The organism is Ekhidna sp., assembly GCF_965212185.1.
Taxonomy (GTDB): Bacteria; Bacteroidota; Bacteroidia; order Cytophagales; family Cyclobacteriaceae; genus Ekhidna.
This window is the reverse complement of record NZ_OZ243102.1, coordinates 3,537,234-3,594,904: the sequence shown is the minus strand read 5'-3', so window position 1 is coordinate 3,594,904 and position 57,671 is coordinate 3,537,234. Positions and strand designations below refer to the sequence as shown.

General features: G+C 36.0%; 60 protein-coding genes (2 of these 60 cut by a window edge). 42 read left to right on the top strand and 18 right to left on the bottom strand.

Translation table 11 applies throughout. The features are described 5' to 3' along the window. The 6 genes from ACOMC3_RS15725 to ACOMC3_RS15700 form a co-directional block, all read right to left on the bottom strand. Positions 1-709, bottom strand: partial view of a heme lyase CcmF/NrfE family subunit gene (locus ACOMC3_RS15725; RefSeq protein WP_420316838.1) — the beginning only. 1,784 nt of this gene lie to the left of the window's left edge; 709 of the gene's 2,493 nt are visible here — the first part of the coding sequence; it begins with the start codon at positions 707-709; its stop codon lies beyond the left edge, outside the window. A 27-nt stretch (positions 710-736) separates the two neighbouring features. Beyond that, a complete protein-coding gene (locus tag ACOMC3_RS15720; RefSeq protein WP_420316837.1) occupies positions 737-1,144 on the bottom strand; it encodes a cytochrome c maturation protein CcmE in 408 nt (135 codons plus the stop codon). Positions 1,145-1,220: 76 nt separating this feature from the next. Continuing rightward, positions 1,221-1,598: a GxxExxY protein gene (locus tag ACOMC3_RS15715; protein WP_420316836.1), complete on the bottom strand. Its 378-nt coding sequence runs from the start codon at positions 1,596-1,598 to the stop codon at positions 1,221-1,223. A gap of 33 nt (positions 1,599-1,631) precedes the next feature. Then, on the bottom strand, positions 1,632-1,850 hold the full coding sequence (locus ACOMC3_RS15710) for a CcmD family protein (protein WP_420316835.1): 219 nt from the start codon (positions 1,848-1,850) through the stop codon (positions 1,632-1,634). Beyond that, complete coding sequence (gene ccsA, locus ACOMC3_RS15705; RefSeq protein ID WP_420316834.1) at positions 1,843-2,517, bottom strand: cytochrome c biogenesis protein CcsA; 675 nt, start codon at positions 2,515-2,517, stop codon at positions 1,843-1,845. Before ccsA ends, ACOMC3_RS15710 begins: the two co-directional genes overlap by 8 nt. Continuing rightward, complete coding sequence (locus ACOMC3_RS15700) at positions 2,517-3,167, bottom strand: heme exporter protein CcmB (protein WP_420316833.1); 651 nt, start codon at positions 3,165-3,167, stop codon at positions 2,517-2,519. The genes ccsA and ACOMC3_RS15700 overlap by 1 nt, the downstream gene beginning before the upstream one ends. Before the next feature lie 93 nt (positions 3,168-3,260). Between ACOMC3_RS15700 and ACOMC3_RS15695 the strand changes: the two genes are divergently transcribed. The 37 genes from ACOMC3_RS15695 (at position 3,261) to ACOMC3_RS15515 (ending at position 41,170) form a co-directional block, all read left to right on the top strand. Beyond that, positions 3,261-4,268, top strand: coding sequence for an NAD-dependent epimerase (locus ACOMC3_RS15695; RefSeq protein WP_420316832.1), 1,008 nt, complete (start codon positions 3,261-3,263; stop codon positions 4,266-4,268). 2 nt (positions 4,269-4,270) lie between these two features. After that, positions 4,271-5,320 (top strand): dTDP-glucose 4,6-dehydratase, encoded by a 1,050-nt coding sequence (rfbB, locus tag ACOMC3_RS15690; RefSeq protein ID WP_420319323.1) that lies wholly within the window; start codon positions 4,271-4,273, stop codon positions 5,318-5,320. A 3-nt stretch (positions 5,321-5,323) separates the two neighbouring features. Beyond that, complete coding sequence (gene rfbA / locus ACOMC3_RS15685) at positions 5,324-6,187, top strand: glucose-1-phosphate thymidylyltransferase RfbA (RefSeq protein ID WP_420316831.1); 864 nt, start codon at positions 5,324-5,326, stop codon at positions 6,185-6,187. Further along, positions 6,184-6,735, top strand: a complete 552-nt coding sequence (rfbC, locus tag ACOMC3_RS15680) for a dTDP-4-dehydrorhamnose 3,5-epimerase (protein ID WP_420316830.1) — start codon at positions 6,184-6,186, stop codon at positions 6,733-6,735. The genes rfbA and rfbC overlap by 4 nt, the downstream gene beginning before the upstream one ends. Then, entirely contained in the window at positions 6,736-7,680 is a 945-nt protein-coding gene (locus tag ACOMC3_RS15675) for a UDP-glucuronic acid decarboxylase family protein (protein ID WP_420316829.1), read from the top strand. A gap of 169 nt (positions 7,681-7,849) precedes the next feature. Continuing rightward, positions 7,850-9,103 carry a nucleotide sugar dehydrogenase gene (locus tag ACOMC3_RS15670; RefSeq protein WP_420316828.1) on the top strand — a complete coding sequence of 418 codons (1,254 nt, stop codon included), beginning with the start codon at positions 7,850-7,852 and terminating at the stop codon, positions 9,101-9,103. Next, the gene (gene cysC / locus ACOMC3_RS15665; protein WP_420316827.1) at positions 9,090-9,692 is read left to right on the top strand and encodes an adenylyl-sulfate kinase; all 603 of its coding nucleotides are present in this window, start codon (positions 9,090-9,092) and stop codon (positions 9,690-9,692) included. Before ACOMC3_RS15670 ends, cysC begins: the two co-directional genes overlap by 14 nt. Before the next feature lie 48 nt (positions 9,693-9,740). Continuing rightward, positions 9,741-10,646 (top strand): sulfate adenylyltransferase subunit CysD, encoded by a 906-nt coding sequence (gene cysD, locus ACOMC3_RS15660; RefSeq protein WP_420316826.1) that lies wholly within the window; start codon positions 9,741-9,743, stop codon positions 10,644-10,646. 33 nt (positions 10,647-10,679) lie between these two features. Next, positions 10,680-11,030 carry a four helix bundle protein gene (locus ACOMC3_RS15655; RefSeq protein WP_420316825.1) on the top strand — a complete coding sequence of 117 codons (351 nt, stop codon included), beginning with the start codon at positions 10,680-10,682 and terminating at the stop codon, positions 11,028-11,030. After that, the gene (gene cysN / locus ACOMC3_RS15650; RefSeq protein WP_420316824.1) at positions 11,027-12,346 is read left to right on the top strand and encodes a sulfate adenylyltransferase subunit CysN; all 1,320 of its coding nucleotides are present in this window, start codon (positions 11,027-11,029) and stop codon (positions 12,344-12,346) included. The genes ACOMC3_RS15655 and cysN overlap by 4 nt, the downstream gene beginning before the upstream one ends. Next, a complete protein-coding gene (cysQ, locus tag ACOMC3_RS15645) occupies positions 12,343-13,110 on the top strand; it encodes a 3'(2'),5'-bisphosphate nucleotidase CysQ (RefSeq protein WP_420316823.1) in 768 nt (255 codons plus the stop codon). Before cysN ends, cysQ begins: the two co-directional genes overlap by 4 nt. 699 nt (positions 13,111-13,809) lie before the next feature. Further along, positions 13,810-16,254: an SLBB domain-containing protein gene (locus tag ACOMC3_RS15640; protein WP_420316822.1), complete on the top strand. Its 2,445-nt coding sequence runs from the start codon at positions 13,810-13,812 to the stop codon at positions 16,252-16,254. After that, positions 16,254-17,324 (top strand): Wzz/FepE/Etk N-terminal domain-containing protein, encoded by a 1,071-nt coding sequence (locus tag ACOMC3_RS15635; protein ID WP_420316821.1) that lies wholly within the window; start codon positions 16,254-16,256, stop codon positions 17,322-17,324. The genes ACOMC3_RS15640 and ACOMC3_RS15635 overlap by 1 nt, the downstream gene beginning before the upstream one ends. Before the next feature lie 472 nt (positions 17,325-17,796). Next, positions 17,797-18,417, top strand: coding sequence for an SIS domain-containing protein (locus tag ACOMC3_RS15630; RefSeq protein WP_420316820.1), 621 nt, complete (start codon positions 17,797-17,799; stop codon positions 18,415-18,417). Between the two features lie 2 nt (positions 18,418-18,419). Beyond that, complete coding sequence (locus ACOMC3_RS15625) at positions 18,420-19,418, top strand: Gfo/Idh/MocA family protein (RefSeq protein ID WP_420316819.1); 999 nt, start codon at positions 18,420-18,422, stop codon at positions 19,416-19,418. A gap of 2 nt (positions 19,419-19,420) precedes the next feature. Continuing rightward, the gene (locus tag ACOMC3_RS15620; protein WP_420319322.1) at positions 19,421-20,356 is read left to right on the top strand and encodes a phosphoglycerate dehydrogenase; all 936 of its coding nucleotides are present in this window, start codon (positions 19,421-19,423) and stop codon (positions 20,354-20,356) included. Then, positions 20,356-20,859, top strand: coding sequence for a YhcH/YjgK/YiaL family protein (locus ACOMC3_RS15615; protein WP_420316818.1), 504 nt, complete (start codon positions 20,356-20,358; stop codon positions 20,857-20,859). The genes ACOMC3_RS15620 and ACOMC3_RS15615 overlap by 1 nt, the downstream gene beginning before the upstream one ends. Further along, positions 20,856-21,575: an inositol monophosphatase family protein gene (locus tag ACOMC3_RS15610; RefSeq protein WP_420316817.1), complete on the top strand. Its 720-nt coding sequence runs from the start codon at positions 20,856-20,858 to the stop codon at positions 21,573-21,575. The genes ACOMC3_RS15615 and ACOMC3_RS15610 overlap by 4 nt, the downstream gene beginning before the upstream one ends. A gap of 42 nt (positions 21,576-21,617) precedes the next feature. Continuing rightward, positions 21,618-22,832 (top strand): DegT/DnrJ/EryC1/StrS family aminotransferase, encoded by a 1,215-nt coding sequence (locus tag ACOMC3_RS15605; RefSeq protein ID WP_420316816.1) that lies wholly within the window; start codon positions 21,618-21,620, stop codon positions 22,830-22,832. Positions 22,833-22,865: 33 nt separating this feature from the next. Continuing rightward, positions 22,866-23,642 (top strand): glucose-1-phosphate cytidylyltransferase, encoded by a 777-nt coding sequence (gene rfbF / locus ACOMC3_RS15600; protein WP_420316815.1) that lies wholly within the window; start codon positions 22,866-22,868, stop codon positions 23,640-23,642. Between the two features lie 18 nt (positions 23,643-23,660). Then, complete coding sequence (rfbG, locus tag ACOMC3_RS15595; protein ID WP_420316814.1) at positions 23,661-24,731, top strand: CDP-glucose 4,6-dehydratase; 1,071 nt, start codon at positions 23,661-23,663, stop codon at positions 24,729-24,731. Continuing rightward, positions 24,728-25,270, top strand: a complete 543-nt coding sequence (locus ACOMC3_RS15590) for a dTDP-4-dehydrorhamnose 3,5-epimerase family protein (protein WP_420316813.1) — start codon at positions 24,728-24,730, stop codon at positions 25,268-25,270. Before rfbG ends, ACOMC3_RS15590 begins: the two co-directional genes overlap by 4 nt. A gap of 2 nt (positions 25,271-25,272) precedes the next feature. Beyond that, positions 25,273-26,166, top strand: coding sequence for an NAD-dependent epimerase/dehydratase family protein (locus ACOMC3_RS15585; protein ID WP_420316812.1), 894 nt, complete (start codon positions 25,273-25,275; stop codon positions 26,164-26,166). Further along, entirely contained in the window at positions 26,159-27,157 is a 999-nt protein-coding gene (locus tag ACOMC3_RS15580) for a hypothetical protein (RefSeq protein ID WP_420316811.1), read from the top strand. The genes ACOMC3_RS15585 and ACOMC3_RS15580 overlap by 8 nt, the downstream gene beginning before the upstream one ends. A gap of 9 nt (positions 27,158-27,166) precedes the next feature. Continuing rightward, complete coding sequence (locus tag ACOMC3_RS15575; protein WP_420316810.1) at positions 27,167-28,597, top strand: hypothetical protein; 1,431 nt, start codon at positions 27,167-27,169, stop codon at positions 28,595-28,597. Further along, positions 28,594-29,259, top strand: coding sequence for a cytidylyltransferase domain-containing protein (locus tag ACOMC3_RS15570; RefSeq protein WP_420316809.1), 666 nt, complete (start codon positions 28,594-28,596; stop codon positions 29,257-29,259). Before ACOMC3_RS15575 ends, ACOMC3_RS15570 begins: the two co-directional genes overlap by 4 nt. After that, positions 29,252-29,920 carry a 6-phosphogluconolactonase gene (pgl, locus tag ACOMC3_RS15565; RefSeq protein WP_420316808.1) on the top strand — a complete coding sequence of 223 codons (669 nt, stop codon included), beginning with the start codon at positions 29,252-29,254 and terminating at the stop codon, positions 29,918-29,920. The genes ACOMC3_RS15570 and pgl overlap by 8 nt, the downstream gene beginning before the upstream one ends. A 26-nt stretch (positions 29,921-29,946) precedes the next feature. Then, complete coding sequence (locus tag ACOMC3_RS15560; protein WP_420316807.1) at positions 29,947-31,392, top strand: MBOAT family O-acyltransferase; 1,446 nt, start codon at positions 29,947-29,949, stop codon at positions 31,390-31,392. Positions 31,393-31,396: 4 nt separating this feature from the next. Beyond that, positions 31,397-32,263, top strand: coding sequence for a hypothetical protein (locus ACOMC3_RS15555; protein ID WP_420316806.1), 867 nt, complete (start codon positions 31,397-31,399; stop codon positions 32,261-32,263). A 17-nt stretch (positions 32,264-32,280) separates the two neighbouring features. Further along, on the top strand, positions 32,281-33,162 hold the full coding sequence (locus ACOMC3_RS15550) for a 6-hydroxymethylpterin diphosphokinase MptE-like protein (RefSeq protein WP_420316805.1): 882 nt from the start codon (positions 32,281-32,283) through the stop codon (positions 33,160-33,162). A 6-nt stretch (positions 33,163-33,168) separates the two neighbouring features. Then, a complete protein-coding gene (locus ACOMC3_RS15545) occupies positions 33,169-34,353 on the top strand; it encodes a glycosyltransferase (RefSeq protein ID WP_420316804.1) in 1,185 nt (394 codons plus the stop codon). A gap of 62 nt (positions 34,354-34,415) precedes the next feature. Next, complete coding sequence (locus tag ACOMC3_RS15540; RefSeq protein WP_420316803.1) at positions 34,416-35,633, top strand: hypothetical protein; 1,218 nt, start codon at positions 34,416-34,418, stop codon at positions 35,631-35,633. After that, positions 35,617-36,723 carry a glycosyltransferase family 4 protein gene (locus ACOMC3_RS15535; RefSeq protein WP_420316802.1) on the top strand — a complete coding sequence of 369 codons (1,107 nt, stop codon included), beginning with the start codon at positions 35,617-35,619 and terminating at the stop codon, positions 36,721-36,723. The genes ACOMC3_RS15540 and ACOMC3_RS15535 overlap by 17 nt, the downstream gene beginning before the upstream one ends. A gap of 230 nt (positions 36,724-36,953) precedes the next feature. Beyond that, complete coding sequence (locus tag ACOMC3_RS15530) at positions 36,954-37,832, top strand: glycosyltransferase (RefSeq protein ID WP_420316801.1); 879 nt, start codon at positions 36,954-36,956, stop codon at positions 37,830-37,832. Continuing rightward, positions 37,829-38,863, top strand: coding sequence for a GDP-mannose 4,6-dehydratase (gene gmd, locus ACOMC3_RS15525; protein ID WP_420316800.1), 1,035 nt, complete (start codon positions 37,829-37,831; stop codon positions 38,861-38,863). Before ACOMC3_RS15530 ends, gmd begins: the two co-directional genes overlap by 4 nt. Then, positions 38,847-39,740, top strand: a complete 894-nt coding sequence (locus ACOMC3_RS15520) for an NAD-dependent epimerase/dehydratase family protein (RefSeq protein ID WP_420316799.1) — start codon at positions 38,847-38,849, stop codon at positions 39,738-39,740. The genes gmd and ACOMC3_RS15520 overlap by 17 nt, the downstream gene beginning before the upstream one ends. A gap of 59 nt (positions 39,741-39,799) precedes the next feature. Then, on the top strand, positions 39,800-41,170 hold the full coding sequence (locus tag ACOMC3_RS15515; RefSeq protein WP_420316798.1) for an undecaprenyl-phosphate glucose phosphotransferase: 1,371 nt from the start codon (positions 39,800-39,802) through the stop codon (positions 41,168-41,170). Between the two features lie 395 nt (positions 41,171-41,565). Here ACOMC3_RS15515 and ACOMC3_RS15510 read toward each other — a convergent pair whose 3' ends face one another. Beyond that, entirely contained in the window at positions 41,566-42,717 is a 1,152-nt protein-coding gene (locus ACOMC3_RS15510; RefSeq protein ID WP_420316797.1) for an ATP-binding protein, read from the bottom strand. A 210-nt stretch (positions 42,718-42,927) separates the two neighbouring features. Between ACOMC3_RS15510 and galE the strand changes: the two genes are divergently transcribed. From galE to ACOMC3_RS15495, 3 genes are all read left to right on the top strand, one after another. After that, the gene (gene galE, locus ACOMC3_RS15505) at positions 42,928-43,944 is read left to right on the top strand and encodes a UDP-glucose 4-epimerase GalE (protein ID WP_420316796.1); all 1,017 of its coding nucleotides are present in this window, start codon (positions 42,928-42,930) and stop codon (positions 43,942-43,944) included. 164 nt (positions 43,945-44,108) lie between these two features. Further along, positions 44,109-45,146 (top strand): MraY family glycosyltransferase, encoded by a 1,038-nt coding sequence (locus ACOMC3_RS15500; RefSeq protein ID WP_420316795.1) that lies wholly within the window; start codon positions 44,109-44,111, stop codon positions 45,144-45,146. Between the two features lie 36 nt (positions 45,147-45,182). Continuing rightward, on the top strand, positions 45,183-46,190 hold the full coding sequence (locus ACOMC3_RS15495; RefSeq protein ID WP_420316794.1) for a phenylalanine--tRNA ligase subunit alpha: 1,008 nt from the start codon (positions 45,183-45,185) through the stop codon (positions 46,188-46,190). A 111-nt stretch (positions 46,191-46,301) separates the two neighbouring features. Here the strand turns inward: ACOMC3_RS15495 and ACOMC3_RS15490 are convergent, their stop codons facing one another. The 8 genes from ACOMC3_RS15490 to ribD all read right to left on the bottom strand — a co-directional run bounded on the left by ACOMC3_RS15490 (position 46,302) and on the right by ribD (position 53,825). Continuing rightward, the gene (locus ACOMC3_RS15490; RefSeq protein ID WP_420316793.1) at positions 46,302-47,264 is read right to left on the bottom strand and encodes an AAA family ATPase; all 963 of its coding nucleotides are present in this window, start codon (positions 47,262-47,264) and stop codon (positions 46,302-46,304) included. A 38-nt stretch (positions 47,265-47,302) separates the two neighbouring features. Then, a complete protein-coding gene (locus tag ACOMC3_RS15485; RefSeq protein ID WP_420316792.1) occupies positions 47,303-48,652 on the bottom strand; it encodes a foldase protein PrsA in 1,350 nt (449 codons plus the stop codon). After that, the gene (locus tag ACOMC3_RS15480) at positions 48,606-49,463 is read right to left on the bottom strand and encodes a peptidyl-prolyl cis-trans isomerase (RefSeq protein ID WP_420316791.1); all 858 of its coding nucleotides are present in this window, start codon (positions 49,461-49,463) and stop codon (positions 48,606-48,608) included. Before ACOMC3_RS15480 ends, ACOMC3_RS15485 begins: the two co-directional genes overlap by 47 nt. Continuing rightward, positions 49,464-49,874, bottom strand: a complete 411-nt coding sequence (locus ACOMC3_RS15475) for an ATP-binding protein (RefSeq protein WP_420316790.1) — start codon at positions 49,872-49,874, stop codon at positions 49,464-49,466. It lies immediately after the preceding gene. Beyond that, the gene (locus tag ACOMC3_RS15470) at positions 49,867-50,208 is read right to left on the bottom strand and encodes an STAS domain-containing protein (protein WP_420316789.1); all 342 of its coding nucleotides are present in this window, start codon (positions 50,206-50,208) and stop codon (positions 49,867-49,869) included. The genes ACOMC3_RS15475 and ACOMC3_RS15470 overlap by 8 nt, the downstream gene beginning before the upstream one ends. After that, positions 50,201-52,264: a SpoIIE family protein phosphatase gene (locus tag ACOMC3_RS15465; protein WP_420316788.1), complete on the bottom strand. Its 2,064-nt coding sequence runs from the start codon at positions 52,262-52,264 to the stop codon at positions 50,201-50,203. Before ACOMC3_RS15465 ends, ACOMC3_RS15470 begins: the two co-directional genes overlap by 8 nt. A 66-nt stretch (positions 52,265-52,330) precedes the next feature. Then, entirely contained in the window at positions 52,331-52,807 is a 477-nt protein-coding gene (locus ACOMC3_RS15460) for a GAF domain-containing protein (protein WP_420316787.1), read from the bottom strand. Continuing rightward, positions 52,800-53,825 (bottom strand): bifunctional diaminohydroxyphosphoribosylaminopyrimidine deaminase/5-amino-6-(5-phosphoribosylamino)uracil reductase RibD, encoded by a 1,026-nt coding sequence (gene ribD, locus ACOMC3_RS15455; RefSeq protein WP_420316786.1) that lies wholly within the window; start codon positions 53,823-53,825, stop codon positions 52,800-52,802. The genes ACOMC3_RS15460 and ribD overlap by 8 nt, the downstream gene beginning before the upstream one ends. 22 nt (positions 53,826-53,847) lie before the next feature. Here ribD and prmC point away from each other — a divergent pair, with 22 nt between their 5' ends. Next, positions 53,848-54,684, top strand: coding sequence for a peptide chain release factor N(5)-glutamine methyltransferase (gene prmC / locus ACOMC3_RS15450; protein ID WP_420316785.1), 837 nt, complete (start codon positions 53,848-53,850; stop codon positions 54,682-54,684). Here prmC and ACOMC3_RS15445 read toward each other — a convergent pair. Genes ACOMC3_RS15445 through ACOMC3_RS15435 form a run of 3 tightly spaced genes read right to left on the bottom strand, consistent with a single transcriptional unit; the run spans position 54,681 to position 57,244 of the window. Next, positions 54,681-55,361 (bottom strand): carboxypeptidase-like regulatory domain-containing protein, encoded by a 681-nt coding sequence (locus ACOMC3_RS15445; RefSeq protein ID WP_420316784.1) that lies wholly within the window; start codon positions 55,359-55,361, stop codon positions 54,681-54,683. The two genes, prmC and ACOMC3_RS15445, sit on opposite strands and share 4 nt — an antisense overlap. A 1-nt stretch (position 55,362) precedes the next feature. Beyond that, entirely contained in the window at positions 55,363-56,694 is a 1,332-nt protein-coding gene (locus tag ACOMC3_RS15440) for a TonB family protein (RefSeq protein WP_420316783.1), read from the bottom strand. After that, entirely contained in the window at positions 56,681-57,244 is a 564-nt protein-coding gene (locus ACOMC3_RS15435; protein WP_420316782.1) for an RNA polymerase sigma factor, read from the bottom strand. Before ACOMC3_RS15435 ends, ACOMC3_RS15440 begins: the two co-directional genes overlap by 14 nt. 251 nt (positions 57,245-57,495) lie before the next feature. On the opposite strand from ACOMC3_RS15435, the gene ACOMC3_RS15430 reads away from it, so the two are divergent. Then, positions 57,496-57,671: the 5' end (the start) of a YfbK domain-containing protein gene (locus tag ACOMC3_RS15430; protein WP_420316781.1), read on the top strand. It continues 1,660 nt past the right edge of the window; the window shows 176 of its 1,836 coding nt (coding positions 1-176); it begins with the start codon at positions 57,496-57,498; its stop codon lies beyond the right edge, outside the window.

Genomic DNA, 57,671 nt, shown 5'->3' with positions numbered 1-57,671 from the left:
ATATCATGGCGGAAAATTGAGCCCATGGTAATGCAGGTCGAATCCATTCCTTGTTCTTACCAATTATCAATCCTCCTATACAATAGGCGAAAGGAATGACAGTTGTAGCGAAACCAAGAAATAGTGTAGGTGGATGAATCACCATCCAATAGTTCTGGAGGAGAGGATTTAACCCATTACCATCTTCAGGTATGAAATTCGGATTTGTTTTAAATATTGGTGCATCGATGACTTCTCGTAGCAGCATAAAAGGAGAGCTACCTAATTTGAGATCAAAAATTACGACCCCCAATATCATTGAGGTAAGGAAAACTTGAGTAAGCGACATGACAAGCATGACCGGAGCTTTCCAAAACTTATTGGAGTTAATTAGAATGATACCTAAAACAGCATTCCAGAACATCCAAAGAAGGAACGACCCTTCTTGCCCTTCCCAGAAACAGGAAATCTGATAGTAGACAGGTAGTAGCTTAGAGCTGTGGCTGAATACGTAATGATATTCAAAATAGTGGTTGGTGATCAGGTAAAAGAGAGTGCCAATGATCCCCAAAATGGCAATTGAGTGCACATAGAATATCTTAGAACCAAATGAAGTCCACTGAGCATCCTGCTTTCTTCCCCTAAAGAAAGCGTATGCTGCAAGCATACTCGTCACGAATGAAATAATTACAAATGTGTGACCTAATTGTCCTTCGAAATAATGTATCATAAAATGGCCTTGATTTAGCCGTATATTTTAGCTGGTAAATTCTGGCTCTTCTTGATATTTAGAAGGGCATTTGAGTAATATTTTTTCTGCAACAAACTTATCACCCTTATAAGCTCCTACAATCACTACTTGTTCGGAGCGAGTAAAATCAGTTGGGATTGGTTCAGCATATAAAACCTGTTGTTTCAAACCATTCTCATCGATCATTTCAAATTTGAACGAAAGTTTGTCCGGGCTTTCTTCAATACCTACCACTTCTCCTGAAGCGGTTTTTGGTAATTCGCCAACAACATGAATACTCTTTTTAAACCCTTTTTCCGAGAGTTCTTTCGCTTCGTCAAATGAAACATAAGTACTTGCATCACCAGCCATCGAAATGATCATGGTAATGGCTACTGCAATAATGACTATTGCTGCTATGTATTTCTTCTTCATCACGCTAAGTCGCTAAGATCGCTAAGTTTTGATCTGATTTTCATTAAACTAGAATTGCAAATTTCGCTAAGAATTATCAAAGTCCGTTAACGATTCTTTGTATTCCGTTTTTGATTAGTGATTCATTAAAATTAATAAGTAAACCAAGCTTCAACTTCGTAAGTTTCAAGTAAGTCAAAACTTGTTTTTGATGAACAGGGAGGATATTCTCTACTGATTTTATTTCGATGAGGACTTTATTTTCTATAATCAAATCGGCTCGAAAACCCTGATCCATTTTAATTTCATTCCAAAATACCGGGATACCCTTTTGACGTTCAATGCTTAAACCTCGAGAAATGAGCTCATAATTAAGAACTTCTTCGTACACTGATTCAAATAATCCAGCTCCAAGTTTGGTGTGAATTTGATAAGACGCATCAACAATAATTCTTGAAAGCTCATTTTCAGACATAATCTTACGTTTCTCCGCGTCTTTGGGTGACCTTTAATTGTCTTTGCGCCTCTGCGTGAAATCCTTTTCTAAACGTTTTGAACGTTTGTCCAGTTTGAACAGTAAAAAGAAAAATCCAGCCAGTATGATTAAAATAACGGCAATAACCACATAGATTTTTCCTTCTCCTCGAAAATCATCTGCCATCTCAACCTGAGCGTGGGCAAATTGAGTTCCGATTAGCATCAATATTCCAAAAATATATTTAAGCATCTTCCAGTTTTTGTTTCGTTAGTGAAAGTCTGATAGCAATGGTTGTGAGCCAGTATCCAAGTAATGTCCAGCCAATGACTGCCAGGTAAAACACCTTTCTCAGGTTACTGTCCAAATCGTAGGCATTGAATCCCGGATTACCTCCGTTTCCCGGATGCAGGCTGTCAGACATTCTCGGTAAAATGAAAAGAAGTGGAATCATCAAAAAGAAAGCGAAAATGTTAAACACCGCAGAAATTCTGTTTCGCTGTTGTTCATCCTGAATTGAACCTCTTAATACAAAATAGGCAAGATAGATGAGTAGTGAAATGGCCGAAGCATTCTGTTTGGGATCGTTGCTCCATGGTTCACCCCAAGTGAAGTTAGCCCAGATCATACCAGTCAAAATCCCTAAGACTCCAAACGCAATACCCATGTTTGCTAGCTGAAAACTGTAGATATCATATTTGATCTCTCCGGTTCTTAGATGCTTGATAGCATGAATCACAGAACCCAAGAAAAGAAGGATCATTCCAAACCACATGGGCACATGGAAGTGAAGAGAGCGGATGGTTTCATTAAGTATTGGAAGCCTTGGTACTGTAAAAAGCAATCCACCGATTACGGTATAGGTTAAAAGCACTACACACAGCCATTTCCACCAATCATTTTTTAGTAAATAACCCATCACGATTTCCAGGTAAAAGGGAACAATACAAATGTGAGCGCAATGATAATCACATCGACGGAAAACAAGGTGATAATGTTGCCCTGAATCTGCGTAAATACGTAACTGTCAAGTATTTTGAAGCTATTACTAATGGAAAGAATTAGTACAGGTATGATTACCGGAAACCCAAGTACAGCCATCATAATCGATCGATTGCTTGTGCGAAATGCAATTGAGGAAACCATCGTAAAAGCAGAACTTAAACCAACGCATCCCAGAACTAGATTCAGTATGAAGAGTGGATAGTTGATGATTGGGTTTCCCATTAAAACGACATAGATGAGTAGCGAAATAAATGAAATACTTAATAGATACAAGAATGAGTAAATCAACTTAGCCAGAATTACTTCAGATGGCCTGCATAAAAAGAAGTAGTAGTGGGTTCGTCTTTCCTCTTGAATAAAGCTCTTGGAAATGGCATTGATGCTAGTGAACAATAAAATAATCCAAAAGAGGGCATTCCAGACTTCTACAGAAACAAACCCTTTAAATGCCATATAGGTGGCAAAAATGGTTGACGCCAAATAAAGAAGAATTCCTGAAATAGGGTTTTGCTGTCTCCAGTCAACGATAAAATCTTTATTTATAAGGGAAATAATACGCTGCACATCGCAAAGATAGATTCAAACGACTGATCAATCTTGCATATACTTTGTATTCCCTTTAGCATTGCATAAAATTTTGATCAATTAAGAGATTCTATGCCTATTTTAGTTACTGGTGCTGCAGGATTTATTGGGTTTCATTTATCTAAAAAATTGTTAGAGGATGGTTTAGATGTGGTTGGACTTGACTCAATGAACAATTATTATGATGTTAGCCTTAAAAATTCAAGATTGGAAATCTTGGAAGGATATAAATCATTTTCTTTTTATAAACAGACATTGGAAGATTATGAAAATCTTTCAAAGCTCTTTAAGAAATATAAATTTAAACGGGTAATTAACTTAGCTGCTCAAGCTGGAGTAAGGTATTCAATCACAAATCCTAATGCGTATTTGAATGCTAATCTTCATGGGTTTTTGAATGTTCTAGAAGTATGTCGACATTTCAAAGTTGAACACCTTATATATGCTTCATCAAGTTCGGTTTATGGAGCGAATACTTCAATGCCATTTAAAGTGAATCACAATGTCGATCACCCTATTTCGCTATATGCTGCTACTAAAAAATCAAATGAGCTTTTAGCGCATTCATACGCTTCTAATTTCGGTCTGCCAGTAACTGGGTTACGGTTTTTCACTGTTTATGGACCATGGGGTCGTCCTGATATGGCATTATTTCTTTTTACAAAAGCAATCTTGGAGAATAAGTCAATTGATGTGTTTAATTACGGAAAAATGAAACGTGATTTTACTTATGTTGATGATATCGTGGAAGGCGTCTATAGATTAATAAACCATATTCCGACTGGGAAAAAAGATTGGGATTCAGCACATCCTGATCCAGGTAGTAGTTTTGCGCCATATTCTATCTATAATATCGGAAACAATAACCCAATAGAGTTAATGACCTTTATTGAAGCCATAGAAAATGAGATTGGTAGAAAAGCAATCAAGAATTATTTACCAATTCAAGTTGGAGATGTTCCTGAAACATTTGCTGACGTGAGTAGCTTAGAAAATGCGGTTGGTTATAAGCCTCAAACATCTGTTCAAGTAGGAGTTCGAAAATTCATCAACTGGTATAGAGATTATTATAAAGTATGAAAATGCATAAAAATGTTTTAATTACTGGAGGAGCAGGGTTTATTGGATCACACGTGGTGAGAAGGTTTATTAAATCTGGTAATTATCAGATTGTAAATCTGGATAAACTCACCTATGCAGGAAATCTTGAAAATCTAAGAGACATTGAGAATGATCCTAATTATGAATTTATAAAAGGAGATATCTGTGATTTTGACTTCATAAACGAACTCTTCAAGAAGCACGATTTTCATGGAGTCATTCATCTTGCGGCAGAATCACATGTAGATCGTTCAATCACAAACCCCATGGAGTTCATCCAGACCAATGTGGTAGGAACGGTAAGTCTCTTAAATGCGGTTAAAGAAGCATGGAAGGGAAAGGAAAACAGAAGATTTTATCATGTGTCAACTGATGAGGTATACGGATCACTAGGAGAGGAAGGGCTATTTAAGGAAATTACTCCGTATGATCCTAAATCTCCTTATTCAGCATCCAAGGCATCATCTGATCATTTCGTTCGAGCTTATGGAAATACTTACGATCTTCCTTATGTAATCTCTAATTGCTCGAATAATTATGGCCCCAATCACTTTCCAGAAAAGTTGATTCCACTCATGATCCACAATATCAGGAATAAGAAGCCGCTTCCGGTTTACGGCAAAGGAGAAAACGTTCGTGATTGGCTGTATGTGGAGGATCATGCCCGAGCCATCGAGCTTATCTTTGAGAAAGGGAAAAATGGAGAAACCTATAATATTGGTGGGTTTAATGAATGGAAAAATATAGATCTGGTTCATCTCCTTTGTGATATTATGGATCGTAAGCTTGGAAATGAGCAAGGTTCTTCAAGAGAACTCATAACCTTTGTAAAAGATCGTGCAGGACATGACCTAAGGTATGCCATTGATGCGTCTAAATTGAATGAGGAATTAGGCTGGGAGCCTTCGTTGCAATTCAAGGAAGGACTAGAAAAAACAGTCGATTGGTTTTTTAATAATGAGCAGTGGTTGAATGATGTAACATCCGGAGATTATATGAAGTATTACGATGAGCATTACACAAATCGATAAATTATGAAGGGGATAATTTTAGCTGGAGGTTCTGGTACTCGTTTACATCCTTTGACCTATGCTGTTAGCAAACAGATTCTGCCTGTTTTTGACAAACCCATGATTTACTATCCCTTATCAACACTTATGTTATCAGGGATTAATGAGATATTGATTATCAGTACACCACGGGATCTCCCAATTTTTAGAGATCTTCTAGGAGATGGCTCTTCTTTAGGTTGTTCGTTTTCTTATGCTGTTCAGGAAGAACCAAAGGGATTGGCCGAAGCGTTTATTATCGGTGCTGATTTTATTGGAAATGACAGTGTAGCTCTTATTTTAGGGGATAATATTTTTTATGCATCAGGACTTTCCAAAAAACTGCAAGCGTGCATCGACCCTGATGGAGGCGTTGTTTTTGCCTATCATGTCCATGATCCAGAGCGTTACGGTGTGGTTGAATTTAATAATGAGAAAAAAGCAATTTCGATCGAAGAGAAACCACAAAAACCAAAATCAAATTTTGCAGTTCCCGGTCTGTATTATTACGATAATGATGTGGTTGATATTGCAAAGAATGTAAAACCTAGTTCAAGAGGAGAGCTGGAAATTACCGATATCAATAACTATTACTTGAAAGAAGGAAAATTAAATGTTCAGGTATTTGATAGAGGTACAGCTTGGCTAGATACCGGTACATTTGCGTCCTTAATGCAGGCTGGAAATTTTGTTCAGGTGATTGAAGAAAGACAAGGCTTAAAAGTTGGTTGCATTGAAGAAGTTGCTTTTAAAATGAATTTCATTTCAAAAGAACAATTGGAGAAGCTTGCTAAACCATTGGAAAAAAGCGGATATGGAACTTATCTGCTAAATGTATTATCAAAATGAAAGCTGAAGAAACAAATCTAAATGATTGCTGGATCCTGGAGCCCGATGTTTTTGAGGACGATCGAGGGTATTTTTATGAAGGATTTAATCGTAAAAAATTCAAAGATGCAACGGGATTTGATTTCGATGTTAAACAAATCAATCAATCCAGATCATCCAAAGGGGTTTTAAGAGGACTTCACTTTCAAACAGGTGAAAAAGCACAAGCAAAGCTTGTTTCATGCATTGAGGGAGAAGTTTTGGATGTAGCTGTTGACTTACGAAAAGACTCTGCAACTTTCAGTATGTATGCTATTGTGAGGCTATCGGCTCATAACAAGAAACATTTTTACATGCCCAAAGGAATGGCCCATGGATTTCTTGTACTTACAGATCATGCAAAGCTAATGTATCAGGTAGATGAGCTTTATTCTAAAGAGCATGACTCGGGAATCATTTTTAATGATCCCGACCTAAACATTAGTTGGGGTGTGGCTGAAGAAGACATCATTCTTTCTGAGAAAGATCAGAAGTTACAATTATTAAAAGAGGCTAATCTAGATTTTTAAATGACAAAGAAAAAAGTATTAATAACTGGGGGAGCCGGATTTCTAGGTTCTCATTTGTGTGATAGGTTTATCAAAGAAGGCTACTACGTCATCGCTATGGACAACCTATTGACTGGTGATATTGAAAACATTTCTCACCTTATGGGTCACCCTGATTTTGAATTCCAACACCATGATGTATCAAAATACGTGCACGTGTCAGGAGACTTAGAATACATTCTTCATTTTGCGTCCCCGGCAAGTCCAATTGATTATCTCAAAATGCCTATTCAAACAATGAAGGTGGGATCATTAGGAACTTTAAATTGTTTAGGACTCGCTAAAGACAAAGGGGCTAGAATGCTAATAGCATCTACATCAGAGGTATATGGAGATCCGTTGGTGCACCCTCAGAAGGAAGATTATTGGGGGAATGTAAATCCAGTTGGACCTAGAGGAGTATACGATGAAGCCAAAAGATTCCAAGAGGCACTAACTATGGCTTATCACACGTTTCATGGATTAGAAACAAGAATCGTAAGAATCTTTAATACGTTTGGTCCGAGAATGAGACTAAATGATGGAAGGGTTTTACCGACCTTTATCTCACAAGCATTAAAAAATCAGGATTTGACAGCCTTTGGAGATGGTTCACAAACCCGATCATTTACGTATGTAGATGATTTAGTGGAAGGCATCTATCGATTGCTGAAGAGTGATTATGCTCAACCAGTGAATATTGGGAACACGGAGGAAATCACTGTTAAAGAATTTGGTGAGGAAATCATTAAGTTAACGCGTAGCAAGTCAAAGATTATTTATAAAGACTTACCTAAAGATGATCCAAAACAAAGAAAACCGGACATATCTCTGGCTAAAAAGATTTTAGATTGGGAGCCTAAGTATTCTCGAGCAGACGGTCTAAAGCCAACACTAGAGTATTTTCAGAAGAAAGTATTGACTTAGTAAGGGTGTTAAAATGCAACATTGGCTATTGTCTTTTCAAGCCCTAATTAATCTAATTGAAATATTCCTTTCTTGGAAGGGGTAGGGGTGTGTCTATTATTCTATTTTTGCGGCTTATTAAGGGGGTTGAGGCGAGATATATAAACATCCTGCTTGAAAATAAATCCATATGAATTATAAAGTAGGCATCATCGGTCTTGGTTATGTAGGGCTCCCTCTTGCCGTGGAGAGTGGAAAGCTGTATCCAACTATTGGTTTTGATATCAATAAAAAACGAATTGACGAACTCGAGTCTGGAATTGACCGAACATTAGAAATAACAAAAAATGAATTAGAGCTTTCTGAAAATCTGAAATTCTCATCAGTTGCTCAGGATTTACAAAGCTGCAACTTTTTCATAGTTACTGTTCCCACACCAATCGATGAGAATAAGAACCCTGATCTTGAGCCTTTAAAAAATGCCTCAAAACTAATTGCACCACTATTGTCTGGTGGTGACATTGTCGTTTATGAGTCGACAGTATTTCCGGGATGTACTGAAGAAGTCTGTGTACCCATTTTGGAACAAGAGAGCGGGCTAAAGTATAATAAGGAGTTTTATTGTGGTTATTCTCCGGAACGTATCAATCCTGGTGACAAAAAACATAGAATTACTAACATCCTCAAAGTAACTAGTGGAAGTAATTCAAAGGTAGCAGATAAGATCGATAAATTTTACAAATCATTCATAACAGCAGGTACCCATAAAACATCTTCTATTAAGGTGGCGGAGGCAGCTAAAGTCATCGAGAATTCGCAGCGAGATATCAATATTGCCTTTGTTAACGAGTTGGCATTAATTTTTGATCGATTGGGGGTTGATACAAACGAAGTGTTGGAAGCAGCCGGCACGAAATGGAACTTTCTACCATTTAGGCCGGGCTTAGTGGGAGGCCATTGCATCAGTGTTGATCCTTTTTATTTAACGCAAAAAGCCGAGTCTGTTGGCTATCATCCACAGATTATACTTTCTGGAAGGAAAATCAATGATCAGATGGGTCAATATGTGGCTCAAAGAATCATTAAGATGTTGGGGCAAAAGAAAAGATTAAGTAATGATACTAAAGTATTAATCTTAGGCTTCACCTTTAAGGAAAATTGTCCAGATACTAGAAATACTAGAGTCATTGATATCCATAAAGAGTTAAACTCATATGGAATAAATATTGATGTTTATGATCCTCGAGCAGATGCAATTCAGGTCGTTGAAGAACATGGTATCCAACTAAAAGAGTCTGCTGCAGGTACTTACGACGCAGTTATTTTAGCTGTATCCCATACAGAGTTTCTTGAGATGAACTGGAAAGCAATAAGAAAAAAAACAACGATCATTTATGACGTAAAAAGTGTACTACCAAAAGAGTTAGTCGATGGAAGACTTTAGAGAAAACATAATACCTCATTCACACGCAATAGACCGTTCAGAAAGACAAGCACAGAAAAAGCATAAGTCTAAAGTTTTGTGGTTTACCGGGCTCTCTGGTTCTGGGAAATCAACTTTAGCGGGGCAGCTCGAATCGTATTTATACAATCAAGGATTTAGCACATATATTTTAGATGGTGATAATGTTAGGACAGGCCTGAATAGAGATTTAGACTTTTCAGATGAAAGCAGGAAAGAGAATATTCGAAGGATATCTGAAGTCTCTAAGCTGTTTGTTGACGCGGGTGTCATTGTCTTGACTGCCTTTATATCTCCATTTAAAAAAGATCGGGCAGCTGCAAAAGGAATCATTGGAGCAGAAGATTTTATTGAAATTCATGTTGATTGTCCTTTGGAAGTATGCGAGCAACGAGATGTAAAAGGGCTTTACAAAAAAGCTCGTGCAGGTGAGATCAAATCTTTCACAGGTATTGATTCACCATTTGAGGAACCAGATAATCCCGATATTAGGGTAAATACAGCCACTAACTCCATGGATTTATGCTTAAGAGAACTAATTCATAATATAGAAAATAAAATAAAGCTTTAGTCCCTAACCGAATCCCCTCCTTGGAGGGGCTAGGGGTGGGTTTTGTTTATGAAAAATTACAACTTAACGCACTTAAAAGAATTAGAGGCAGAATCTATTTTTATTCTACGTGAAGTAGTAGCGCAATTTCAAAACCCGGCTATTCTATTTTCAGGAGGTAAAGATTCAATTTGTGTCACTCATTTGGCACGGAAAGCATTTCATCCAGCCAAAATCCCATTTCCACTTGTACATATTGACACGGGGCATAATTTTCCTGAAACAATGGAATTTAGAGACAATCTTGTCAATGAATTAGGTGCTAAGTTAATTGTTGGATCTGTGCAAAAATCGATTGATGATGGAAGGGCTGCAGAGGAGAAAGGCAAGAATGCAAGCCGTAATGCTATTCAGACAGTGACGCTTTTAGACACCATCGAAGAATTCGGGTTTGATGCTTGTATTGGAGGTGCCAGAAGAGATGAAGAAAAAGCAAGAGCAAAAGAGCGTTTTTTCTCGCACAGAGATGAATTTGGTCAATGGGATCCTAAGAATCAGCGCCCTGAGCTATGGAATATATTTAATGGTAAACACCATTTCGGAGAACATTTTAGAGTATTCCCTCTCAGTAACTGGACAGAAATGGATGTTTGGCAATATATCCTTGCCGAAAAAATTGACATTCCTTCATTATACTTTGCCCATAACAGAGATGTTGTTTGGAGAAATAACGCCTGGTTACCTGTTTCTAACTTTATCCAAATTGATGATTCAGAAGAAGTTGTTAATAAGAAATTGAGGTTTAGAACACTCGGTGATATTACGATCACAGGAGGAGTCGAATCTGATGCTGATACGCTAGATAAAATTGTAGAGGAGGTTGCTGCAGCACGTCAAACTGAACGAGGAAATAGGGCTGATGACAAGCGCTCCGAAACTGCAATGGAAGATCGTAAGAAGGAAGGATATTTTTAATTGGCTGTTAGCATTAGCTATTAGCCGTTAGCTATGAGAGATTTTTCAAAATATGATATTTGGAAAGATGGGATAGAGATTTCTATTAAAATCTATTCCTTAACCAAGGATTTTCCCGGTGTGGAGAAGTTTGGGATGACCTCTCAGATTAGAAGGGCTTCAATATCTATTCCATCAAACTTTGCAGAAGGGTGTAGTAGATCTTCTGAGAAAGACTTCAAGCGTTTCATTGAGATTTCATTAGGATCATCTTTCGAAATTAAAACGCAATTAACAATTGCCGAAAGATTGAATTTTCTCAAAGAAAAAGAAGTAATGGATTTCTTATTGAGATTGGATAAGACCTCAAAACAATTGAACGCACTACGAAATAAGCTAAAATGAGGAAAAAATCAACAGCCAGGAGCAAACAGCAAACAGCAAATAGCCAACAGCCAACGGCTAATAGCTACTTAGATATGGAACTACTCCGCTTCACTACGGCCGGTAGCGTAGATGATGGAAAGAGCACATTAATTGGTAGACTTCTTTACGATTCAAAATCAATTTTTGAGGATCAGCTTGATCAAGTGAAGCAAACTAGCGAACGAAGAGGAGCAACAGAAGTGGATTTAGCATTGCTAACAGATGGGTTGAAAGACGAAAGAGAGCAAGGGATAACAATTGATGTTGCATACAGATATTTTGCAACACCGAAGAGAAAATTCATTATCGCGGATACGCCTGGTCATATTCAGTATACCAGGAATATGGTAACTGGTGCTTCGACAGCCAATGTTGCTTTAATACTAATTGACGCAAGAAATGGTGTGGTTGAACAAACTTGCCGTCATTCAATAATTGCTTCACTTCTTCAAATCCCACATGTGATTGTATGTATTAACAAAATGGACTTAGTTGATTATAGTGAGGATCAATTCAATAAGATTAAGAACGATTTTGAATATTTCGCTTCAAAACTGGATGTGCAGGATGTTCAATTTATTCCAATAAGTGCATTAAAAGGAGATAATGTTGTCAACAGGAGTAAAAATATGAATTGGTATGGAGGATCAACACTTCTCTATACATTAGAAAATATTCATATTGGAAGCGATCATAATCATATCGATTGTCGGTTTCCTGTGCAGACAGTGATTCGACCTCAAACGGATGAGTATCATGACTATCGAGGGTATGCTGGAAGGATTGCGGGAGGGGTTTTTAAACCGGGAGATGAAATAATAGTTTTACCTTCAGGATTTACTTCTCGGATTAAATCGATTGATACATTTGATGGGTCTGTTGAAGAGGCTTTTGCACCCATGTCTGTGACACTGACTTTGTATGATGATATTGACATTAGTCGTGGTGATATGATAGTCAGGACAAACAATCAGCCCGAACCAAAACAGGACATTGATGTGATGTTATGTTGGCTAAACACAAAAGGACCACAGCCTCGAACAAAATATACCGTTCGTCACACCACAGCAGATGCTAAGGCGATGATAAAAGAGATTAGATATAAGATGGATATCAATACCCTTCATCGGAATGAAGAAGATAAAAACATCACGGCGAATGATATCTGCCGTGCGCAATTAAGAATTACTCGACCTTTGCTTGTTGATTCTTATCGGAAAAATCGAAATACAGGAAGTATTATTCTTGTGGATGAGGGAACGAATGAAACCGTGGCAGCAGGCATGATAATATGATTGATTTAGAAAACTTATTAGAAACAGCAAAAAAAGCGTCGCTTGCTGCGGGGACTGAAATACTTAAAATTTACGAGTCAGGTGATTTTTCAATAGAATCAAAATCCGACGATTCTCCACTAACCCGTGCAGATAAAGCCGCACACAAGAAAATTGTTTCATTTCTGGAAAGTACCGATATTCCAATACTTAGTGAAGAAGGTAGAAACATTCCTTACGAGGAAAGATCCAATTGGGAATACTTTTGGATGGTAGATCCACTAGATGGGACTAAAGAGTTTATTAAAAGAAATGGCGAATTCACTGTCAATATCGCCTTGATTAATAAAGGAATACCAATAATGGGAGTGGTTTACCCACCAGTTCTTGGTGAGCTTTATTGGGGACTTAAAGACAAAGGAGCTTTTAAAGAAGTTCATGATAGCATTGAAGAACTTAATGTTTCCAATCGTCGACTCAACGAGGTAGGACTTAAAGTAGTAGCCTCAAGGTCGCATATGTCTGATCAAACCCAGGAGTTTGTTAACTCTTTAAAAGAACCAGTTGTAGTTTCAAGGGGTAGTTCGTTGAAATTTTTATTGATCGCATCAGGTGAAGCGGATGTTTATCCACGCTTTGGCCCTACAATGGAATGGGATACCGCTGCAGCACATGCAATAGTGTCTGAAGCTGGTGGTAGTGTAGTTCAGGATGATGAGGCTACCCCGCTTCAATACAACAAGGTCAACCTGTTAAATCCAAAATTTATCGTTTTGCCATATTAAGAATTCCCCTCCTTGGAGGGGTAGGGGTGGGTTATGTGGTTGTACAAAATAAGCTCCTTTTAACACTTCCTAGAATTTCATACTTGAAGTTATTTATTCGCAATTCAATTCATTAAAAATAAATCTCACCACATGTAGGAATCAAGCAGCTGTCATATTTTTTTATCATCTTCTATTCTTCATCTTTAGAGAGGACCGTTTATGGCGGTCGGAGCTTTTCAAAAAATGCAACTATTCCCTTTCTTGGAGCGGTCCGACGTATCGAGGTGTAGGGGTAGGTCTTTTTAAAAAGTACTTTTTTGAAAAGCTAAAATCATGTAGAAATACCTTATTCTATAAACCTGAGTTCGACGTAATAAATTCAAATAATATTCAAAATGATTCCAAATAGTCTCCTCTGGGAGCGGTCAGACGTTTCTGAGGAAGAGCTGACGTGTAATGGTGGGTTAGTTATAAACTTTGTCATTTTCGAATAAAATTTGACAAAAAGAAAACGATTTTTCTAAAACCCACCAACTACCCCTCCAATGGAGGGGATTTAAAGCATTTCCTTTTTACTCTTACATCGAACTCAGGCAATAAGTAACTTTTGCATAGTTATTGAATCAGAATTTGCACCAGGATCAGATTTATCCCAGAATAAAGACAACATATTAAATCCATCCTTTATAGTTTTGCCGTTTCATTAGAAAAGCCACTATGCAAACCTTTATTAAAAGGATATTTTTGTTATTAGCAATAGTCGTTGCATCCATAAGTAATGCTCAGGACATCAATGACTTAAGCTCTGTGAATGTCGATGATCTGTCAGACAAACAAGTACAAGCATTTGTTGACCGGGCGGAGAGCTCAGGGATGACCATGCAGCAACTGGAGTTGCTAGCTCAACAAAGAGGGATGTCCTCGATGCAGGTTTCCAAATTAAGAAGCCGAATCGCAAAACTGCAGTCAGGTGAAAATCAAAGTTCTGGACTTACAGGTAGCGACTCACGCTTACGAGATGATTACGCAAATCAGGAAAAGGTTAGTTTTTTCGATGACTTAATTGAAACTGATTCGCTTAAAAAGACAGGGCTGCAAATTTTTGGATCAGAAATTTTCGAATCTTCATTCACATTTGAACCCTCACCTAATGCTGCTACACCTAAGAATTATGTATTAGGTCCTGGAGACGAAGTGATTATTGATGTTTATGGTGCATCAGAAATCACCTATCAGCAAGTGATCTCTCCTGATGGAAATATATTAATAAGTGGAGTTGGGCCAATTAGTCTTTCAGGTCTTACGGTTGATGAAGCAAAGAATAGAACCTTTAATAGATTATCAACAATTTATTCAGGCCTTAAAGGTAGAAATCCGAATACCTTTCTACAATTCACTGTAGGAAGTATTCGTACCATTAAAGTGAATGTGGTTGGCAATGTTAAGCGCCCAGGAACTTATTCACTATCATCATTTTCATCAGCTTTTAACGCCCTCTATGCAGCAGGTGGTCCGAATGATAATGGTTCCATGCGTAACATTGAGGTGATTAGAGACAATGAAAAGATTGCCACGTTAGATATTTATCAGTATTTCTATTTTGGACAGTCTGATGGTAATCCCCAGTTAAGAGATGAAGATATTTTGGTTGTTAGACCGTATCAAAATAGGATCAAGTTTGCGGGTAGTGTAAAGCAACCTGCAATATATGAGTTCATGGACGGAGAGTCTGTCGATGATCTTTTAAAGGTTTCCGGTGGATTTATACCAGAAGGGAAGAAAGATTATCTAAATATCTTCAGATCGGGTAATGGAAGAAAAACTGTAAAAACAGTATCGAATGATCAGTATGACAAGTCACTCCTTTCGGCTGGAGATTCGATATATGTGACACCAATTCCGTCATACTATTCAGGAAGGATTAAAGTGGAGGGAGCAGTTCATTATCCGGGCTATTATGAGCTAACCGAAAATCTTACGTTGAGTGAAATCCTTAAAGTGGTTGAAATAAGCAGGAATGCCTTTAAAGAACGGGGAAATATTATTAGGCTAAATAATGATCTTTCTTTCTCTAATGTAACATTCAATGTAAGTAACGTGCTTGAAGGGAAAGAAGATTATGAACTTAAAGAAGATGACTTAATACGAGTCGCATCAATCTTTGATGTAGAAGAACGAAAGAATGTCACCATTTTAGGTGAAGTAAAAAATGGTGGCAAATATCCTTTTGTCGATGGGATGACAGTTGAGGATCTGGTTACTATCTCGGGAGGATTATTATCTTCAGCTAACACTTCTTCCGTTGAGGTAGCTCGAAGAGTTTCTAAAGATTCGAAAGAGTTCAGAACAGCTTTTCTATATAATTTACCAATTTCAAGCAGTTTGTTAACGGATTCAACAGCTTCAAATTTTATTTTAGAACCTTTTGATGTGGTTACAATCAAAGCGACTGCTCTATTCAGAACACAAAGAACAGTTAAAATTGAAGGCGAAGTAATGCGACCAGGAATTTATGCTTTAGAAACTGAAGAAGACAAAATAACGGATTTAATCGATAGGGCTGGAGGTCTTACAACTTATGCATATCCAAAAGGCGCTTCATTGATAAGAGATCTATCAGTTGATGATGAAGTAACTACCGAAACAAGCATTGGTAATGCCTATAGAAGGCAGCAGCTGGAAGGATTAATTGAAAGGGATTCTCTTGATGAGATTGGTGAGCAATATGTAGATAGAGAAGGTGTTGGTATTGAATTAGAAAAAGCATTAAATGATCCCAATTCTAAATTCAATTTTATTCTTCAAGATGGTGATGTAGTAAGTGTTCCAAAGCAGTTACAGACTGTGCGTGTCAGGGGTGAGGTTTTATACCCAATCAGGGTGAAGTATGACAATACAACTAGTTTCAAAGACTATATTTCTCTATCAGGTGGATTTAGCGATAAGGCTAAAAAATCAAAATCTTATGTTGTTTATCCAAATGGACGGGCAAAAAGAACAAAAACTTTTTTGTGGGTCAAATTATATCCTAAAATAGAACCTGGGTCTGATATTTTCGTGCCTCAGCAAGAAGTAAAACAGCGAATGTCTGTTCAAGAGATACTTGGAATTACATCTTCTTTAGCAACTATTGCTTTAATTATTAATCAATTGACCAACTGATGGAAGAGAAGAAAAATATATCTAAGGAAGATGAAATTGATCTTATCGAACTGGTCAGATTAACTTGGTCAAAAAGGAAGCTTATCCTAAAAGTCACTGTTATTTTTTTGTTTTTGGGTATTTTGATTGCTTTAACATCAAAGGTAGAATATGAGGCCTCATGTAAAGTACTTCCTGAAAGTCAGAATGGAGGGCCTGAGTTGGGTGGGTTTGGGGGAATAGCTGGTTTAGCTGGATTTGATCTCTCTGGTATAAATGCTTCTGCTTCATTATCTCCGGAATTATATCCGGCAATAGTTAATAGCGCACCATTTGTTTTTAAACTGATGAATGAACCCATTTATTTTGAAAAACGCGATACTCTGATTTCTAGTTTTACTTATTTTAAAGAAATCGATTCCCCTTCTTTATTGGGGATTATTTCTCAATATACGGTAGGATTACCGGGTAAAGTCAAAAGTCTATTTAGTAATTCAAATGTAGAACAGTTAAAAAACTATAACTTATTGCGTTTTTCTAAGGAAGATTGGGGTATTATTCAAGGGTATAAAAAAAGGCTTTCTGTTTCCATGGATTCTAAGACTGGGATAATTGATATTTCTGCAGAAATGCCAGACCCTGTAGCTGCTGCTAAAATAGCTGATTTACTAGTTAAGGAATTGACCAATAGTGTGACTAATTATAAAATCGAAAAATCTCAAATTAATTTAGAATTTGTAGAAGAACGTTTTAATGAAGCAAAAGAAAAATATGAAGTTAAACAACTGCAGTTAGCAAAATTTGCCAATAAGAATAGAAACATTTCAAATTCATTAATTAAAATAGAAAATGAACGCTTACAAAACGAATTAAATATTGCTTTTGAGGTATATAAAGGGCTTGCTTCTCAGCTTGAACAAGCTGAAATCAAAGTTAAAGAAGAAACCCCTGTTTTCACGGTTTTAGAACCTGTTAGGGTTCCCGAAAGGAGTAAATCGAATAAATTATTTATAATCATGATATTCATACTCTCTGGGATGATCGTTGGTATCACTTACGTTTCATTAAGCAATCAATTTCACTTTATATGATTGTATTGATTTACTGGATATAAAGGCTTATTGGCCTCATACTCTAAATGAATGGATTTGATTTAATAACTTTTTGTGATTGATCTAAATAGTATTATTGAATATAGAAGAACCTATGATATCCACTTATGCTGTTATATGTTCTTACGAGTTTTATATTAGAGGTAATTTGTGTACTGATGTTTTTTTATGAATTATAATAAAGTGAGACAGTAACAGTAACAGTAACAGTATAGGAATATTAAAAACACTTGAGAAAATGTAAGCTCATGCATAATCTATTAATATTTGAAATATTCGCCTTATTAAACTATTGTTTAATGAAATTTTAAAATTAATATGTTTAAGCAATATTGCTGCTGAGAGATACTACTCATGCTGGCATAATCGATTTGGCAGCAGACACAAAAAAAAGATACAATTTTGCCAATTTGAAAGGTTTTTTACTAAAGGGAATAAAAAAGGATGAACTATGGATTATACAGAAAATTACATTTCTCACATAAACAATGGTCTAAAACAATCAATCTGTAAAAGCAAAGGAGTGGAGGAAAACTTGAATACCTTTTTAAATTCAATGGTCTCTTTAACAGAATTATGCCAGAACTCCAATGGCAGGATATTTTTTGTTGGAAATGGTGCAAGTGCTGCTTTTTGTAATCATATGGCTTTAGACTGGTCTAAAAATGGAGGTATTAACTCGGTTTCTTTAAGTGACAGTGCTTTTCTGACAGCTCTAGCGAATGATTATTCTTATGAGTCGGCCTTTAGTGAATTTCTTAAAATAAACGATTGTAATGAGAAGGATTTGGTAGTTACAGTTAGTAGTAGTGGAAATAGTTCTAATATCGTGAGCGTATTAAATTTCTGTAAGGAAAATAATATACCAAGCATCGGATTTTCTGGGTTAAAACCTGAAAATATATCAACTCAATTAGCAAAATATTCACTTTATGTTCCAGTAAAGACCTACGGAATGGCTGAATGCATCCATCAAGTATTTTTACATATGTGGCTGGATAAATTCATGGAAATATATGAATGGGACCGGGATGAAGTCCAAAACATGAACATAAAGGATTTTAAGCTTTGAGTATGATTAAAATTGGAATAGCTGGATTTGGTAAGATTGGAAGGCTAAGAGCTAGAGAAATTGAGAAAAATGAGCATGCTACCCTTGTCGCCATTTATGATTTGAACAGACCAGATGATACACCACATGGAGTTAAGTTTTGTGATTCATTCTCCTGCCTTTTAAAAGAAGACATTGATGCAGTATTTATATGTACTTTCAATAATGTTCTGGCAGAATACGCAATAGCTTCTATAGAAGCAGGGAAACATGTATTTAGTGAAAAGCCTCCGGCAAGGAACTCTATTGAACTTAAAGAAGTGATCGAAAAGGAAAAGGAATCAGGTCATATCTTAAAGTACGGCTTTAATCATCGCTATCATTATTCGGTTATGGAAGCAAAGAAAATAGTGGAAAGTGGAGAGATGGGCAAGTTATTATGGATGCGTGGTGTATATGGAAAAGCAGGGAGCATTGATTATGATAAAAACTGGAGAAATTATAAGCAATACTCAGGGGGTGGTATTTTAATTGATCAGGGGATTCACATGCTGGATTTGATGAGATATTTTTCTAATCAGAACTTCAGCAAGATCAACAGTTTCGTTACCACATCTTTTTGGAATATTGAAGCAGAAGATAATGCCTTTGCCATCATGCAATCAGACGAAAAAGTTACTGCTATGATCCATTCAAGTGCAACACAATGGCGGCATAAGTTTTTGCTAGAAATGTGTTTTGAAGAGGGGTATGTAAACCTAGATGGAATGCTTTCAACAACGCACAGCTACGCACCTGAAAAGTTAATCGTGGCTAGGAGGGAATTTGAAGACATTACCTTCGCCATGGGAAAACCGAAGGAGTCAGTTACTTGGTTTGAGAATGATGATTCTTGGAGGTTGGAAGTGGAGGAATTTATTAACGCAATTAACGGAACCGGAAAAATAGTTAACGGAACCAGTAATGATGCATTGGAAACGCTACAGTTAGTTGAGAAGATATACGAAAACTCAGGGTTTTAGTGATGATTAAATCTGATATTATAGTTGGAGTAACCACAGTGGCATTTTCCAAAAATCAGGATCTAGTGAATCATATTAATTCTCTGGGATTTAAAAAAGTAAAGACGAATATAGCTGGAAAAAGGCTTCAGAGATCAGAGTTAATCGAATTTTTATCAGACTGCAATGCAGGAATAGTTGGGCTAGATATCATCGATGAAGATCTACTCATGTCGCTACCGGAGTTAAAAGTAATATCAAAATATGGGGTAGGGCTTGATAATATTGATTTGCGGGCAAGTGAAAGATTGGGTGTGCATATTTTACATACTGAGGGGGTAAACAAACGATCGGTTTCTGAAATGGCTCTTGGGTTTATACTATCCTTATTACGCAATTTATATATTACTTCAAATCAACTAAAAAAGGGAACTTGGAATAAAAGTGGTGGTGTTCAGTTAACTGAGAAAACAGTTGGAATCATTGGACTGGGAAATATTGGAAAAGATCTGGTTCAATTACTAAAACCTTTTAACTGTCAGATTCTCATAAATGATATAATTGATCTTGGAGACTATGCTGAAGAAAATGGCCTAGTGATTGCCTCGAAGCAGCAAATATTCAAACAAGCGGATGCAATCTCAGTCCACACGCCCTTTACTCCTGAAACAGCTAATTTATTTAATAAAAATACCTTTGAGTTGATGAAGCCAGGTGCCATTATTATCAATACAGCTAGGGGGGGGATTGTCAACTTAGACGACCTTAAGGATGCACTAAAAATGGGTCATATTGGAGGAGCTGCTATTGATGTTTATGACACTGAACCACCAACAGATGTTGAATTATTGAACATCCCAAACTTGCTAAATACACCACATATTGGTGGTAATGCCAAAGAAGCCGTTCAGGCAATGGGGCAGGCAGCTATAATTAACCTTACCAATTACCTTAAATAATGGCAATTATTGGCTCCTTGACAAAGGTCAGAAAGAGGTATTTCCATAATAAGCTAGATGTTGTGTTTGACTATTTGAGTGAGGCCTTATCGGAAAATTCCACTATTAGAAAAAGAATCTTCTCGAGACATTTAGGAGCCTTTGAAAAGGTAGCTTTAACAGAGGATATCTTTGCGTTGGAGCAGGTGTTCGAGACCAAAAATAGAGATAATTGCTTTTGGGAGTCACACTTAAAGTATGTTGATTTCCAACTTAATCTGTCTGGAGTAGAGCAGATGGAGTTCTGTGATATTCAAAAAATGTCTATTCTTGAGCAATACGATACACAAAAGGATTTGATTATCTATCGTGATTTAGAATGGTCAAATAAATTTATAATGCAGGCAGGAGATTTGGCTGTTTATTATCCTGAGGACGCCCACATGGGTTTGCCGTGGTATGAGAGGAAGAAATGTAAAGTATATAAAACGGTAGTTAAAGTTCCTCTTAATTTATTAAGATGAAATATAAGGGAGAATTTGAACTGGCGAAAAAAACTGCATATGATGTGGGCAGGTACTTAATGTCGCAAAATGAAAAAGTAATAGATAGTGAGGAGGGAAGAGACATTAAATTGGAGCTGGATCGTAAAGCTGAGAAACTGATCATTAATTCATTAAATAATGATTTTGAATGGGCAATTCTTTCAGAGGAGAGTGGTTTAAGTAGTGAACTAACAAATAATCCCTATTGGGTTGTAGACCCGATAGATGGGTCTTTAAATTATAGTCGTGGCTGCCCAATTGCTTGTGTTTCAATTGCTTTATGGAATGGAAATGAGCCAATATTGGGTGTCGTTTATGATTTTAATCGCGATGAACTTTTTACAGGCCTTGTTGGAGTTGGTGCCTGGATGAATGGTGATCCAATTCAACCCTCAGGTGTTGTAAAAAAAGAAGACGCTATTCTAGCGACTGGATTTCCAACTTATCTTGAAATTAATGATTCTAACTTTGAGGAATTCTTTGAAGAGGTCAAAAAATACAAAAAGATTAGGATGTTTGGCTCAGCTGCTCTCTCTTTGTGTTATGTTGCTAATGGGAGGGTTGATGCGTACAGGGAAAAAGATATAAAACTGTGGGATATTGGAGCTGGAGTCGCAATAAATAAGGCTTTAAATATTAAAGTAAAAATCATATTTACAGTTGATTTCAAAACGCACACATTTGTAGGTATCTGATACTGTGAATGATATGATGGTATATAACAAAAATAACTAGTGATGAATAATACAAAGAATGAGTTGTTTGTTTCTTATGCAAAAACTGTATATGGGCAGGAGGAGATTGATGCAGTTGTAAAATGCCTGAATGAATCTACCCAAATGGGTAATTATAGTCGAAAATTTGAACAAGAGATTGCTAACCTGTTTGACAAGAAACATGCTTTATACGTAAATTCTGGATCTTCTGCTTTATACATTGGTATCGAAGCATTTCAATTTCCTAAAGATAGTGAGGTAATTACTCCTGCATTGACTTTTTCTACTACAGTAGGCTGTTTGGTTAAAAATGATTTGATTCCTGTTTTTGTAGATGTTGATGAATACTCCTATTGTATAGACGTTACCAAGATAGAGGAAATGATAACAGCAAAGACGGTTGCGATTCTTGCGCCAAACCTAATGGGCAATTTATGCAGATGGGATGAAATCAGGAAAATTGCAGATAAACATAATCTCAAAGTCATAGAGGATTCAGCTGATACTTTGGGGGCTAAATTGAATGGAAACTCTTCAGGGTATTATTCAGATATGTCAATCACAAGTTTTTATGGTTCTCATATAATTAATTGCGCAGGGAATGGTGGTGCTTTAGCAATCAATGATGATAAGGTCATGCAGCAGGCGAAATTACTCAGATCGTGGGGCAGAAGTTCTTCATTGTTTGATGAGAAAAGTGAAGCCATTGAAAATCGATTCAATGTCGATCTGGATGGTGTGGAATACGACGCTAAGTTCGTTTTTGAGAGAGTAGGCTATAACTTGGAAGGCAATGAACTCGGAGCAGCTTTTGGATTAAAACAACTTGAAAAACTAGCTAATAATATTCAGATTCGGCAAGCTAATTTAGCGAGACAGATTTCTTTTTTCGAAAAACACGATAAATACTTCATTAATCCTAAGGAAACTCAAGGAGCTGATACAGCTTGGCTTGCCTTTCCTATTTTGATCAAAAAAGATGCACCATTTGCAAGAAGAGATTTTCAAATCTTTCTTGAAAAGCGAAACATCCAAACCCGGGTTGTGTTTACAGGAAATATTAATCGACAGCCAGGATTTAAGGCTATCAAAAAGCGAGTAACGGAAGAAGGCTATCCAAATGCAGATAGAATCATGAAATATGGTGTCCTGCTACCATTACATCATGGAATGACAGATGAAATGTTTGAGAAACTACATGAAAACATTGAGTTATTTCTTGAAAAATACGGCTAAGAGGGCATTTAGCTACATGGTAAAAAGATTCAAATGAAAGCAGTAATATTAGCAGGTGGGTTCGGCACAAGACTGAGTGAAGCCACCCACGTGATTCCTAAGCCTATGGTGGAAATCGGAGGTAAACCAATTTTATGGCACATCATGAAAATTTATTCTATTCATGGTATTAATGAATTTGTTGTCTGTCTTGGATACAAAGGCTATATCATTAAAGAATGGTTTGCTAATTATTTTTTGCATACAAGTGATGTAACGTTCGATTTGGCTAAAAACGAAATGCATGTGCATAACAATCAAGCCGAAGATTGGAAAGTTACTCTAGTAGAAACCGGACTAAATACTATGACCGGAGGCCGCATAAAAAAAATTCAAAAATATATCGGAGATGAACGATTTTGCCTTACTTACGGTGATGGAGTGGGTGATGTCAATATTTCAGAAAGTATTGAGCGACATGAAAAATCAGGAGCTAAAATAACCGTTACAGCTTATAAGCCACAAGGTAAATTCGGGTCCCTGGAAATAGGTGAGAATAACATGGTAGAGTCTTTTACAGAAAAGCCTGCGGGTGATGGAGTTTGGATCAATGCAGGTTTCTTTGTCTGTGAGCCAGAAGTTTTTGACTACATTAAGGGTGACGATAATGACGTGATATTTGAGAGGGCTCCTTTAGAAGGCTTAGCAAAGGATGGCAAAATGAACTCTTATCAACATCGAGGTTTCTGGAAGCCTATGGATATTTTAAAGGATAATAAAGATTTAAATGCCATGTGGGATAGTGGCAAGGCTCCGTGGAAGATTTGGTAGATACTCTTTAAAATAGATATGCTCAAGGATTATTATAAGGGTAAAAAAGTACTTGTAACAGGACATACCGGTTTTAAGGGTTCCTGGTTATGCATTTGGCTACTAGAAATGGGTGCAGAGATCGTTGGTTACGCGCTGGATCCTTTAACAAAGCATGACAATTTTTTAATGTCGGGTTTGAATAAAAGGCTGACTGATATTCGTGGTGATATCCGGGATACGGAGTGCTTGAATAGTGTTTTTGATGAACATTCTCCAGAAATTGTCTTTCACTTAGCTGCACAACCACTCGTAAGAGCCTCATACGATATACCAAAGGAAACGTATGAAGTGAATGTCATGGGGACTATCAATGTTCTTGAGGCCATTAGAAAAACAAAGTCAGTGAAGACAGGAATAATGATTACCACTGACAAATGCTACGAGAACAAAGAGCAAATTTGGGGATATAGGGAATCCGATCCAATGGGCGGTCATGATCCATATTCCTCTTCAAAGGGTGCATGTGAAATTGCCATTTCATCATGGAGAAGGTCATTTTTCAACCCCGAAGATTATAAAAAACATGGAAAAGCTATTGCATCGGTTAGGGCAGGGAATGTAATCGGAGGGGGGGATTGGTCCGTTGATCGTTTAATTCCTGACTGCATTAAATCTATCCAGGCTTCGAGAGTGATAGAAATTCGCAATCCAATGGCGACTAGACCCTGGGAACATGTTCTTGATCCATTGAGTGGTTACCTGCTGCTTGGACAAAAAATGGCTGAGGACCCCATTCATTTTTCCGAAGGATGGAACTTTGGACCTGATAGCAATAGTATTGTCACAGTAAAAGAAATAGCAGAAAAGCTAGTAGCTTTTCATGGATCAGGTAAGTTATCCATCAACACCAAATTAGCTGATTTGCATGAAGCTAACTTACTCTCGTTAGATGTAACGAAAGCCAGGGTAAAGTTGGGTTGGAAACCCAAATTAAGCATCGATGATGCTATTAGATTTACAGCGGACTGGTATAAAAATGCAAATGCAGAAACTGCATATAGCATTTGCAGCAGACAAATTGAAGAGTTCCTAAAGATCGGAGAATGAAATTCATTAAATCTAGGATTACAGGAGTATTTATTATTGAAAATTCTATTCATTCTGATTCTCGAGGTGAATTTGTAAAAGTGTTTCACCAAAGCACCTTTAACAACCACTATCCGAGTTTATCATTTACTGAAAGTTACTATTCAATATCTAATGAGGGAGTCATAAGAGGTATGCATCTCCAACTACCTCCAAAGGATCATCATAAGCTAGTATACGTTCCTAAAGGAAAAGTTCTTGATGTTGTATTGGATTTGAGGGCAGACAGCAGAACATATGGAGAATGTGAAAGCTTTGTTCTTTCGGCTGAAAATGCAAAATCCATTTTCATTCCAAAAGGCTGTGCTCATGGTTTCAAAAGCTTGGAGGATAATAGTATAACTGTATACTCAGTGACCAGTGAGTACGATGCTGGATCTGATACAGGAGTGAGATGGGATACTTTTGGATTTGATTGGGGGGTAAAGAGTCCCAATATGTCTAAAAGAGATCATGAATTCATGAGTTTAAAAGAATTTCAAGAAACCAATCCATTTTAGTAATGTCAAATCTGGTTATTACTGGAGGTACGGGTTTTGTTGGATCCAACCTCGCTAGAAGATTGATTGTTGATCATAATGTGACGCTGATAGTTCGCCTTGACTCCTATCTTGATAACTTATCCGACATATCTAATGAGCTGAATGTGTTTTATTACAATGGACAAATTGATTCATTAATTGAATTTTTTAAAAAATCTAATACAGATTGTGTATTCCATTTGGCTTCATTATTCATTGCTGAACACACTTCGGATCAGATCGAAAATCTTATTAAATCCAATATTTTATTTGGAACTCAGCTTTTAGAAGCGATGAAAGAAGGTGGCGTAAAAAGAATAATAAACACGGGCACCTCTTGGCAGCATTATAATAATGAGGATTACAATCCTGTATGCTTGTATGCTGCTACTAAACAAGCTTTTGAAACACTTATAGATTATTATCATCACGGGGAAGAGTTTTCCGTAATTACTCTTAAACTGTTTGATACCTATGGTGAAACGGATAAAAGACCGAAGCTTATTAATTTGCTCAAAAAGTTTGCAAATGAAGGTACTGAATTATCCATGTCAATGGGGCTGCAAAAGCTAGATTTGGTTCATATAGATGACGTAGTTGAAGCATATTTAATATCTTTTCAAAAGATATTAAAGAACTCTAAGCCTTTCAATCTCAATTACGGAGTATCTTCCGGTAAACATATTTCAATAAGAGAACTTGTTTCATTATTTGAAAGTATTTATGGGAATAAATTAAAAATCAATTGGGGTGATAGACAATACAGAAAACGTGAGGTGATGATTCCTAGTATAAATCACATACCACTACCCGAATGGCAACCTAAAATCAATCTTCAGAATGGGTTGAAAAGAATAATAAATAAAAATGACTAAGGCTATTAGTATAGTTATCCCTACAGTTAATTTTTCTCACTATCTAGATTATGCAATTCAATCCGCTATAGAATGTGGTATTCAAGATAGTGAAATCGTGGTTCATATAAATAATACTAGTGAGTCTGATTTTGAAAATAGTAAATTTTGGAAATCAGAGGAAGTTAAATGGTGTGGGGGTTGCTATTATAATATAATGCCAATGGACGAGTCAATTACCACGGCTTTGGATCATGCTTCTGGACCATGGCTCTTTCTTCTATCCGATGATGATATGATTTGTGATAATTTTTTAGAAGGTATTGATTTAAAATACCTATCATCTAACTCATTGTATATGACACATGTAAGCATTATCGATGAGTACAATAAAATTACAAGAACGTCAAAATCACTATTTAGTGACGTAAAAGTGATTAGTCGAGATCAAGGAATGGATTGGTTCTTTAATAGACTTCTACATAATCATCTTAGTTTGTTCGTATTCTCAAGAACCCTTTATGATAAAGTTGGTCCATATAGAATTGTTGGATACCCGAATGGATACTATATGGACACGGTAATGCACGGAAAATTTATTGCAAACTGTGATGAAATTTATGGCAGTAAAATGCAAGTAGTTCTACGAAGGGAGTCTTCTTTTCAAGGAAGTTCGAAGTTTTACTTCAAAGGAGTAAATAGCTATTTTGAAGCGATAGTAGATAATTTATTTAGTGATGAAGAGTTCAAAAATAATGTAATTCTGAGATATAGAAATCGAAAAAGATTTAAAAAAAAGATGATTCAGGATCGGTTTAAGACGGAATGGAGTAAACTAAACAAATCGATTTACAATAATAATATAAGTAGAAAAATAGCCTTTTTGTGGTATTACACTATGTCATGGAATACTGGAATTATATATAAAATTTCATCCTTGATGTATATAGTTTTTTATCGCTTTAAAAATCTGGTTCCGAGTAGCGTTAAGAAGAAAGCTGAAATTAGTTAATTAATTCACATGAATTTCCGAAAACTAGTAAAATCAGCAACTTTTAACACATGGTTTAGTAATGGGGTTACCCTGTTAAATGGATTAATAGCAATACCAATTGTTGTTACCAAATTAACTGTAGAGGAAATAAATGTTTGGTTTCTATTTTCTGCAGTGGTGACTATATCACAAGGTGTTTTGTTTGGGTTTAGTGGAACCTTTACAAGATTCATATCATACTCATTTGGAGGAGTAAAGATTAATGAATTTCTTACATTGAAAGATAAGCTTTCCCTTGGTTTTTCTTCTACCTATGATAAAGGGGAGTTAAGTAGGATTTTGTCATTATTGATTAGGCTCTACACAATTTTATCGCTAGTTCAATTAATTCTATTAGCCATTGGTGGGTACTTTGCATTAATGGATCCGATCAGTAAAATGGATTCTCCACACCTTGGTTGGATTTCATGGACCATCGTTATCTTATCTAGTTCATTTAATCTTTATCTTGGAAGCTATAAGGTATTTTTAGAGGGTATAAACCGAGTAGATCTAACTCAGAGAATTATTGGTATTACTAATTTGATTGGGTTAGTACTTATCATAGTTGTCTTATTTAGTTACCCTTCCCTATTGTCGATAGTGTTAGTATATCAATTTATTTTAATTGCAGCTTCACTCATCACTGCTATTTATTATAAACGAACATTCAATCAATTAGGAATCAAAGCTTTAGAAAGTAGATTCGACAAGAGCCTTTTTATTGTTGTTTGGGACAGCGCATGGAAAAGTGGCATCACTGTTGTCATTTCAGCGGTAGTGAAAAATATTTCAAGTATTTTAGTTGCCCAGCTTTTTAGTCCGCAAGCTGCTAGTCCATTTTTACTTACGAAGAGGGTCTTCGATATTTTGGAAAGATTCACATCTGCCACTTTTCAATCTAAAATTCCCGTTATTTCAAGATTAAGAGGTAGAGGGGATTTCGAAAGACTGATTCCAACAATATTGAGAGTTCAATATTTAAGTTTTGGAGTCTTCATACTTGGGTATATCAGTTTGTTATTTTTCGGCGATAAAATATTAGCCTTAATAGATAGTAATGTTGGATTGGGTTCTATAGAGTTAATAATGCTATTTTCCATTTCTGCATTTTTAAATAGGTGGTCTGGATTTGGGTTAGCCATTTCCAATCAAGCAAATCAGGTTATCGAACACATTAATGCTACTCTGGTTTTAATAGTATTTTTTTCAGTGTTCTTTATTGGCTATGAATCATGGGGTGTGCTCATATTTCCAGTAGCACAAACTATCGCTATACTTTTCACAGTACCACTATTAATTAAAAGAGTCTATAAGACTATGGGGACAACTTTTCTTAGGTTTGAAAAGAATCTACTTTTGCCTTTGTTAAGTGTTGTGGTTCTTATTAATATTATTTATTACATACTTTTTACATGAAAATAATTGCAATGATCCCTGCAAGGCTAGGGAGTCAAAGACTGAAGAAAAAAAACCTAAAGTTGTTGAAAGGAGAACCATTGATTTCTCATGCAATTAATAAGACCATTAAGTCTGAAGTATTTGATGAGGTCTGGGTGAATAGCGAGTCTGAAGAGATCGGAGAAGTTGCCAGGTCTTTAGGAGTGAATTTTCATAAGCGACCAGAAAATCTGGCAAATAATCAAGCCACAAGCGAAGATTTTGTCTACGAATTTTTTACTTATCATGAATGTGATTATTTGGTGCAGATTCATAGTATCGCCCCCTTACTTAAGAAGACTGATATTGTTTCTTTCGTTAAAGAACTAAGTAGCGAGAAATACGATGTTCTCTTAAGTGCACAGAATATACAGATTGAATGTGCCTACAAAGAAACGCCAGTTAACTTTACTATGTCCAGAAAGGATAACTCACAGGATTTGTCTCCGATTCAGAGGATTACCTGGAGTATTACTGGATGGAAGAGGTCTACATACATGGATGCTTACGAAACAGGAAACTGCTCGACATATGCAGGTAATGTGGGATATTTTGAAGTCAATAGTTTGGCTGCTCATGTGATTAAAACTCAAGAAGATCTCGATATTGCTGAAGCACTTTATCATAAAATAGATGAGTGATATCATTAATCATATGAAAGATCAAGATTCTTTCGTTTCTTCAATATGCAAAAGAGTCTCTGATTTGGCAATTAATGCTGTGAGTGAAAAAGGTCATTTCAGTTTAGTGCTTTCAGGAGGAAGAACACCTAAGTTAATTTTTGAAATGCTTAGGGCAAATTACTTCAGTATCATTCCTTGGTCTAATGTGGTTTTTTTCTGGGTCGATGAAAGATGTGTTGGTCCTGATCATGAAAGTAGTAATTTTGCCCTCGCAAATAAGTATTTAATCTCACCATTGAAAGAAGTTGGAGGTGTCTATAGAATGAAAGGGGAGATGGAACCTATTGAAGCAGCTTTCGATTATGAAGACACTTTGGATCATTTTTTTGACTTTAAATATCCTGTCTTCGATTTAATGCTTTTAGGAGCGGGCGAAGATGGTCATGTAGCTTCACTTTTTCCTAATAGTGAAGAATTAAAAACAGGCAGAAAGGTTGTTTCAACAGAAAACCGTTATCATGGTCTTTTTAGACTATCAATGTCATTAGATGTGATTAATGCTGCTAAGCATAAGCTTGTTATGGTAAACAATGTAAAAAAAATGAATTCGATTTTATCAAAAGACAAGAAATATCCTATTAATTTAATTTTTAATAAAGAGGTTTTTTATTGTTCATAATTCGGCGGAGATAAGAGATAAGAAAGATGTTATTTAATTCAATCGAATTTGCAATATTCCTTCCGGTTATTTTTATAATTTATTGGTTTTTTGCCAATAAGAATCTAAGAATCCAAAATACGTTACTACTCATCTCAAGCTATGTATTCTATGGCTGGTGGGACTGGAGATTTTTAGGTCTAATTATATTTAGTTCTTTTGTTGATTTTTTTGTGGGATTGCGAATAGAGTCAACAACAAGGGCATTTGATAAGAAGAAATGGCTTCTGCTCAGTCTCTTGGTGAATCTGGGATTCTTAGGATTTTTTAAATATTATAATTTTTTTACTCAAAGTTTTGTAGACGCTTTTACCCTACTTGGACATTCTTTTGAACCGTCAAGGTTAAATGTTATTCTACCTGTTGGAATAAGTTTTTATACCTTTCAGACTCTTAGCTATTCAATTGATGTCTATAGGGGTAAAATGAAACCAACAAAAGATATTATTTCATTTTTTTCTTTTGTGAGTTTTTTTCCGCAACTAGTTGCAGGCCCAATTGAAAGAGCTTCTAATTTATTACCTCAATTTTTCAAGAAAAGAACATTTGAACATGGCAAAGCTGTAAATGGAATAAAGCAAATTGCTTGGGGTCTTTTCAAGAAAATGGTAATAGGAGATTATTGTGCTTTATTAGCAGATGAAGTTTTTAATAATTCTGATTACTACTCGGGGAGCACTCTGGTATTAGGAGCTATATGTTTTACTTTTCAGATTTACTGTGATTTCTCTGGATATTCTGATATTGCAATCGGAACTTCAAGGCTATTTGGATTTGATTTAATGACAAACTTTAGATATCCTTATTTTTCGCGTGATATTGCAGAATTTTGGAGGCGTTGGCACATCTCATTGAGTACATGGTTTAGGGATTATTTATATATACCACTGGGAGGAAGCAAGGGAAGCTTTGTTCAAAAAATTAGAAATGTCTTTATCATATTTGTTGTGAGTGGCTTTTGGCATGGAGCGAATTGGACCTTTATCGTGTGGGGATTTCTTAATGCAATGTATTTTATTCCATTAATGATGGCGAAAAGGAACCGAAAGTATTTGGATGATATCTCTCAAGGCCGGAACTTCCCATCAATAAGAGAGGGGCTATCAATTTTATCCACCTTCTCTCTGACTGTTTTTGCGTGGATATTTTTTAGAGCAGAGAGCCTAACTCATGCAACGGAATATATAATTGGTATTTTTAGTCATGATTTGTTCTTAATGCCCCAGCTTGATGAGTATTCTTACAAAAAGCTACCTGTTTTCTTAATTATTTTGATTGTAATTGAATGGGTAGGAAGACATCAATCTTTTGCCATAGAGAAAATAGCAGTGAATTGGCCTAAACCAATTAGATGGGGGTTTTATGTCGGCTTAACTGTATTCATTCTTGCTTTTCACTCAGCAGGTCAGAAATTTATATACTTCCAATTTTAAGTACATGAAATTATTCCTGAGAAAGATTATTATGCTTTCTTCCATATTAATGGTTTGTGTTCTGGTTCTATTTTTTCTTAATAGGCTAGTATTTGAATCAATATGTCTCCCTAAGAAGTCATATAATACACTAATTGTTGGCGATTCTCGCGCTGAACAAGGAATAAATCCTGGAATTTTAAGGAGTAGTATAAATGTTTCGATGGGTGGAGATGCCTATTATTATACATTTAAAAAATTGAAAATGTACCATAATTGGAATGGTGAGTTGGATACAGTTGTGGTCAGTTTTGCAGGACACAACATACGTCAAGGCGTAATAGACCATTGGTTGCTAGACGAAGAACATCTTTTAAGATTGAAATATTACATGCCATTCATTACCAGGTATGATGTCATGTTTTGGTTACAAAATAAGCCGAAGGCATTAGTAAAACAGTTTTACGCCCAACTGGGTAACATACCTTACTACTTAGCAAAACAAGATCGTTCTTTAGGAGGATTTATCCCGAACAGGAAAGACTATTTGAAAAGAACTATTGAGCAATATGAATATCCGGATAATGATAATGTTTCTAGCCTTCATCTTGAGATTTTAAAAGAAATAGTTGATTACTGTCATAGTAATGAAATAGTAATTATATTCCTTAATACACCAGTACACCCAATACTTCAGCGTGAGCAAATCATTACGCTAAGTGTTCATAAAGAGTATTTTCAAGAAGTTCCGTATATAAATCTTAGTAGTTTTGCAATGGATGAAAAATACTTTGCAGACACGGGGCATTTAAATGCGGAAGGCGCCACTTTGTTAAGTCATTATATTAATGAAAGAGGTTGGCTAAACTTGGCTACCAACCATGGTTTGTAACAAATTAAATTTATTAAATGAAATTAAAGTACGGGAGTATAAAATTTTCGCCATTTCAATTTCCGATGTGGTTATTTCGGTCTTTGATTACAAAGTACATGTTTTTTGATTATCCTGGGATTTCATTTCAAAAAGATGGACGAAAATCATTTAGACATTTAGATGGATACCAAACTAAATTAGAAAAATATTATAATAAACATAAAGGACAAAGATGTTTTTTGCTCGGGAATGGCCCTAGTCTCCGTCAAATGGATTTATCTAATTTGAAAAATGAAATTATCATTGGCGCTAATGGTATTTACAAAGAGTTTGACAATCTAGGTTTTAAAACTAATTACCTTTTTTTTGAAGATACAGAGCAAACTTTTTTAAGAAGAAAGGATATTAATAGTTTGACTGAAATAACCAAATTAGTAGGGTTAAATAATGCTTACTACATTAAAAGGTCAACAGATACAGTTTTTTTTAATCCTAGACATGGATTCGATCTCGAAGGTAGTCCAAAATTTTCAAGAGAATTTGCATCTGGAGTGTTTTTAGGCGCTACAATTTCATATATAATGTTGCAGTGGGCCTACTTCTTAGGTTTCTCTGAAGTATATGTCTTAGGAATCGATCATAATTATGGTGAATTGCCTAAACTATTCCCACCTGGTAAAATAGAAATCACTGAGCAAAACATCCACAAAGTAAGAGGCCTACATTTTAGTGATCATTACTATAAAATAGGTGATGTGATCGGTGTTCCTCATGTTGATATTCAGAACAAGGCGTATGAAAAAGCAAATGAAGTTTTTCAATCCACAGGTCGAAAGGTTTATAATGCTGGTGTAAATTCTAAGCTTGAAGCATTCGAAAAAATAGAGTTCAATTCATTATTCACAAATAAAACTTGAGAACTGTTGAAAATCTTAATTGCGACATCAAAATATCATCCATATTATTTGGGTGGTGGAGAATATTCTGTAAAAAGATTGGCAGAGGGATTAAAGAATATAGAAGATCTTGAAGTTGAAGTATTAACATTTGCCGATAAACCCATTATAGATTATGAAAATGGCATAAAAGTTCATCGAATTAAGCCAATAAACATCTACTGGTCATATTACTCCAAACATAAAAAATTCCTATCTAAAACAATCTGGCATATTCTAGAAGTATTTAATCCAAATGCAAAAAGCATCGTTGAGTATATCAAAACCAATATAAAGCCTGATTTGGTGCATTTTAGAAATATTGAGGATTTTTCTTCTTCAATATTTATGTATTTATCACGGGAAAAAATCCCAACCATTCAAACGCTAAACACTTATTCAATGATTGAACCATCTGGCACTCTATTCCGGCAAGGTAGGTTAAGTTCTCTTGCAATGCTTCTAATGATTCAATTATTCAAAGGAAAAAAATATTTCAGTCATTACTGCAGTGCTGTGGTCGGGGTATCTCTTCATACGCTTAATGAGCATTTAGAAAGAGGCTATTATAAAAGCAGTATCAAAAAAGTGATAAAAACTAGTCCTGAAGCAGTCAATTATTTCGAGCCTGAAAAATCAAAAAATGGAGTTGTGTTTGGCTATATAGGTAACATATTAAAAACAAAAGGTTTATTAGAGTTAATAAGAGCATTTAAGAAGACGAAATCAAATAATTCACAGCTAATCATTGCTGGTGCTGGTGATAAAAGATATTACAAACACTGTGTTGAAGAGGCGCTTGAAGACGAGAGGATCGTATTTGTTGGCAGACTTAAACAAAGTGATTTTTATCCAAGAGTAGATGTAGTTATTGTTTCCTCAATATGGAATGATCCATATCCTAGAGTTGTAGCAGAGTCACTAGGCTACAGTAAACCGATAATATCATCAAATTTCGGTGGAGCTAAGGAAGGAATCATGCATAACAAAACAGGGTATATTTATTTTGATCAATCAGAGCTAATTAATTACATCGATAACTTAACTGACAATGAAAATAAAATAGATGAATTTAAGCAAAATATAAAAAATGAGTTGAAAGACTTAATCAGTATTGATCTTGATGAGTATTATAAGCTTTACAATCGAGTAATAATTTCTAAAGACAGTTAATGTCATCTACTTTAACGATATCCAAGTACAAGATATATGATTCTTTATTTAAGATATCTATTGTGCTTGCTATCTATGATGGAATTAGGCACAATTCAATATTTTATCCATTTAGTTTTGTCAAGGAGGTAACCACTTTATTATTACTTATTGTAGTTTTATTTGAGTTGAAATTTAGATTGCCTAACCCTAGAAAAAATATATTCTTAGTTCTTTTTTTTATTTATGTAATAACGGTTGGTACTTTAACAACATTCGCATTTCTGCATTTGGTTGATAATCCAAAGCTAAGTCCAATAGGAATGCACGTAAAAACAATTGAGTTTTTTATACTCATTTTTTTATTCTCAACGTATGAAGAGGTCACTAAAAGATCTTACTTACATTTAGCCAATTTTTTAATAAATGCTTATGTTGTTTATATCATTTTCAGTGTTATATCATACTTTATTCATTTTCCATTTATAACAGAATTCAGACCATACAGGGGAAGAATAAGTAGTGGTTATCCAACATCAGATAGTCAAAGTATTTCAATTACACTTTTAATATTATTATTTACTAAAGGACAAATTAACAAGTTTATCCTAAAATTTTTTGTGCTTAGTTTGGGGATATTAATGCAAGCAACAACTACTGGATTTGCTACCTATGGCTTCATAATTATCACCGTAATTTTTTTTGGCAGTCGGTTTGTTGGTAAGGAAGCTCTTAGGAAAACATATTATTCTCTATTTTTAATTGGTCTCGTTTTAACAATTATCGTCTCCTTTGTAGTTGGGTATATAGATAAAAAAACACTTGATGCAATCACTGTTATGGTAACATCTAAAAGCGAATTTATAATCTATTACTTTAAATTAAAGGTATTTGGAGTTGATTCTGAGATTAGTAATCATTTGGTTACCGCTACTTATCATATAAGGGGAAACGCTGTAGAAGAAGCAATGACCAAACATAATAGTTTTATTGAGCTATTGTTTGGTAAAGGAGTTGCATTAGCAATTCTAATTGAAAACCAATTTTCCTTTCTGATAAGGTCTTATGGTTATTTAGGACTCTTATTTTATATTTTTTTCATATTTGGTGCTTTATTTTTGGCTAAACAAAAGGGTCGTAACTCTTTTATTTTCTCAATAATGGCTATTTCGATTCTTACGTTGACGAATATTTCACAGATAACTACTTATTTATATCAGATTGCAGTAACCTTTTCTATTGCACTTAGCATTTGCTTTAAACCTCAGTCAAACATGGAAATTAATGAAATTGAATCATAACGAGAAGCTGGTCATTGATTCTCGCATGATTAATGTATCTGGTATTGGAAGATATATTAACTCACTTATACCTGCTTTTGTAGAATTTTTTGGAGAAAAAAATCTAATTCTACTAGGCAGGAAAGATGATATCTCAAAGTGTAAATGGTATAAGGAAAGTTTGAGGGTAATCAATGTTGGAGCATCCATTTATTCATTGAAGGAACAATTGGAGATTCCTTTTAAAATGCCATATTGTGATATTTTTATTTCACCGCATTACAATTTTCCAGTTTTGTCTTTTAGGCAGAAAAAAAACGTGGTTTTCTTTCCAGATGTGAATCATCTTGCAATGAATCAGTCTCTTTCATTTTCAAAAAGACTGTATGCAAGAATCATGTTCAACCTGGCAAGCTTAAGAGCTCATTCGGTTATAACCATATCAGAATTTTCGAAAAGGGAGATTGTAAAATATTTACGCATTCAACCTAAGGAAATTCTGATAGCAAAGTGTGGAGTAGATCGATTGATAGTACATTCTTCAATAAAGATACAATTAGATTCACCCTACTTTTTATTCGTAGGCAATATCAAACCCCATAAGAATTTATACAATGCACTATTGGCTTTTGAACTTGTTCTAAATAAAATTGATAATATTAAATTCTGCATTGTTGGAAAGAGAGAGGGATTTCTTACCGGCGATAGCAGTATTTCTCAATTGCTGAAGGATAAAAAGAAGCTTTATGAAAATGTCATTTTCACTGGATATATAAATGACAAGGAACTTGCATTGTTCTATAAAGAAGCAAAGGCGCTTTTTTTCCCTTCGCTATATGAAGGGTTCGGTTTGCCTCCTCTTGAAGCAATGAGTTTAGGGTGTCCTGTTCTTTGTTCTAACTCATCTTCAATCCCGGAGATTTGTGGGGAAGCCGCAATCTATTGTGATCCTAATAGTGTTACAGATATGTCTCAAAAGCTTATTGAAATTTTAAGTAATTCTGAAATGAGAGAAAGATTAATTATGAAAGGATACGAGAAGGTAGATGAATACTCATGGGATGATTTCAATGAAAAAGTTTTAAAACACATAAAAAGCATATTGGATTAATGAGAGTGGCTATTGTGCATGATGACTTGATGAGGCGGGGTGGTGCTGAAAAAGTGGCCTTAACGATTAGTGAAATATATCAGGAAGCACCAATTTACACTTTAGCATATCGACCTGATTTAACTTATCCGGAGTTCAAAACAAAAAAAATTCACACAACGTGGTTTCAATTTTTTGCAAGGAACGAATTTTTGATGAAATGGTTTTTTTTCCCTTTCGGTTTAATAGCTATGAAATCTTTAAGTGTTAAGGGATTTGATTTAGTAATAATATCAACTACCTACTGTGGTAAATACGTAAAAATTGATCCACAAAGCAGGGTGGTCGCGTATTGCTATACACCATTTAGATTGGCTTGGAATCCCAATTCCTACCCGATTTATACAAATTCAAAAGGAATCCTTAGATATATTTTTAATACTGTCATCAGTATTCTGAGAAAAATTGACCAGCAAGAATCTCAAAAGATAAATCACTTCATTGCAATGACTCGAGAGACTCAGCAGAGACTTATTGAGTCATATAAGCCGGAAAGCTACATACCAATCATTAACCCTTCCGTAGAACTTGATAATTATGAATTATCAAAAAATATTGGAGACTATTACTTAATTGTGTCTCGATTGGAACCATATAAAAAAGTTGATTTGGCAATCAAGGCATTCAATAATTCTAAGAGAAAACTGGTTGTCGTTGGTAGGGGTAGCATGAAGGGGTACTTGAAAAGCATTGCAAATGATAATATTGTATTTCACGAAATGCTTTCAAATTCAGAATTAGCACAATTATATAAGAATTGTAAAGGATTTGTATTTCCTCAGTATGAAGATTATGGATTGACACCAATAGAGGCGAATGCTGCTGGACGGCCGGTTATTGCATTTGGGAAAGGTGGTGTTTTAGACACAATGATTCCATATCATAAAAACCAGAATAAAGCGACAGCTTATTTTTTTTATGAACAATCAGTTGAATCTTTAAATGAAGCTATTACTAATTTTGAAAGGCTTACTTTTGCGCCCGATGTATTACGGAAGAATGCTGAACGGTTTTCTCAAGAAAGATTTAAGAATGAGTTAGAGGCATTCATAGGACAGATAATGAAATGAAAAAGGCATTAATTACAGGTATAACGGGTCAAGACGGAGCTTATTTAGCAGAGTTGTTATTAAACAAGGGATATAAAGTATACGGAGCTTTTAGGAGAACTAGTAGTGAAAATTTTTGGAGAATTGAATATCTAAATATTCGAAATAATCCTAATCTAGAATTAGTTGAATTAGATCTCACAGATCAGGCCAATATCATCAGAATAATTTCCAAATATGAGATTGATGAGATTTACAATCTAGCTGCCCAAAGCTTTGTTGGGGTTTCATTTGAAAAGCCAATAATGACCGGGTTAATTACAGGGTTGGGTGTTACTCACTTGTTAGAAGCCATTCGAATTATCAATCCAAAAATTAGATTTTATCAAGCCTCTACGTCTGAAATGTTTGGCAAAGTACAAGAAATTCCGCAAAAGGAAACTACTCCGTTTTATCCAAGAAGTCCCTACGGTGTTGCTAAACTGTATGGACATTGGATTATGATTAATTATCGTGAATCGTATGATATTTTCGGATGTAGTGGTATTTTATTTAATCATGAATCTCCTTTAAGAGGAAAAGAATTTGTTACTCGAAAAATCACTGATTCGGTTGCCAAGATTAAGCTCGGGCTACAAGATTCGATTGATCTAGGCAACCTCGATGCAAAAAGAGATTGGGGGTTTGCAAAAGAATATGTTGAAGGGATGTATTTGATGCTTCAGCAAGAAGCAGCAGATGACTATGTTCTAGCTACTGGAGTTACGAGTACAGTAAGAGACTTTGTCACTTTGGCATTTAAAGAAATAGAAATAGATATTGAGTGGAATGGTCAAGAAGAAAATGAGACAGGTATAGATTCGAAAACTGGAAGAACGCTTGTTAAGGTCAATCCAAAATTTTATCGACCAGCTGAAGTGGAACTACTAATAGGGGATGCTTCGAAGGCAAAATCTAAACTTGGATGGAAACCGGAAACAAATTTATCTAATCTAACCAAATTAATGGTTCAGTCAGATCTTCAAAGAAATAACGATGGAGCCTCTTTCTAAAAAAAGAGTTTTAATTACAGGAGCAGAAGGTTTTACTGGTCAACATTTAACTTCTTATTTAGAAGATAAAGATTTTGATGTCATTGGCACATCTCTTAATTCTGGTAGAAGCAAGATGATCCAGTTGAATATTGACGATGTTGAAAACATTAGGAGGGTGGTAAAGGATACTCGTCCTGATTTTATAGTGCATTTGGCTGCTATATCATTTGTTAATCATCCAAATTCCTTAGATTTTTATCGCATTAATACATTGGGCACTGAAAATCTATTGAAATCCTTAATTGATGTTTCCCATGTTCCACAAAAGATATTGATACCAAGTAGTGCGACCATTTACGGTAATCAAGGTGTCACAGTTCTTGATGAAAGCATGGTTCCAAAACCAGCCAATCACTACGGGTGCTCTAAATTGGCAATGGAAAGAATTGTATTCAATTACTTTGAGAGATTACCTCTTTTGATATCCAGGCCGTTTAATTATACTGGCCCTCGGCAAGGCGATAACTTTCTAATTCCAAAACTTGTAAATCATTTTAAAAATCGTGAGGATGTAATTGAGCTTGGAAATATAGATGTTAAAAGAGAGTTTAATAGTATAGATTTCTTATGTGAGGTTTATTTCAGATTGTTAATGAGTGATGTGCATTCTCAAATTCTTAATGTATGCTCCTCAATCACCTATTCAATCACTGAAATTTTAAATGAACTTGAACAATTAGCGCGACATCAAATTGAAATAAAAGTGAATCCGAAATTTGTAAGGAAGAATGAGATCTTCGAATTAAGGGGATCAACAAGCTTGCTTTCTACTTTTATCCAGATACCAGAATCTAAACCAATATGTGATACATTGAAAGATATGCTTGAGAATTAAACCTCAGCTATAACTTGTATATTACTATTGAACTTTAGCATTACCTTTGCAATCAGTTAATGCCATCTAATCAAAGATATTCCCAATATTTCCCCATACTATTTCTCCTCGTAGATTTAGTCTGTTTAAATATTGGCGTGTTTTCGGCGAACGAATATCGTTTTGGATATCTAGTTCCTTCTGAAGATTATCAGCTTTTACAGGTTATCTTAAATGTAGTTTGGATAGGTGTTTTCTTTAGCTCTAATCTCCAAAGAATCAATCGAAACTCTCGACTCCTTGATCACCTGAATAAGGTGCTAACAGGTCTCGTTATTAATCTTTCCATTGTTTTTGCTCTTTGGTTTGCTTTACAGCCTGTTGATTATTCCAGAAAATATCTATTTGCTACCTATTTAGTTTTTACTATTCTAATCCTTGGGTGGAGGAGTATTTGGCATTATTTGATCAGGTACTACCGAATAAAGGGCTACAACATTAGAAGAGTGGTGATTATTGGGAAAGGAGACTTGTCTGAGTCTCTTGGACAATATTTTAAGGAAACACCTGAGCTGGGTTATCAACTCGTTGGAGTTGTAGATGATAAAGGTGAGTCTGATCCACCTTTAAGTGAATTTGAAACCTATACACTCGACAAAGGAGCAGATATCGTTTTTTGTTGCCTTCCTCAGTTAAGCGATGTACAAGTTAAAGATGTGATTGATTTTGCTGAGAATAATTTGATAAAAGTCAATCTGATTTCGCAATTTAGTAGGCTTTCAAATTATAACCTTTCCATTGAGCAGTTCGGAAGTATTCCAATAATAAACGTTAACACCATTCCATTGGATAGTTTGATGAACCGATTTATCAAGCGTTCATTTGATATCGTGTTCTCTTCAATATTTATCATTTTAATCTTCTCATGGCTGGTTCCAATTATCGGATTACTCATTAAAATGGAATCAAAAGGACCGATCTTCTTTAAGCAAAAGAGAGATGGTAAGGATAACAAAGACTTCCTATGCTGGAAGTTTCGGACCATGACCTTTCAAAAAAATGCTGAGTTCAAACAAGCAACCAAAAACGATAATCGAATCACCAAAATTGGAGCGATCCTAAGAAAAACTTCTATTGATGAACTTCCTCAATTCATTAATGTATTTTTAGGTGACATGTCAGTAGTGGGTCCACGTCCTCATCCAATAAAGCTTAACGAAGAGTTCCAACCAAAAATTGATCGGTTTTGGCAGAGACATGCAGTTAAGCCTGGAATAACAGGGCTTGCACAAGCAAGGGGGTTTAGAGGAGAGACATCTGAGTTAAGTGACATGAGCGGGCGAGTGAAATTGGATCGTTTCTACGTTAAGAATTGGTCATTGATTCTAGATCTCAAGATTATAATATTGACCGCAATGGCAATTATCAAAGGGGATCAAAACGCGTATTAGCTGTTAGCTTTGGCCTTTAGCTATTGGCTGCTTAAAACACTAATAAGTTATGTTGAGCTAACACATTCAATGCGAATGAAAAGATCAATTTAACTCCCTTTAGGGCAGGGGTAAATCAAATTGATTTCTAATTAATAAATAACCTGAGTTCGATACTAGAACTCTAGATTTATTCAGACTCACTAAGTCTCCTCTTTGTGAGCGGTCAGACGTTTCTAAGAAAAGGTGGGTCTACAAGAAATTCGTCTTTTATTGAATGAAATTTGAGTGAAAAGGAAATTTTTTTTTCAAAAAACCCACCCCTATCCCTCCAAGGAGGGGATTTTAGGCATTTTCCTTTATTCTTACGTCGAACTCAGGTTAAACAACAAAAAGCAATACTTTACTGTGGAAGATCACAGAAAGTTGGTGTTTTGAAAATTAATCACAGAATAATTTTCGGATTTAAACTCTAATTCTCCGGCATATACAATACATCCTTTTTCTGCACTTTTAGATAATACTCTGAACTTATTTATCGCATTGGCGAAACGGTCATGGAAAGTCATTGCCGCTTTTATCTCAATTGGAATTAATTTTCGCCTTTCTTCGATAAGCAAATCAACCTCATTTCCATGGTTATCTCTAAAGAAGTAAAGACTAGGAGAAAGTCCCCGATTATACCTACTTTTTAGAAGATCAATAATGACAAGGTTTTCAAAAAGACCACCTAATAAAGGATCTCTGCTTACTTCTGAAGGGGTTTTTATATCTAATAGATAGCTGACCAAGCCTATCTCGGTAAAATAAATTTTTGGTGACTTAATAAGCCTCTTACCAAAGTTATTGTAATAAGGGGGTAGCCTATAGATGATATATGAGGCTTCTAAAACAGATAACCACTCAGCTAGTGTGGTAGAAGATACTCCAACGTCATTGGATAAAGAACTTAAATTGAGAACCTGACCCACTCTTCCCGCAAGCAATTTGAGAAAAATTCTAAAGGAGGTTAGATTCCTGATATTTATTTGTTGTCTCAAATCCCTTTCTATGTAAGTTTCTAAATAGTTCCCATATGCCTTAAAGGGGTGTTGATTTTGATCATAAATTCTAGGGAGGAAACCCATTGAAAGATAATCATCTCTATTGAGCTCTTGACCGTTTCTAGTGAGCTCATTGATAGAAAGTGGTAACAGTTTTAATATGGCTGTACGGCCAGCAAGTGATTGCGAAACAGATTGGCTTAGTTCAAACTGGTTACTCCCTGTAAGAATAAACTCACCTACTTTATTTGTTTCATCCACCATAACTTGTATGTAGGAAAGCAAATCCGGGACTCTTTGGATTTCATCGATAATCAGAGGTCGCTTAAATCGATTAAAAAAAGCATTGGGATCATTCATTGCAAGAAAACGGTGATCTGGAAGTTCCAAGTTTACATATTGGTGTTGATCAAAAACATACTTTGCAAGGGTTGTTTTTCCAGCCTGCCTCGGTCCAAGAATGGTTACAACAGGGTACTCTTTGGAGAGCCTTCGAAGTTCTGTTTCAATTTCACGATGAATCATTATTGTACTAAATTCAAGTGTAACTTTAAATTTACACAAATAATTATGTATTTTCTTCTTTACAAATCTTTCATTTTTATTATAATAGAAAAGAATGAAACCAATTTAATCACCCTTTAGGGTTGCTGTAAACAAATTGATTATCGTGTTGATTATATCAAACCCTAGAATCATAAAGTTCCAGCCATGTCCATTATGTACTTTTGCGGAATGAAAAACATTCTTGTGACAGGTGGTCTAGGCTTTATTGGCTCACATACGGTAGTGGAACTACATCATAGGGGATACAATCCAATCATTGTTGATAACCTTTCAAACTCCCAAGAAGAGGTGCTTAATCGTCTAAAAAAAATCACGGGGACTCAATTTACATTTTTAAATATCGACTTGGTTGATTTTGACAAAACAAGGCAAATATTCAGCGATCAAATCATTGATGGAGTCATCCATTTTGCAGCATATAAGGCAGTGGGCGAATCAGTTGAGAAACCTTTAGATTATTACGAGAACAACTTAGGTTCACTTATTAATCTGCTGAAACTATCCCAAGAGTTTAGAGTATCAAATTTTATATTTTCATCATCTTGTACGGTCTACGGTCAACCTGATAGACTGCCAGTAGACGAATCGTTTCCCAAACTACCCGCTGAATCACCTTATGGAAAAACAAAACAAGTTTGTGAGGAAATCATCGAGGATTATTGCAAATCAAATCCTGATTTTAAAGCGATCTCCTTACGTTACTTCAATCCCACAGGTGCGCACGAGTCTGCACTCATTGGAGAATTACCTCTAGGTATTCCAAACAATTTGGTTCCTTTCATTACGCAAACAGCAGCTGGTATCAGGGAAAAGCTGAATGTTTTCGGTGGTGATTATAATACACCGGATGGCACATGTATACGAGATTACATCCATGTGGTAGACTTAGCCAATGCACATATTGCAGCACTAGAGCATGCTGAAAAAATGGATACCAACTATGATATGTTTAATGTCGGAACAGGAAAAGGAAATTCTGTTTTGGAGGTTATTCAGTCTTTTGAAAAGGTCACCGGAATTAGTCTAAACTATGAGATTGTAGATCGGAGACCTGGTGACATTGAAAAGATATATGCAGACACAAAAAAAGTCAATAGTATCTTGGGATGGAAAGCTGAGAGAGACCTGGATAACATGATGAAAACTGCTTGGGAGTGGCAAAAATCACTTTCAATCAAGGAATGATCTTTTTTTACCTATAAAATCAAGCATTTTACCGAAATAGTTAAATATTCCCTTTAAAAATTGACATTTTTAAGGTTCTTTAATATTCTTAATCCCTAATCACAAAATAATCGATGAGTTTGCCGCTAGCCATAGCAACGTCTTTCTTGGTCACTCTCACTTTAATGCCTGTCATTATAAGAGTGTTCAGATCGATCGATTTATTAGATAGGCCTGATAAGCGAAAAATACATAGTATAAGCACACCCTCTTTAGGAGGCATTGCCATATTTATTGGAATATTTCTTGCAATAATAATGGCGGGATCAATGACTGAAATAGCGTCAGAAAAATATTTCATCGGAGGTGCTGTTTTAATATTCCTACTTGGAGTTAGGGATGATCTTTCGAGTCTTATGGCGCACCACAAACTAGTTGTTCAGATATTCTCCGCATTTCTAGTGGTGTATTTCGGGGGAATTAAAATAGAAGGCCTTCATGGTTTATTTGGAATTAATAATTTCCCATGGGTCATTGATGAAATTTTTACAGTTTTCGTTATTGTCGTGATGACCAATGCATTCAATCTAATAGATGGAATTGATGGTCTTGCCGGTAGCATAGCTTTGGTAATTGCTGCTTTCTTAGGATGGGCTGCCTTGCAAAGTGGCTATTTGATAGACGCTACTTTCGCATTTGCAATCGTTGGAGCTTCACTAGGTTTCCTATTATATAACTGGTACCCATCTAAAGTATTTATGGGTGATACAGGTTCTATGGTATACGGCTTCATGCTTACAATTCTCATGGTGAAATTCCTAGCAGTACCAACTCCACCTTCTGTTATTGAAGCACCTGTGGCAACCAGCCTCGCACTATTTGTCTTACCAGTTTATGATACTTTGCGTGTTTTTATTATTCGATTTGCAACAGGCAGACCCCCATTGGCTCCAGATAGAAATCACATACATCACGTTCTACTGAAGCTGGGTTTTAACCATTCTTCATCGACAATGCTCTTAATAGGTTACAACATCTTAATCTTGGTTTTTGTAGTTACTTTTCAATCCTTAGGTGAATTGTGGATCATGCTCCTGATGACAATAACTACCGTGCTTCTTGGGGTATTATTGGATAGAAAACTGATCAAAAGAGAAGCCTCAAGACTTGCTAAACTCATTCCTCCAGAAATTAAACTTAGCAAGGAACATACCTCCCTATAATTTGTATTTTTGCAATCCAAAATTGAATTGTTGGATATGCTCGAAAAAGTAAAAGAACTCATTTCTGAGGTAGAATCAGCTGTAGCAAAAACGGATCAGGAAGTTGAAAATTTCCGTCTCAAATTTGTGGGACGAAACAATGTTATCAATGATCTATTTGATGAGTTCAAAAGTGTTCCCTCTGAACAAAAAAGAGAATTGGGCCCTGCTTTAAACAAATTAAAGAATCAGGCTCAGGAAAAATTAAAAGAGTTATCCAATGCTTTAAATTCTCAAAGCTCGTCTGTTTCAGATGTTGACGTAACTCTTCCTGGTACATTTGGAAAAGAGGGTTCAGTTCATCCAATTTCACAAACGAAAAGTCGAATCATTGAAATATTTGAGCGACAAGGTTTTAACGTAGAAGATGGTCCTGAGATAGATAATGATTGGAATAATTTTACTGCACTTAACTTCCCTGAGAATCATCCTGCCCGTGAAATGCAAGACACATATTTTGTGGAAAAAAATCCGGATATACTATTGCGGACTCACACTTCCAATGTGCAGATTCGATTGATGAATAAAAAGAAACCACCCATTCGATCCATCATGCCTGGCCGTGTTTATAGGAATGAAGCTATATCAGCAAGAGCTCATTGCTTCTTTCATCAGGTAGAGGGGTTGGTTGTTGGTGAGAATATCAGCTTTAAAGATTTAAAAAATACACTTTACCATTTCTCTAAAGAGATGTTTGGTAAGGAGACAAAAATTAGATTACGACCTTCTTATTTTCCATTTACCGAACCGAGTGCTGAGATTGATATCAGCTGTTTTATATGCGGTGGCTCAGGTTGCAAGATTTGTAAACAAACGGGATGGGTTGAGATAGCTGGATCTGGAATGGTGGACCCCAATGTGCTCGAAAATTGCGGAATAGACTCAACTAAGTACAGTGGATTTGCTTTCGGAATGGGAATCGAACGAATAACAATGCTCAAATATCAAATTGATGATTTGAGGTTATTTTCTGAGAACGATATTCGATTTCTGAAGCAGTTTTAAGTAATTCTATGTCTTTGCGGAAATACAGCAAAGAAAAAATTCAAATAGACTTCAACCTTCCCCTACCTCGAATCGTCGAACCGCTCCCGGGAGGGGATTTGTTGATTAAATTCAGAGAAGATCAGCGATAATCTTGTCTTCTGTTATTCCCTCTGCCTCTGCTTTAAAGTTTCTTACAATCCTGTGCCTTAGAACTGGAGCTGCTACTCGCTTAATGTCCTCAATGTCAGGTGAGTATTTCCCATTTATAAGTGCATTGCATTTTGCTGCTAGAATCAAAAATTGACCTGCTCTTGGGCCAGCACCCCATTCGAGGTATTCCTTAGCGAGGTTGTCTGCTTTGCTACCATCAGGTCTGGTCTTTGCAACAAGATTTACGGTGTAATCAAATACATTGTCAGCTACAGGAACTTTTCTTACAAGCTGTTGATAATTTAAAATAATGTCCTTTGAGACTACTTCGGAAATCTCTTCAGTAATATCAGAGGTCGTTCGTTTTACCACCTCTATTTCTTCTTCGTACTGTGGGTAGTCCAATTTTATCATGAACATAAATCGATCTAATTGAGCTTCCGGTAATGGATAGGTTCCTTCTTGTTCAATTGGATTTTGTGTAGCCAATACAAAAAAGGGTTTATCAAGAGAGTAATTTTTACCAGCAATTGTTACCGCTCCTTCTTGCATTGCTTCAAGTAGCGCTGATTGTGTTTTTGGAGGTGTTCGATTTATCTCATCTGCTAGAATTACATTTGAGAAAATAGGCCCTTGAATGAAGCGAAGGTTTCTTTCTTTATCCAGAGTCTCAGCTCCAAGAATATCTGATGGCATTAAGTCAGGAGTGAACTGAATTCTATTAAAATCCAAGCCGAGACACTTGGAAACTGTTTGCACTAGAAGCGTTTTTGCAAGCCCCGGAACCCCAACTAGCAAAGAGTGACCATTACAAAAAAGCGAGGTTATAAGAAGCCTTACTACATCATTTTGGCCAACAATTTTCTTTGAAATTTCCTTCTCTAATTTTTCAAAATCAGTAGCTAATTCGTCAGCTATTTTAACATCCTTACTTTCAGCCATACATTAATTTTTTATAATCTCTCGTTCTTAATCGTATCCTAGTTCGTGAGGTTACAATAATTATACTCAGGGTCAATTTCAATGAAGACATTGCCTCTTGCCTTATCAAACCATTGAGATATTTTTTTATTTTTCTTTTGAGCGAGAGCTGCAGCAGCAATTTTTTGATAGTCAATATCAAGATTCGCTTGATGGGGGGGTATTTTATTTTTATAGAAAATAATTCTAAAAGCATACGTACCATCTTCTTTTTGAAATCTTATTGGTTTGGTGATGTTTCCAATTTTCATTGTATCGATGGTGAAGAAGATGTTGGGATCCAATTGATCAGCGGGAATCCGAAGTGCTCCTGTTTCATCCTGAAAGAAGCCACCAGCTGATGAAGTAACCTGATCATCTGAATATTCTTTTGCTGCAGACTGGAAGGTAATGCTATCCAATAAAATCACATTCCTTAAACTATCAAGATACCTTTCAGTATTTGCATAATCTTTCTGATTGGGTTGAGGTGTGATGAGAATATGTCTGGATTTATAGGTGTTACCTCTTTTTTCTTGTAATTGGATCAGGTGAAAACCAAATTGTGATTCAACAGGCATTGAAACCTCTCCAGGTTTTAAGGATAATGCAGTAGCTTCATACTCTGGTGCGAGCTCACCACGACTATAAAATCCAAGTTGACCTCCATTAGCAGCAGATCCAGGATCTTGAGAATATTTTTTTGCCAGCACTTCGAATGAGATCCCGCTTTCTATTTGACTTCTGAGATCAAGGAGCAAGTTCCTTACTTTATCTTTTTGTTCTTTACCAGGCTCAGCTTCTTTCACAATCTGAGCAATCGAAACTTCCGTAGAAAAATAGGGTAATGAGTCAGTGGGTATATCCTTAAAAAACTTTTTAACCTCTGATGGAGTCACTTTAAGATTGGCTGTAAGCTCTGATTGCATCCTTTGTATCGTCAATTGTTCTTTGATGTTATCAAATATTTCAGAACGAATTTGATCAATAGTTTTCCCGTAAGCCTTTTCTATTGCTTCCTCTCCTCCAAATTGTTGAGCCATGACTGCCATCCTTCTATCTAAATTGCTGTTTACTTCTACGTCCAAAACGAAAATCGAGTCAATCTCCGATTGAGCCATTAGCATTTTATTTACCACTATCTGTTGAAGTATTTGACACTTAGCATTGCTGCCCCTCATTTGACCTCTTGATAAAAAATCAAGGTATGATCTTTCAAGTTCAGATTTTAGAATGATATAATCATCAACCTTAGCGATGATCTTATCAATCACAACCTCATTAGACTGTGCAATTGAAATGAAGGACAATGTAAATGCTATGCTAGTTATTATAAATTTCAAACGCATTTGTCTGTTCTGCTTCTTCATAAATTTCCTTTTCCAGCTCTTTCTTCAGAGCAATTTTTCGCTTGTTTATTATAATGTCAGTGACACTCTCCTTAATAAATTCCAAAGGAGCAATTTCGCCGATGAGCTTGAATTCAAAAATCTTCAAAAAATAAATAAACTCCTCATCTGAGACTTCTATACTCGAATTAGATTTTAAAAAATTAGATTTATCACTGATGTCTTTTAGGGGAGTTTCGAGAAGTACTTCATCAAATTTCACCCAAACTGAGTCTTCTATGAAAGCCTTTACAGCATGTGTTCCAGCATATTCCCAAATTTGAGTCGTATCAGCTGGGTAGTTCTTAAGATTTCTCCTAAATCTCCAAATGTCTGGGGCGTTGGAAGGTATTTTAAAATAAATGCATTTTGCAAGATTTTGTCTTAAAACAAAGTTTTCGGACTTTTCAGCGTAATAGGCCTTAATCTCATCATCAGCAACTTGCTCATTTAGATTGGCATCAATATATTTTTGTTCAAGTTCGTGAACCATTAAAGCATACTGATAATCCAATACTTTTTTTTGAATTCTTGCTTCATTAAAGTCTATGGCTTGTTCTGCCCGACTAATCATCAACTGTTTTTTGACCCAGTCAGTGACAAATTTTTCTACAAAAACGGAACTGTCTAATGGTGATAGATTAGCTGGTATCAATTCTTTGATGCTATTTTCTTCCAGTTCTTTATCACCTACACGGGCAATCACCTTCTTGGTAGATGTTTCCTTTGGCTGGAAATATTGACATCCAGCTAGAGTAAAAAATATTGAATAAAAAATGATGAAATTTCTCACCTAAGGATACATTTTAATAAGCCTGCAAATATTGTGATTCTTTTCAGTAGAGAACTCAATTTTGTCCATTATTCTTTTTACAAGCATAAGACCAAGCCCACCTTGTCTGCGGGAAGAAACCAATTCCTCCATGGATGGGGATTCATAATTGTTTATGTCAAACCCTACACCTTTATCTCTAAAAGTGAAAACTATTTGCTTGGTTTTGAAAACAATATCAAACTCAATATGACTTTCTGGATTACAGTTATTTGAATGAATAATAAGATTGGCGCATACTTCGTCAACGGCCAATACAAGCTTGTGAGCTTGCAAGTCAGGGACTTTGTGTTGTTCAAGCATATCAGAGGTGAATTGACGAATTTTCACCAATTCCTCTTTTTTGCACCCTATGGTTACTTTATTACTCATTAAACGAGCTAATTGCTCCTTCTTTATTTTCTACTATTGTTAATAATTTTTCTAATCCAAGAATTTCAAAAACCTGCCTTACAGTTTCATTTATTCCAAACAGTGTGAGTTTTATCTCTTTTAGTTTGAATTCATCGAGATGAGAAATGAATACGCCTAAACCAGCCGATGAGATATAGTCCAGCCGCGACAAATCAACAATAATCTTTTTTTCGCCTTGCTCCATTGCTGACTTAATTGCATCATCCAGATAGATGCTGGACCCAGCATCTATTTCTCCATCTACTTTTATTAAATGGATGTCATCTATTTTTTCCGTTGTTATATCAGCCATTTTTTTGTCTGTCTTTAAACTGAACGACTACTAAAGTGTAATCATCATCTATTATCATCTCTCCAATAAATTCAGCGAGATCATTTTTAATTCCTTCCTTCACTAAGTCTGGTGATTTAGAGGCGTGAGTGGTGAATGACTCCTTCAATCTTTCACTTCCAAATTGAGCTCCGTCACGGTTCTTCGCCTCCGTAATACCATCTGTATACAGGAGTAATGTATCTCCCGCATGATAGTTTACTGTATTGCTATGAACGTATTCTGAATAGCTTGAGTTTCTAACAATTCCTAAGCCCATTCCATCACATTTCAGAAAATCTACATTGTTTTCATTTTTACAGTAAAACAGACTAGGACAGTGTCCTGCTCTTGAAAAATGTAAAATATTATCGTCTGTATTTATGTCAAAATATGTAGCGGTAATGAAGGAAGTTTTTTCAAGGCACTGACTTAACGCAATGTTTGCCATTTTGTTGAACTCTACGGGAGAAAGCCCCTGACTTGCAAGACTGTGAAATACTCCTTTCATTTGAGCCATTTGAAATGCAGCACTCGTTCCTTTGCCAGAAACATCACCTATAATTAAGCCGAACTTATTTTCCTGGTATTCAAGAATATCATAATAATCACCTCCAACTTCATCTGCGGCCATACTAAAGGCAGCCATTGTAAGGTGATCGTTATTTATAAGTTCTGTAGGTAATAAACTCTTCTGAACATTTTTGGCGATCTTCAACTGCTCCTTATACCGTTCATTTTCAATGGACTCTTTTATCAAGGATAGGTTTTCGAGTGAAATACTTGCTTGGTTAACAAATGTGGTAATGATGTTTACCATTTCTCTGTTAAATGCTTCTGAAACCTCATTTAGAAGAACGATGTAGCCGATTTGCTTATTCTGAACCATCATCGGTAATGCTATGATGGACTTGAATTTCGAATGCTTCAAGTCATCGGTCATTTTTCCTGAAGAAATTTCACTTCTGAGTTTAAAATCAATAATGGACTTAATTGTATCGCTCTTGATTGAAGCTTTAATTTCATTTACATCAGCATTATTTAGATTTCTGATTACTTGATTTGTACCTGTTTCTTCATTGATTTCAAGCCAAGCTGCATCAGCAAAAACTGCACTCATAGAACTCTCTAGAAGTATTTCATAGGTTTGATCTTTAGTCTCTCCGCGAGGGATGGATTGACTTAACTTTTGGAAATCCAATGCCTCCTTTAATTTCTGTTCAAATACTGATGAGGTTGGTAAATTGAACAGTGTAACTAGGATGGAAATCATTGCATACAGGAATAGGAAAATAAACGCTCCCCAAATAAATACTCTATCAAAAAGGTCTAAGACCAAAACATTGGTATTCGAAAAATTGAGCAAGTTGAGAAGGAAATGATAGAGATAAATTGCTGAGAGCAATATGAATAAAATTCCTTTCCACTTCTGTTTGAAGTTAAGATAGGCGACCCATTTGAGGTTAAATACCAAGATAACAGAAAAACAGCCTAGAATTACAAGAGCTACTCTGAAATTAGCGTCTACATAAGAAAGGCCAAAAAAATCAAATAACAAGCTGCCAACCAAAGCGATCTCGAAGAAGCTCCATAACTGGAGTAGATTTTTAGACTTTTGGTAGAGTATTAGTCGTTTCCAGACAACCATTGTAGATACCATGAAGATTACCACAAGTCCTACCAAAATATTATAAAAGAAATTGACAGTAAGCGGACTTTCCACTAACGTGCTCTGAGCAAAAACAGTAAAAAATAACCTGATTGCCAGGGAAATTAATGTTGTAATAAGCCCTGTAATAAATACTTTCCAAAGCAGGTCTGTGAAGTTTAGACTATCGGCCTTGGTGATCATGTATCGGTAATAGGCGAAAGTAGAAATTACAAATCCAGTGAAGCACAGCTGAGGAAAGAAGTTAGAAAAATCCACCTTCATGTCATAGTTCTGCACGAATAACAGGTAAATACTTGAGCCTGTAAACAAGAGCCAGCAGATAATTGCTCCCAGAAAGCTTAACCGTATTTTTACCTTTTCTGACACGGCGACAAAAATACAGACCTTAGGCTACATAATGGCTACTGAGATACCTAGAGTGGTTAAAGTATGTTAAGGAATTAAGTCAAGAATTTTCTGTAAATACTTCTGATCCACTTCATCAAAGTCTGACAGCTGATCGCTATCTACATCAAGCACTCCTATTGTGGTGTTATTTTTCTTTACTGGGATCACAATCTCGGATTTCGATGCGGACGCACAAGCAATATGTCCGGGAAACTCATCCACATTTGGCACTATGAGCGTTTGGTTCCTTTGCCAACTGGATCCACAGACACCTTTGCCTTTTTTTATTCGAGTGCATGCAACTGGACCTTGAAAGGGTCCTAGCACTAATTCATCTTCTGAATCGACAAGGTAAAATCCTACCCAAAAAAAATTCATTCCTTCTTTCAATGCAGCAGCAATATTAGCCAGATTCGCAATGAGATTTTTTTCACCATAAAGCAATCCATTGATCTGAGGAATGAGCGCCTCGTATTTTTCCTCTTTCGTTCCTTCTTTGATTAGTGTTAAATCCTCAGCCATGGTTGTTTCTGTAAATCGTTAATTGATCGTCAAAAATAGTTTCTTCTTTCTCCACTTTTCCTTCTATTTCTGGTGCAGCTATTCCTTTACCAAAAGTTACTTCAGAAGTGAATACACGTGCTTCATCCCAACAATTTTCGTTGATAAAAGAGTTCAAGACCGAAGATCCCCCCTCAACAATAACAGATTGAATTTTTCTTTCATTCAGTTGACGCAGGACACTCCATGGATTATTCATATCCGTTTTGATCCATTCAATGTTCTTTGACTTTTCACTTTTTAGTGCATTCAGCACCAATGTCGGCGCGTCTTCATTGAAGAGATTAAATGTTTTATTTACCTCCAGGTTGCTATCCAGAAGCACCCGAATTGGATTGTTACCCCTCCACTCCCTTGAAGTCAATAAAGGATCGTCATGAATCGCAGTATTCTTGCCGACTAAAATGGCATCTTCTTCCGTGCGCCACTTGTGGACCATCTGCCGTGAATATGAATTACTGATCCACTTGGAATCAAAGTTTTCTCTGGCTACAAACCCATCGGAAGTTTGTGCCCACTTCAAAATAACATACGGTCGTTCCTTTTGAACAGAAGTAAAGAATCGTTTATTCAATTCAATCGCTTCTTTTTCTAGAATTCCTAAATCAACATCTAAGCCAGCTTTCTGTAGTTTTTCAATGCCTTTCCCGTCCACTTGACCAAAAGGATCACGACAAGCTACTACAATACGTTTGATCTTTTTCTCTATCAGTAAATCCGCACATGGAGGTGTTTTTCCATGATGGGCACAAGGTTCCAGCGTGACATATGCAGTGCACTCAGGGAAGATTGAGTGATCTTTCGCTGAATGAATGGCATTGACTTCCGCATGCGCCTCTCCATATTTCTTGTGATAGCCTTCACCAATGATTTTATCTTGATGTACAATGACGCAACCTACCATTGGATTAGGGGAAACACTCCCTCTTCCTAACTCGGCAAGTTCGAGTGCACGTTGCATATATCGGCTATCATTCACTGAGTGTGTAATTTCGCTTCGAATGAAGAATGTGAAGCAAATCTGGCAAGAAACAGCGAAACAGTTAGAAAAAGTTTACGATCGGCGGGAGGCAGAAAATATCTCCTACCTATTGCTGGAGGATGTTTTTGGTATTTCGAAGACCGCTATACTATTTGAAGAAAAGTCAGAAGTAGCGTTGGAGCAGCTGGACAGCTATATAAAAAGACTTCTAAAACATGAGCCCATCCAGTATGTCACTGGAATTGCAGATTTCTTTGGAAGGAAGTTTCAAGTTGCCCCTGGTTCTCTTATTCCTCGTCCTGAAACTGAAGAGTTGATCAGTTTGATTATTAAAGAAAACAAGGTAGAAAATCCCAGGATCTTGGATATTGGGGTTGGTTCAGGATGTATCGCTATAACGCTGGCATTAGAACTTAATATTCAGATTTTTGGGACAGATGTTTCGGAAGAAGCCATCTCAATTGCTCGGAAAAATTCAGATCAATTAAATGCCAAGTCACAATTTTATTACTCAGATATACTCAAAGAGGAATTGCCTGAGTCTGACCTGGATATTTTGGTGAGTAACCCACCTTATATTCCTATAAAGGAATTTGTGCATATGCCGAAAAACGTGATTGACTATGAACCTGAAATAGCCTTGTTTGTTCCGGATGATGATCCACTCATTTTTTATAAACGCATTGCTGATGAAGGCTTGAGGTGTTTAAAGATAGGTGGGATCCTTTACTTTGAGATTCACGAAAACTTTGGAAATGAAATTAAAATTTACCTCCAAAATAATGGGTATTCAGATATAGCGATTCATCAGGATATGCAAGGAAAGGATCGGATGTTGAGTGCACTAAATGGCTAAAAAATTCTTCTAAAAAATCCTTTTATTTTCCACCATAACCCACGAGGGCTATAAGGGTTAGCAATCACAACCTCACCCATAAGTCCACCAAGCATTGCCCCGTTTAGAACTACATCCATGTTTGATTTTGAATCAACTTTTTTCTCTATTGTCTCAAACCCAACATATGAAAAGGAAAGGATGTCAGTGGGTTTTGCCTCTATAGAGTAATATCCATCCAGATCTGTTGTTGTGCCTTTTGTAGTTCCTTTTATAACCACATTAACACCGGGTAGAACTTCACCCGTTTCATCAACAATAATTCCACCAACTGCTCCTGAGTAATTGTTTGTGAGACTTACTTTTTTTGATTCTAAGAATTCAATCTTGTCTTTATCTTGAGCTTGAATAGAAACTGAAGAAAATATGATTGATCCTAATGTTAACAACCCTGCAGTGAGCTTTGATAGAGGATTATTATACTCAAGAATATATTCTTTCTGCTGATTTTTCCTCATTCGTCCACAGACATCACCAGTTGAATTCAAAAAGTAATCTTTGATTTGACGATCGCTCATCTTGGTAAAATCAATCACTTCCTTTTGACAAGATGAACAAAAACCATTTAAACCTTTTTTTTCTAAAGACTCCCACTTTTCTGAACATGGCTGATCGATTTTAATTTCCAATTTTCTCACTTCAGTCTAATTTGAATTTGACTCTCACTCTCACTTTATCCTCAACAGCATTTCCACCTTTTTGAGCAGCATTCCATGTAGGCCCTTCATTTATCAATCGAATAGCTTCCTGATCACATCCAAACCCAAGACTTTTTTTAATACTTATTGACTCTATAGCACCTGAAACTCCAATCAGTAGTTCCAATATTACATTGCCTTCGATTTGATTTTCTCGTGCTGCGTCAGGATAGATCAAATTTTCCTCCAGGTATTTTTTAAGAGCTTTAGATCCATTTTCTGGTTTTGCCGGAATGTATGTATCGTCATTTGATGATTGACCATATCCGGTCACTACAACTTCTTGAAGTGCTGTTGCACCACCTAACACCACATCTAATTTGTTTCTGGTTCCAACTTCAATTTCCTTTGATTCGAATCCAACAAATGAATAAACCAATGTCATATCTTCCAATTTTGGCAACTCGTATTGCCCGTCCAAATCTGTTACAACACCGGTTGTCGTGCCTTTTATGACCACATTGACCCCTGGTAAAGGATCACCCGAATCATCTGTAATGATACCCGAAATTAACTCTGTAGATGATTTGCTTCGAGCCAATGCAACTTGTTCTCCCTGAATCGTAGATTTTTGCAATTTTGGCGCAAACGATTCTTCGGCATCAGATTCACCTTGAGCCTGTTCCGTAACTTGGGACTTAAGTGCTAATGTATTTATTTCATTTAGCTCATTTGAATCAATAGTCATTGGCTCAGTTTCGGCCATTAGTTCTTGTGCTGCTATCCTTTTTACCTCATTGGCATCTGCTAAGACTAATTTTTCATCATCTTCAAAAGGTACTTCTTCCTTATCATTATTATCAATAAAAGTATCTAAGACTTCTTCATCCTTACCCTCAACTCTTAATCCATCTTGAGAAAAATCTTCTTTTACAACTTCAGCCAATTGTTCAGAGGGGGTTGTTTCATCTGCTTCAATCGAATTGATTTTGATAGAATCTTCGATAGGTGATTGAATGTCCTCGGTCATTAAAGCTTGATCATTGGATGAATCCACAACATAGAATACCAAAATTGACCCCACAATGAGCATGGCCACAGCAGCAGCGATTCTCAGCATTGGAAACTTTCTTTGCGGTCTGGACTGAATTTGCTTTTTAAGCTTTTGAATATCATCCAGACTTTCAAACCCCTGACTTTCATATCCTTCTAATGCCTCCTGAGCAAAAGGATCATCCAAAACATCACGCTCAAAAGCATGAGCTTCCTCAGGGGTCATCTGACCTTTTAGATACCGCTCAAATTGCTCGCTATGGTTTTTATCTGTTGACATTCTTGCTTTCCAGACACATTTTCAAGTTACGTTTTCCATTTTGAATATGACTTTTCACTTTTTTCAGGTCAATCCCTGTTTCACTTTTCACCTGTTGATAGCTTTTCTTTTTAAGGAAAAAGAGTCTTACACATTGCTGTTGTTCTGCTTTTAATTCCTCAATACAGGCTTCTAATGCAGTCAAATCTTTTTCAAGCTGCACTTTTTCATCATTGAGATGCATTTCCTCACCCGATTCCATAAAAACTTCGGTATGCACTTCCGGATTGTTTTTACGAAGCATCATGAGGCAATGATTCTTGCTCACCATGTAGAGCCAGCTTTTGAAATGCTCAACCTCAGTGGTGAGCAGTTTCTCGCTCAACTGTTCATAGATAGACATCACAGCATCTTGAGCATCATCACGATTTTTAAGGTACTTCAGGCAGAGTCCGTATACCAAATGCATGTACTTATTAAATAACTCACCAAGCACTTCCTGATTTCCGGTGTTGCGATAAAACTTAAGCTGTAGTTCATCTGTAGGTGATATGTCTTCCCTTTTAGTCATATCGACGCAGGAGAAATCTTTTCTTGTTTCAAGGGGTACATTATGGTAAATATCTCTCCTTTCAATCGAGATGCCAAGTCGGTAGGAATTGACAGCCTAAACAAAGTCGATGAATAAACAGGCTTTATTATACCTTAAGGACACTTCATCGTAAAAAATTTCATTTTCCGTATGGAATTTTTAACTAGTGTGCATCCCAACGATAACAACTATCCTAAAAGGTGAATTAAGTCGAACTAAAAATTAGAAAAATGAGAAATCTATTAATGTTATCGCTGATTGTTTTGAGCATCCACGCTCATGCCAAATTTGTCCAAGGAACTGTTTATGACCACAAAGGATTCGCACTAGAAGGAGTAGTGGTGTGGGAAAAGGGAACCATGAATCGGACAAAAACAGATGTCAATGGTTTTTATTCCATAGAAGT

What these genes read in the sequence shown, in the direction of transcription:
- ACOMC3_RS15720 (WP_420316837.1), bottom strand. Translation starts at nt 1,144, where the DNA reads ATGAAGAAGAAATACATAGCAGCAATAGTCATTATTGCAGTAGCCATT.
- ACOMC3_RS15715 (WP_420316836.1), bottom strand. Translation starts at nt 1,598, where the DNA reads ATGTCTGAAAATGAGCTTTCAAGAATTATTGTTGATGCGTCTTATCAA.
- ACOMC3_RS15710 (WP_420316835.1), bottom strand. Translation starts at nt 1,850, where the DNA reads ATGCTTAAATATATTTTTGGAATATTGATGCTAATCGGAACTCAATTT.
- ccsA (WP_420316834.1), bottom strand. Translation starts at nt 2,517, where the DNA reads ATGGGTTATTTACTAAAAAATGATTGGTGGAAATGGCTGTGTGTAGTG.
- ACOMC3_RS15695 (WP_420316832.1), top strand. Translation starts at nt 3,261, where the DNA reads ATGCCTATTTTAGTTACTGGTGCTGCAGGATTTATTGGGTTTCATTTA.
- rfbB (WP_420319323.1), top strand. Translation starts at nt 4,271, where the DNA reads ATGCATAAAAATGTTTTAATTACTGGAGGAGCAGGGTTTATTGGATCA.
- rfbA (WP_420316831.1), top strand. Translation starts at nt 5,324, where the DNA reads ATGAAGGGGATAATTTTAGCTGGAGGTTCTGGTACTCGTTTACATCCT.
- rfbC (WP_420316830.1), top strand. Translation starts at nt 6,184, where the DNA reads ATGAAAGCTGAAGAAACAAATCTAAATGATTGCTGGATCCTGGAGCCC.
- ACOMC3_RS15675 (WP_420316829.1), top strand. Translation starts at nt 6,736, where the DNA reads ATGACAAAGAAAAAAGTATTAATAACTGGGGGAGCCGGATTTCTAGGT.
- ACOMC3_RS15670 (WP_420316828.1), top strand. Translation starts at nt 7,850, where the DNA reads ATGAATTATAAAGTAGGCATCATCGGTCTTGGTTATGTAGGGCTCCCT.
- cysC (WP_420316827.1), top strand. Translation starts at nt 9,090, where the DNA reads ATGGAAGACTTTAGAGAAAACATAATACCTCATTCACACGCAATAGAC.
- cysD (WP_420316826.1), top strand. Translation starts at nt 9,741, where the DNA reads ATGAAAAATTACAACTTAACGCACTTAAAAGAATTAGAGGCAGAATCT.
- ACOMC3_RS15655 (WP_420316825.1), top strand. Translation starts at nt 10,680, where the DNA reads ATGAGAGATTTTTCAAAATATGATATTTGGAAAGATGGGATAGAGATT.
- cysN (WP_420316824.1), top strand. Translation starts at nt 11,027, where the DNA reads ATGAGGAAAAAATCAACAGCCAGGAGCAAACAGCAAACAGCAAATAGC.
- cysQ (WP_420316823.1), top strand. Translation starts at nt 12,343, where the DNA reads ATGATTGATTTAGAAAACTTATTAGAAACAGCAAAAAAAGCGTCGCTT.
- ACOMC3_RS15640 (WP_420316822.1), top strand. Translation starts at nt 13,810, where the DNA reads ATGCAAACCTTTATTAAAAGGATATTTTTGTTATTAGCAATAGTCGTT.
- ACOMC3_RS15635 (WP_420316821.1), top strand. Translation starts at nt 16,254, where the DNA reads ATGGAAGAGAAGAAAAATATATCTAAGGAAGATGAAATTGATCTTATC.
- ACOMC3_RS15630 (WP_420316820.1), top strand. Translation starts at nt 17,797, where the DNA reads ATGGATTATACAGAAAATTACATTTCTCACATAAACAATGGTCTAAAA.
- ACOMC3_RS15625 (WP_420316819.1), top strand. Translation starts at nt 18,420, where the DNA reads ATGATTAAAATTGGAATAGCTGGATTTGGTAAGATTGGAAGGCTAAGA.
- ACOMC3_RS15620 (WP_420319322.1), top strand. Translation starts at nt 19,421, where the DNA reads ATGATTAAATCTGATATTATAGTTGGAGTAACCACAGTGGCATTTTCC.
- ACOMC3_RS15615 (WP_420316818.1), top strand. Translation starts at nt 20,356, where the DNA reads ATGGCAATTATTGGCTCCTTGACAAAGGTCAGAAAGAGGTATTTCCAT.
- ACOMC3_RS15610 (WP_420316817.1), top strand. Translation starts at nt 20,856, where the DNA reads ATGAAATATAAGGGAGAATTTGAACTGGCGAAAAAAACTGCATATGAT.
- ACOMC3_RS15605 (WP_420316816.1), top strand. Translation starts at nt 21,618, where the DNA reads ATGAATAATACAAAGAATGAGTTGTTTGTTTCTTATGCAAAAACTGTA.
- rfbF (WP_420316815.1), top strand. Translation starts at nt 22,866, where the DNA reads ATGAAAGCAGTAATATTAGCAGGTGGGTTCGGCACAAGACTGAGTGAA.
- rfbG (WP_420316814.1), top strand. Translation starts at nt 23,661, where the DNA reads ATGCTCAAGGATTATTATAAGGGTAAAAAAGTACTTGTAACAGGACAT.
- ACOMC3_RS15590 (WP_420316813.1), top strand. Translation starts at nt 24,728, where the DNA reads ATGAAATTCATTAAATCTAGGATTACAGGAGTATTTATTATTGAAAAT.
- ACOMC3_RS15585 (WP_420316812.1), top strand. Translation starts at nt 25,273, where the DNA reads ATGTCAAATCTGGTTATTACTGGAGGTACGGGTTTTGTTGGATCCAAC.
- ACOMC3_RS15580 (WP_420316811.1), top strand. Translation starts at nt 26,159, where the DNA reads ATGACTAAGGCTATTAGTATAGTTATCCCTACAGTTAATTTTTCTCAC.
- ACOMC3_RS15575 (WP_420316810.1), top strand. Translation starts at nt 27,167, where the DNA reads ATGAATTTCCGAAAACTAGTAAAATCAGCAACTTTTAACACATGGTTT.
- ACOMC3_RS15570 (WP_420316809.1), top strand. Translation starts at nt 28,594, where the DNA reads ATGAAAATAATTGCAATGATCCCTGCAAGGCTAGGGAGTCAAAGACTG.
- pgl (WP_420316808.1), top strand. Translation starts at nt 29,252, where the DNA reads ATGAGTGATATCATTAATCATATGAAAGATCAAGATTCTTTCGTTTCT.
- ACOMC3_RS15560 (WP_420316807.1), top strand. Translation starts at nt 29,947, where the DNA reads ATGTTATTTAATTCAATCGAATTTGCAATATTCCTTCCGGTTATTTTT.
- ACOMC3_RS15555 (WP_420316806.1), top strand. Translation starts at nt 31,397, where the DNA reads ATGAAATTATTCCTGAGAAAGATTATTATGCTTTCTTCCATATTAATG.
- ACOMC3_RS15550 (WP_420316805.1), top strand. Translation starts at nt 32,281, where the DNA reads ATGAAATTAAAGTACGGGAGTATAAAATTTTCGCCATTTCAATTTCCG.
- ACOMC3_RS15535 (WP_420316802.1), top strand. Translation starts at nt 35,617, where the DNA reads ATGAAATTGAATCATAACGAGAAGCTGGTCATTGATTCTCGCATGATT.
- ACOMC3_RS15530 (WP_420316801.1), top strand. Translation starts at nt 36,954, where the DNA reads ATGAAATCTTTAAGTGTTAAGGGATTTGATTTAGTAATAATATCAACT.
- gmd (WP_420316800.1), top strand. Translation starts at nt 37,829, where the DNA reads ATGAAAAAGGCATTAATTACAGGTATAACGGGTCAAGACGGAGCTTAT.
- ACOMC3_RS15520 (WP_420316799.1), top strand. Translation starts at nt 38,847, where the DNA reads ATGGAGCCTCTTTCTAAAAAAAGAGTTTTAATTACAGGAGCAGAAGGT.
- ACOMC3_RS15515 (WP_420316798.1), top strand. Translation starts at nt 39,800, where the DNA reads ATGCCATCTAATCAAAGATATTCCCAATATTTCCCCATACTATTTCTC.
- ACOMC3_RS15510 (WP_420316797.1), bottom strand. Translation starts at nt 42,717, where the DNA reads ATGATTCATCGTGAAATTGAAACAGAACTTCGAAGGCTCTCCAAAGAG.
- galE (WP_420316796.1), top strand. Translation starts at nt 42,928, where the DNA reads ATGAAAAACATTCTTGTGACAGGTGGTCTAGGCTTTATTGGCTCACAT.
- ACOMC3_RS15500 (WP_420316795.1), top strand. Translation starts at nt 44,109, where the DNA reads ATGCCTGTCATTATAAGAGTGTTCAGATCGATCGATTTATTAGATAGG.
- ACOMC3_RS15495 (WP_420316794.1), top strand. Translation starts at nt 45,183, where the DNA reads ATGCTCGAAAAAGTAAAAGAACTCATTTCTGAGGTAGAATCAGCTGTA.
- ACOMC3_RS15490 (WP_420316793.1), bottom strand. Translation starts at nt 47,264, where the DNA reads ATGGCTGAAAGTAAGGATGTTAAAATAGCTGACGAATTAGCTACTGAT.
- ACOMC3_RS15485 (WP_420316792.1), bottom strand. Translation starts at nt 48,652, where the DNA reads ATGAAGAAGCAGAACAGACAAATGCGTTTGAAATTTATAATAACTAGC.
- ACOMC3_RS15475 (WP_420316790.1), bottom strand. Translation starts at nt 49,874, where the DNA reads ATGAGTAATAAAGTAACCATAGGGTGCAAAAAAGAGGAATTGGTGAAA.
- ACOMC3_RS15470 (WP_420316789.1), bottom strand. Translation starts at nt 50,208, where the DNA reads ATGGCTGATATAACAACGGAAAAAATAGATGACATCCATTTAATAAAA.
- ACOMC3_RS15460 (WP_420316787.1), bottom strand. Translation starts at nt 52,807, where the DNA reads ATGGCTGAGGATTTAACACTAATCAAAGAAGGAACGAAAGAGGAAAAA.
- prmC (WP_420316785.1), top strand. Translation starts at nt 53,848, where the DNA reads ATGAAGAATGTGAAGCAAATCTGGCAAGAAACAGCGAAACAGTTAGAA.
- ACOMC3_RS15440 (WP_420316783.1), bottom strand. Translation starts at nt 56,694, where the DNA reads ATGTCAACAGATAAAAACCATAGCGAGCAATTTGAGCGGTATCTAAAA.
- ACOMC3_RS15435 (WP_420316782.1), bottom strand. Translation starts at nt 57,244, where the DNA reads ATGACTAAAAGGGAAGACATATCACCTACAGATGAACTACAGCTTAAG.